This is a genomic window from Mucilaginibacter glaciei (assembly GCF_014773245.1).
Classification (GTDB): domain Bacteria; phylum Bacteroidota; class Bacteroidia; order Sphingobacteriales; family Sphingobacteriaceae; genus Mucilaginibacter; species Mucilaginibacter glaciei.
Map to the genome: position 1 here is coordinate 57,672 of NZ_JACWMX010000011.1, position 40,575 is coordinate 98,246.

Genomic DNA, 40,575 nt, shown 5'->3' on the forward strand with positions numbered 1-40,575 from the left:
TTGATTTAGCAATGCTTGGGATTGCAGCGGTTGTTATCTACGCTGCGTCGCGCGTACCGGTGCAAAAGCCCGCACAGCAAAAGCGGGCCTATAGGTTAACGCCTAAACAAAAACACAAAACCAGCCACTCGGTTTAGCGTACGTAAACGATAGCAGGGACTTTATAGCTACATGAAAAAAATAAGGGTTGCCTTCTTTGCCGAAATCCTGATTGAAGATCTTGATGGTGCGGTGCGCACTATGTTCCATTTAATTAACAGGATAAATAAAACCAGGTTCGACTATCTTTTTGTTTATGGTGTTGGCCCTGCACAAATTGGCGATTTTGAAAGCGTAAAAATCCCTTCGATAGCGCTGCCGGTAAATGCAACATACAGTTTGGCACTACCAGTGCTGGCACAATCAAGGTTAAAAAGAAAACTACGGGAATTTACACCCGATGTTGTTCATATTGCTACGCCATCCTTATTGGGTAATTTCGGACTTAACTATGCTACGCAAAACCGGTTGCCGGTAATAACTATTTACCACACTCACTTTATATCGTATTTAGATTATTATTTAAAGTATACGCCGTTTTTAATTGATAGTATCCGCAACCGCATGGCCGAGAGTCATAAGGCTTTTTACAACCGTTGCGATAAAATTTATGTGCCATCCGTTTCTATCAGGAATGAGTTAGTGGCTATCGGGATAAACGGCACAAAGGCCCGAATTTGGAAGCGGGGCATAGACACCGCTTTGTTTAATCCCTCTAAAAGAAACGATAGCTTAATGCAGCGGCTAACGGGTAACAACAATCCCTCGGTATTATTTGCCAGCCGGTTAGTCTGGGAAAAGAACTTGGAGACGCTATTTGGTATTTATGACGGGTTGCAAAACGGCGATGCACCCGTGAATTTAATTATAGCAGGCGACGGTACCGCGCGGCAGGACTGTGAGCTGCGAATGCCGAATGCTTTTTTTTTAGGGAGCACAGATCAAGATTATTTAGCTACGCTTTATGCCTCGGCAGATGTTTTTATTTTCCCGTCCGTGTCCGAAGCTTACGGCAATGTGGTTGCAGAGGCGATGGCAAGCGGGTTACCCTGTGTGATAGCTGATGGCGGCGGTTCTAAAGATTTTGTTGAACACGGCGTAAATGGTTTTAAATGCCAGCCTTACAATGCAGCGGATTACGTAGAGAAAATAAACCTGTTATTGCAAGACTCAACGTTACGTAGCCGTTTTGCCTCAAGGGGGCTCATAGGAAGCCGTCTGTTAAATTGGGATAACCTTGCGCTGGAGTATTTTAATGACGTTATCGCTTTGGCAGACAACAGTCTTTCAATTAATGTCCAATCGGCTTAAACCACCTGCATAGCAATCTCAAATATTCCGCTTTTGTAAGCGCTCGTTGCTATAACTGCTCCAACACGCCTTGTTATTTTAACTACAAAATATACCGTTGAATTTGAGCTGTATTTAGCCCGTTTGAAAAAAGGCATCTGATTGTTTGAATTTTATAACAATCTGTTTGAATTTTATCAAAACAAAATAGCGTATATTACTATCTTTATACAACAACGTTCACCTAAAGTTATTTCATTATGATTTCCTTAAATGTTAATCAAAAAGCGTATCAGGTAGATGCCGATCCCAATATGCCGCTGCTATGGGTAATCAGGGACATTATCGGCCTTACAGGTACCAAATACGGTTGCGGCGTGGCGCAGTGCGGGGCTTGCACTGTCCATCTAAACGGCGAGGCAGTACGCTCATGTGTTACTAAGGTTAGCCGTGCCGAGGGGCAAAAGGTAGTCACTATCGAGGGGCTTTCAAATAATAACGACCACCCCGCACAAGTAGCCTGGAATGAGGAGAATGTGCCGCAATGCGGTTACTGCCATTCGGGCCAGATCATGTCGGCAGCGGTTTTGCTGCGGGAGAATCCTAACCCAAGCGATGAGGACATCGATAGTGCTATGGCGGGTAATATTTGCCGTTGCGGTACTTATTTGCGCATCCGCAAGGCTATACATTCGGCTGCCGAATTGCAGAGAAAGGAGTTAAGCAGCCGATGAAAAGCATGTTGACAACTAATAAGCGATTTTGGCTCCCTGTAAAAACTTTTGCGGTTATCGGCATTATAGGTACCATAGTGGGTATCTCTGCTTTTGGGTTTGACGACCCTAGGGAAGCCGCGCCGGTTGCCAGGAACTTCGTTTTTAAAAAGGACAGTGTGGCATCTGTAAAAGCCTTTAAACAGGTTTATGCGGTTTTAATGAGTGCCCGCTGTATGAATTGCCACCCGGCCGGAAACATCCCGTTGCAGGGGGATGATAGCCATTTGCACACCATGTCGCCGCAGCGAGGCAAGGATGGTAAGGGTATCTATGCCATGAAATGCGCTAATTGCCATCAGCCTACCAATACACCGGGACTGCACACTCCTCCGGGTAATCCTAACTGGCATTTGCCGCCTGCGGATATGAAAATGGTTTTCCAGGGCCGTTCGGCCAGTCAGCTTGCTAAGCAATTGTTAGATCCTATGCAAAACGGCAACAAAAACATGCAAAAGCTCATCGAGCATGCCGATGACGGTTTAGTACTCGCCGGCTGGAACCCTGGAGAAGGACGTACCTTGCCACCGATGAGCCACGCCGCTTTTAAAAAGGCCTGGATAACATGGCTAACAACAGGTGCTTATGCGCCTAAAGGGAAATTATAATACTTACAATTAACACTAACTCGTTTTAACATGAGTACAGGTACCGTATCCAGAAGGAATTTTTTGCGCACCACCGGTATTACCGGTGCCGCGCTGTGTTTAGGCTTCTCTTTTGTTGCCGATGGGAAAGAGAATGAAGTTATTGTAACCACTGATGCAGAGCAATCGGCCCTTGAGCTGAATGCCTGGATCAAGATAGACAGCAATGGCTTGGTTACTCTGATAGACCACCGTGCAGAAATGGGGCAGGGTTCTTATCAATCTGTAGCCCAAATGTTGGCCGAAGAACTGGAGGTGAACCTAAAGGATGTAAACGTAGTTTTTGCACAGGGCGATCCTAAGAAATATGGCGGACAGATAACCGGCGGCAGTTCTACCATTCGCGGTTCTTATAAAAAGCTATTAAAATTAAGCGCTACCGCGCGTGAGGTGTTGATAACCGCTGCAGCAAATAAATGGAAAGCACCGGCCACAGAATGCTACGCGGAATCGGGTATGGTTATTCATAAGCCATCGGGCAAGAAACTTCATTATGGTGAATTGGTTGCAGACGCATCTAAACTGGAAGCACCCAAAAATATCGTCCTCAAAAAACGGTCGGATTATAAATTGATCGGCAAACCGTTGCACCGTAAAGATACGCCGATGAAAACCAACGGCGCAGCCATTTTTGGGTTGGATAAAAAGCTGCCCGGCATGCTTTATGCCGTGGTGGAGCGTAACCCAAGGTTTAGGGGTAAGGTAAAAAGCTTTGATGATACCGCCGCTAAAAAGGTACCGGGTGTAACGCAGGTAATAGTGGTAAAGATGGAGGTTTTTAATACCATCCGTGAAGGAGTTGCGGTAATTGCCAATAGCACCTGGGCGGCAATGCAAGGCCGTAAAGCCCTAAAGATAACCTGGGATGATACCGGTTTTGAACACATGGATACTGCCGAGGTCTATCTGCGCCAGCAACAGGAGCTAAAAAAAGAGGGTCTGTCCTTCAAAAAACAAGGCGATCCGGACGGTATCCTTGCAACAGCGACAAAAGTGCTTGACGTGGTGTACCAAACGCCTTACCAGGCGCACAGTGCTATGGAGCCGGTAAATTGTATTGCGCATTACCAAAAAGACAAAGTAGAAATATGGGGCCCTATCCAGGCACCGGATTGGGTGCAGGGCGATATCAGCAAAAAGTTTAATGTACCAATTGATAATGTAAGGGTTAACATGACTTTTTTAGGCGGCGGGTTTGGCCGTAAGGCATTCTTAGATTACCCTTACGAGGCCACCATGATCTCTAAACAAATAGGCGCGCCTGTACAAGTAATATGGACCCGTGAGGATGATACCACACAGGGGCCTTACCGGGCTGGCATATCTTACCGGGCACAGGGCGCGATCACTAATGGCGAGATTAGTGCGGTCAAATTCCGCATGGCGGGGCAAAATATTGATCACTGGAGCAACCCAAAACGTGGCGTGCCAAACGATAGTACGACCGAGGGTTTTTTAGCGCCATATTTTGAGAGCATCAAAAATATCAGCTTTGCCGATGTACCGTTTGAAATTCCTATACCTAATATGTGGTGGCGGTCGGTATACGCATCCACCAATGGGTTTGCTTACGAAAGTTTTGTGAATGAACTGGCACACGAGGCCGGGAAAGATCCGCTTGATTTTAGGAGGACCTATCTTAAAGACGAGCGCTGCCAAAAGCTGATCGATAAATTGGAAGAAATTTCTGGCTGGAAAAGCAGGAAGAAAAACGAGGGTTACGGCGTGGCTATTACAGAGTGTTTCGCAAGCACCGTAGGTCAAATTGTGAAGGTATCGCGTAGTATCGACGGCAAGGTGAAGATTGATAAGGTTTGGGCAGTAATGGATTGCGGCTGGTATGTAAACCCCGATATCATCAAAGCGCAGATAGAAGGCAGCGTAGTGATGGCGCTTGGTGCTGCAACCATTCATGAAATTACCTTTAAGGACGGGATGGTGCAGCAAAAGAATTTTTACGATTACCCAATGCCGCGAATAACCGATATCCCGCCCATCGAGGTGCATATAATAGACAATGATGCTGATGCAGGCGGGGTAGGCGAACCGGGTTTACCGGCCTTTTCACCGGCTTTGACAGCAGCGATATTTGACCTGACCGGGAAGCGCATCCGGAAGCTGCCCTTTAATATGGCAACGGTATAACGTAACAGGATATTTTTGAAAGAATTAAAGGAAATAGTAAACGCATTTTACGTTGCTCAAAAGGCCGGTAAACAAACAGCCTTGGCTACGGTGGTGCATGTAGAGGGATCGTCGTACCGCCGTGCCGGTGCCCGCATGCTGGTTACCGACGACGGACAACTTACCGGGGCTATAAGCGGCGGTTGCCTGGAGGGCGATGCCCTGCGCAAGGCTTTATTGGTAATGGCACAGCAGCAGCCCCTGCTGGTTACCTATGACACCACCGACGATGATGACGCCAAATTTGGAGTGGGATTGGGATGCAATGGCGTGATTCATATCCTGATCGAACCTATCAGCATTGCTGATGCCAGTAACCCGGTTAACTTCTTCAACCTTTTTTTAAGCAAGCGTGAACCAGCCGTACTGATTACCATTTTTAATATGGAGGACAGGCATGCCGCTCAATATGGCACCAGTTTACTGTTTGATCAGCGGGGGGGTATTTCTGGTGCGCTGCCTGCAAGTACCATCAGCGATGCTGTTTTAGTTGACGCTGCCGAGGTGCTACGCAGTGGTAACACAACTACTAAAACTTATTTTTATCAGGATAACTATACCTGCTTTATTGAATTATTGCAGCCTTCCGTATCATTGGTGATAGTTGGTGCGGGCAATGATGCCATCCCTTTGATGCAAATGGCTAAAGTATTGGGCTGGCAGATAACAATTGTAGATGGCCGGGCCAATTATGCAACTGCGGCGCGTTTCCCCTTAGCCGATAAACTTATTGTTGCCAAACCCCACGAAGTAACGCCACAGATAAAGCTTGACAAACGAACTGTATTTATGCTGATGACGCATAACTATAACTACGATGCGGCTTTGCTTAAATATATCTTACCACTTCAAACCCCTTACATAGGGGTGCTTGGCCCCAAAAAACGCCTGGCCCGCATGCTTGCCGAACTATCAGACGATGCTGTTCTTGTTAAAGAAAATAGCGACTTGGTGTACGGCCCGGCCGGACTCAATATCGGTTCAGAGAACGCCGAGGAGATTGCTTTGTCCATCCTTTCGGAGATACAATCCGTACTGAATAACCGCAACGGGCAATCGTTAAGGGACATGCCGGTAGTGCATGATCGTAGTAATGTGAATAATTTTCAGCTAATTAAATAGTAAATGTAAATCCCTGGCGCGTACTATCGTCTGTGTATGATAACATCAACTATTAGATTTATATTTTTAACAAGTGTTACTAAAGCTTAATACGGATTACCTATAGGGTTCATTTGCGGGACTTACTTTTGCCTTATGGCAATTATTTCGCAAAAGGATTTTATGCAGGCTACGGGTACAGTTAAACTACCCGGCATAGCAACCCAGTTGATGAACTCGATGAAAATTGACGCGCTCAATTACATGATAGAGCAGGCTGGTGACCTAAAAGGTGCGGAATTTGTGCGCTTCGTTTTGTCATACCTGGAGATCAAGGTTGATGTAGAGCCACGTGAATTAAACTACATACCCAAAACCGGGGCATTTATCGCGGTAGCTAATCATCCCTATGGTGCAATAGAATCCCTCGCGATACTTGATCTGCTGGTTTCGCAGCGGCCCGATACATTATTTATGGGTAACTTCCTGCTTAAAAAAGTGCCTCACCTGGCCGAGCATATCATTGCTGTAAACCCGTTCGAAAATATTAGGGATGCATCAAGCATTGGCGGGTTAAAAACCACACTCGGCAAATTAAAGGGGGGAACACCGGTTGTTATCTTTCCGGCAGGCCAGGTTTCTGCTTTTGATATGCGCGGCTTTAAAGTTACCGACCGGGAATGGCACCCTGTAGTGGGCAAGCTCATCGCTAAGGCCGGGGTACCAGTGCTACCCGTTTTTTTTCATGGCCGTAACAGTATTGGTTTTAGTTTGCTGCGTTATTTTCATCCATCGCTGCAAACCGCAATGTTGCCGACAGAACTTTTTAACAAAAAACGTACTACACTTAAGGTCAACATCGGTAAACTTTTGGGTACGGATGCAAATCCGCTGGCGTATCATGACCCGCAGTTACTGGCAAAGCTACGCCAACAAACATATTTACTTGGTGCGTAGCATAATAAAAACCCATAGTTAACTGGGCTGTGTTATAATTACTTATATTCATCATAAATCTAAGCGCTACAACTTAGGTAAGATTATAAATCCCTCCCATTAAACCCAATCATTAGTATGAGCGAAATTAATTATTTAGTGGCCGGCCTCATTGTCATCGCCAGTTTAGTATTTGTAATTTGGTTGGTACGCCGCAATTTGCAGGATAAAAAGAGTTATGAGCACGATGTAATTGATTCGGAACTCAAACCGGAGGAAGATAACGATCACGACGAGATAAGGTAAATAAACTCGATCAATAGTGCAACGAGCGTTATAAGCTTAGAGCAAGGCTAATATTTTGATTACCAGGGGTGCTGATAAACATCACCCATCTTATCACCAAAAATAATGTAAGGGTTATTTTTGAATTTGATAAAGTCAGCTTCGGCGGGGTGGCCCTTGTATGGCGTCCAGGTTGATTTTGGTTTGTTTGACCAAAGCATCACATAGGCTATCTGAATGGGTTTGTCGGTTAATGTTTTTAATAGCATTTGGGTATACCAGTCTGCTTGAGGCAGGTTTTCTAAGCCAGTTTCTGTAAATGCGGCAACCTTATTACTATCCAGCGCCATGTCTGAAACTATTTTAAGTTTAGCGGCAGCAAGCTCAGGCGATTTCCCAATCTTAACGTCGGCATAGTTATCCATACCTAACACGTCTACATAATTATTACCCGGGTACCGCTCCAGATACTCGTCGCGAGAATTAAAGCGGCAATCTGGCGACCACGCGTAAAGGAAGTTCTTAACGTGTAAACTATCGCGCAGGTAGGTTACGGTGTATCTGTAAAGGGCCTTGTATTCGTTTGTAGTGCAGTGGGTTTTACCCCACCAAAACCAGTCGCCGTCAAATTCATGAAACGGCCGGAATATAATGGGTACAAGTTTGCCGCCCGATTTAACGGATGATGCAAATCGCGCTATTTTAGCAAGGCATGTGTTGAAAACAGTATTATAACTGCCGCCCGGTAATATCTCACTAACCGCATTAACCGGCGATTTTTCCCAGTAGAAACTGCCCTTAGAAACCGGATTCCCAAAATGCCATGAAAATGTGATGATACCCTTGCGTTTATAAGCTTCAAGAACACGGTCATGCGCTATTTTTGTTTCCTTTCGTAGCAGGCTGTCGGGCCTGAAAGATCCTATGCCTCCAAAATCAAATCCATATAAGGCTGGGTAGGCACCTGTCGCCTCATATACATCGCTGCGGCCGGGCACATCCTTCCATCCGTCGTAACCGTTTTTGTTGTCTTCCATGTGGCCAAACAATACCCGATCTTTAGCGCTGGCTTTAAGGTTATAGAACAAAGAGGCTGTTTCGTTAGTGGCATTTTTATCTGCCAGCCAGCTTTTTAGCGCGGCACGATTTACAACCGGGCCGGAAAAGGCAGCGGGCTTTTTCGTTACAGCGCAGGCGGTAATTACCCACACAGATACCAGTATGGAAATGTAACGTATGGACAAATTCATTTAGCAGTTGTTAATTATGCCGCGGCGTTTATGAAGGGGCATGTTAAATAATATTTAAATGTATGGTTGTTTTACGCGGTTGCCCAATTCTACAATCAATAGGTTACAATATTTAACATTTGTATCCCTATTTAGTAACCGCTAAACCGTCGTAGTATTTGTAAAGAGGAGCTAAATTTTCAAAAAAAAAGGTTTTTAATCTAATTCTCTTTTTCCATCCCATGATATTCGGTATCGATTACCCTGGTTTCGAATTCGGTTATAGGGTATTTGCTTTCAATTAGCTTGAGTAACATCTGCATGGCTATTTGGCCCATCTCAAACGCCTTTTGCCTTACGTAGCAAAAATTGGGTTGCAGCAGGTCTACAACATCCGAGTTAGAAAAACCGGTTACGGCCATGGTGTTTGGGTCGGCGTTCAAACTTTTAAGGGCTCTGATGCACGAAATACTGATCCTGTCGCTGGTAATGAATATCGCGTCCGGTTGGTCTGTCAAAGCAAGCAGTGATATAACAGCATTCTCCACTTCCTGATAATCGTTGCCCCCTTTATAGCACCATCTTATTAAGTCGGCGTTGTACGGCATCTTGTTGTCTTCAAGCGCCTTTTTATACCCTGCCAGGCGTTCGTTAGTTATGGATAGTTGCGGGGCATTTGCCAGTACTGCTATTCTTTTCCGGCCGGATTTAATGAGCGATTGGGTTGCATTGTACGAGCCTGTAAAATTTGCCGACGTAACCTTAAACGTTTCGATCTCATCAATAATACGGTCAAAAAATACGATTGGCAACCCATTTTTATGCAGGGTTTTTAAAAAGGTATAGTCGGTAGTGCCTGATGACATCGAGATCAATAACCCGTCTACTGAGCGGTTGGCGAGGTGATTGGCATTTGTCCGCTCGCGTGTAGATGAGTCATGAGTTTGGGTGATGATCGTATGGTAACCACTTTCGTAAGCAACAGATTCGATACCTGCTATGGCCTGCGAAAAAAAACTGTTGGCCAACTCAGGTACCACGATGCCAATAGAAAAACTGCGTTTATTCTTCAGGCTCAGCGCGTTAGGGTTAGATTGGTAGTTGATACTATTTGCGTAGTCGGTTACTATTTTTTTTGTCCCGGCACTTATTTCATAACCATCCCGTAACGCCCTCGAAACCGTTGAAGGCGAAAGATTGAGCGCTATGGCAATATCTTTAATGGTAGCGGGTTTGTACATAATTTAAGCTGAAATACAATATTAAGCATTTAAAAGTGCAGGTCATGAAGTGCACCGCATTGTCGGCAACGATTGCATAACTAAATATGGCTAAATATTAAAATAAACGAGGCTAACTGCCTAATATCGTAATACCAATTATTTAGCACAGGTTTACTTAAAAGCCCGAAAGCCTTACAAAAAACTTGTAAATAACACCTTGCGGTGCTTTTCATTTCTTCTCGGTTGCGGGCATTTGACAGCAAACGGCTAACGCTTTGGTGATTAAAATCACGATATGCAAAAACTATTACTTATTTACCTTTTTGCTGCCGTGGCTTGCGGCCCAGCTTTGGCAGAACACAGCCCAGCTAATCATAGCTTTTATAACGTGAGGGACTTTGGCGCAAAAGGCGATGGCAAAATGCTTGATTCAAAAGCAATTAACAAAGCCATTGATGCTGCGGCCAAGGCAGGCGGCGGTACTGTATTTTTACCTGCAGGGAACTACTTGTCGGGTTCTATCCATTTAAAAAGTGACATATCTGTTTATCTGGAGCAAGGCGCTACCATCATTGCCACATCTGAAGAAAACGACGGCGAATACGATGCTGAAGAAGTAACGGTAAACACAATTTATCAGGATTCGGGCCATAGCCATTTTCATAACAGTTTAATTTGGGGCGATAGTTTGCACAACGTAAGTATTTTAGGCCCGGGCCGCATTTGGGGGCGGGGGCTTTTAAAGGATTATAAAAAGGGAACGAGGCTGGCTAATAAAGCCATCACGCTGTACAAATGCCGTAATGTTATCATCCGGGATATTTCAATTTTACACGGCGGCTGGTTCGCCATCCTGGCCACAGGCACCGATAATCTTACCATCGATAACGTAAAGTTGGATACCAACCGCGATGGGATGGATATAGATTGCTGTAAAAACGTTAGGATATCTAACTGTTACGTCAACTCGCCATATGACGACGGGATCTGCCTCAAAAGCACATTTGCACTGGGTTATGCGCGCAGTACAGAAAATGTAACCATTACTAATTGCCAGGTGAGCGGTTATGATGAGGGTACTTTGTTAGACGGCACCTATAAACGCACCGAGAACCCTGAATATAAGTTTCATCCTACCGGCCGTATCAAACTAGGTACCGAATCAAACGGCGGCTTCAAAAATATAGCGATATCCAACTGCGTGTTTGATTATTGCCGCGGCCTCGCCCTGGAAACGGTAGACGGTGCGCACCTGGAGGATGTTGTTATCAGTAATATCACCATGCGCGATATTGTTAATGACCCCATCTTTCTGAGGCTTGGCGCGCGCATGCGCGGCCCAGCGGGTGTGCCGGTTGGTGAATTGAGAAGGGTAACTATAAGCAACGTATCTGTTTACAATGCCGACCCCGACTATACCTGCACAATAAGCGGGGTGCCCGGCCATAACATTACCGATGTATGGATTAACAATATGCGGCTTTACTACAAAGGCGGCGTAAATACCCATGACGATAAAAAGGTAATTGCCGAAAATGAAAATAAATACCCCGAGCCCGGTATGCTGGGGCAGGCTCCTGCTTACGGCTTTTTTATAAGGCATGCAGCAAATATCAAGTTAACAGATATAGAGATAAACTTGCTTAACCCCGATAGCCGCCCCGCATTCAGGGCTGATGATGTTACAGGATTGGTATTGAGGCAGGTAAAGGCAGCTAAGAGCAATTATCCAAAAATAGCGGTGCTTAATAGTGTTAACGGCTTGCAGGCTACAGAGAGTCTCGATTTGAAATAAGCGTACATGAAAGCTTGAATAATTATAAAGGCCACATTTAGTAATCATAATGTGTAGCAACCCAATATTTGCCGCATTTTAAACACCCACACCTTAAATATTCGCTCATCGGTATGAAACGCGTTATAGTGATTTTTTTAATTGCATTGTTAGGCATTGTGATCCCCGGCTTTGCTGTGGCGCAGCATAATCAATATCAATTTTCGCGCTTAACGGTTAATAGTGGCTTGTCTAACAGCCGTGTAACCAGTATGGTTAACGATAGTAAGGGCTTTATTTGGTTTGGTACAGCGGCTGGGCTCAACCGTTTCGACGGCCTTAAATTTAAAACATACCGGCATTTAAATAACGACACTACAACATTAAGCGATGATAATATCCTGAACGTTATAGAGGCGGCTGATAAAAAACTTTGGATAAAAACACGTTCTACCTATAACATTTATGATCCCTATCATGAATACTTTATACGCGATGTTAAAAAATACATAGGTAAATCGGCTCCTCAAATGTCCTTTATCGTTAATGTATTTAAAAGCAGCAACAATAAATTGATACTGGTTGATGCGGATGACCGGATATTTTTATATGACCCGATAACCAAAAAAGCGAGCTTGGTTTGCCAAAAAAGCAACCCTTCGCTGGGTATTATAAACAGTGTAATCACCGCGGTTTCGATGGATCAGTATGGCGATTACTGGCTGATGCACTACAACGGCGTTTTAGAGAAATTTGATGTGAAGTTAAACAAAGTCACCTACCGGATGGCCCTCTCCTCAGGTAAATTAAAAAAGGATGGCTATTACAGTTTTTATAAAGACGCCGACAAGAACCTATGGATCTATTCGCCGGGTGCCTGCAACGGGATATTTTGTTTTGATCCGTTAAAACTTGCTCTAAATCATTTTGATACCCAATCGGCCAACGGTCGGTTAAATTCCAATATAGTAAATTCCGTATCCCAGGATAAAGACGGCATCATCTGGATAGCTACAGATCATGGAGGACTTAATTTACTTAATAAGTGTGATTTTAGCGTTAGATTTTTAACTAACCGCGAGAATGATGATAAAAGCCTGGGTCAAAACAGCATCGTATCAGTTTTTAGGGATAACCTGGGTATCATGTGGGCGGGTACCTTTAAAAAGGGGTTGAGCTTTTATCACAAAAATATTATCAGGTTCCCGCTGGTACAGCATCATTTATCCGATCCGGCAAGCTTGCCTTTTAGCGATGTGAACCGGTTTGCCGAAGATGCGAAAGGCAATTTATGGATAGGGTCTAACGGGGGAGGGCTCATCTATTTTAACCGCACTACCGGCAAGTACACCCAATTTAAGCATGATGCTGCAAATCCTAATAGCCTAAGTAATAATGTAATTGTAAGCTTGTGTATAGATCATAAGCAACGGTTATGGATTGGTAGCTTTTTTGGCGGGCTCGATTGCTTTGACGGAACAACTTTTAAACATTACCGCCATGACGATGCCAACCCCTCATCCATATCTGACGACCGTGTTTGGGAAATTTTTGAGGATTCATCATTCAATCTGTGGGTGGGTACGCTGTTTAATGGCTTAAACCGGTTCGATGAAAAGCGAAAAACATTTTATCATTATAAAACAGGCAGCGGTAACGCCATTCATTCTAATTATATCACTTCTATTTTAGAAGATAAGCAGCAAAACCTCTGGTTAGGCACCTCACAGGGTATTGACCGGATGGATAAAAAAACCGGTTATATCAAACACTTTGCGCATGACAGTAGAACCGCCACAAGTTTAATAAACAACGAGGTAAGAAGCCTTTATCACGATAGCCGCGGCTGGATCTGGGCACCCACCCGCGAGGGCCTCAGTTTACTGAACCCGGTAACAGGTATTTTTAAAAACTTTTGTAAGGACGACGGCTTACCTGATAATAATGTGTTGGATATTGTAGAAGATAGCCAGCATAATATGTGGTTGAGCACCACCAACGGGCTATCGAATATTAAAATAGGCCAATCTGGAAATCAAAGCACCTTTAGCTTTACAAATTTTGATGAGTCGGACGGGTTGCAGGGGATGGAGTTTAACGAAAGCGCCTTTTACAGCACAAAAAAAGGCGAACTGATCTTTGGAGGGGCCAATGGCTTCAATATTTTTTACCCTCAAAAAATATTAAGTTCAGCTAATCAACCATTACTTGCATTTACAGAACTACAGGTTGGTAACCAAGAGGTTACGCCGTCAAAAAAAATTGATGGCCGCAATATATTAACAAAATCGATTGCTGAAACCAGGGAAGTAAGATTGAATTATGACGAAAATGTTTTTTCGATAGACTTTACAGCAATAGCATTTTTCAACCCCGATAAGGTTAAAATTAAATATAAACTGGAGGGCTTCGATAAAAATTGGATAACGGTAGATAATAAAAACCGCCGCGCAACTTATACCAATATAGCACCCGGCAACTACACATTTAAGCTTGCTACCGTAAACAATGCTGATACAGCAGGTAAGCAATTAAATTTAGCTATAGTAGTATCACCACCATTTTACCAAACCACATTAGCCTATTTTACCTATATAATGCTGTTTGTCGCGGCCATTTTTTGGATGCGGCACAAAGGAATAAAAAAAATACATGCAGAGTTTACTCTGCAGCGCGAGCGGGAACAAGCCCAGCGTTTACACGAGCTGGATTTGATGAAGATAAAATTCTTTACCAATGTAAGCCATGAATTTCGCACACCACTTTCACTGATCCTGGCTCCGGTTAACAGGCTGCTTTCAGAAACGGGTAACATTCAGCACATACAACAGTTGCAACTGGTAAACCGTAACGCAAGGCGTTTGCTCAACATGGTAAACCAACTGCTCGATTTCCGGAAGATGGAAGAGCAGGAATTGAAAATTCAACTGGAAACGGGCGATATTGTTGCTTTTATCAAGGATACCACCGGGTCGTTTAACGATGTGGCCGAAAAGAAAGCTATCGATTTTACCTTCGATTCTGATCATGCTTCATTTATAACTGAATTTGATCATGATAAACTGGAACGGATCCTTTTCAACTTAATCTCCAACGCTTTCAAATTCACGGCTGATAACGGGAATGTAACGGTATTACTTAGCTTTAATAAATTGAATGCTTCTCAACAATTTGAAATGGAGATCAGGGTGATAGATATCGGTATAGGCATCCCGCAAGATAAGACACAGAAAATATTTGAACGTTTTTTTCAGGATGATGTTCCCGGCTCTATGGTTAACCAGGGGAGTGGTATAGGGCTGGCCATTACTAAGGAGTTTGTTAATCTCCACGATGGAGAAATTACTGTGGAGAGCGTGGTTGGCGAGGGTAGCTGCTTCATTGTCAAGATCCCATTGGTGCAAAAACAAGGCGCTGACGTTGTAGTTGGTATCGTTGCCCCGCAACCGGTTGCAATATTGTCTAAGGGTGGTACAACTGTAAAGAAGAAACCGGTACTGCTTGTTGTAGAAGATCACGACGATTTTAGACTGTACCTGAAAGATAGCTTAACGGATTTTTTTAATGTTATTGATGCGAAAAATGGCAAGGAGGGATGGCAGAAGGCACTTGCCCTGCATCCCGATTTAATTATCAGCGATATCAGTATGCCCGAGATGAATGGCATCGATCTGTGTAAAAAATTAAAGAACGACAATAGAACGCACCATATCCCGGTTGTGCTGTTAACCGCCTTAACCGGCGAGGAATATCAGTTGAACGGGTTGGAAACCGGCGCTAACGACTATTTGACCAAACCGTTTAATTTCGAGATCCTTCTTTCAAAACTTAAAAATATACTGTCGCAACAGGAGCTAATGCAGAGCACCTACAAAAAACAGGTGGAGCTTAACCCATCAGAAGTGATAAGCGAATCGCCCGACGACTTGTTCATCCAAAAAGCCTTACAGGTAATTGAGCAAAACATATCAAATGTAGAATTTTCGGTAGAAGAGCTGAGCAGCGAAACCTGTATGAGCCGGGTAACCCTCTATAAAAAGACACTTGCATTAACCGGCAAAAGCCCGGTAGAACTTATCCGCACCGTACGCCTGAAAAGAGCTGCCCAACTGCTGAGTAATGATCATTTGACAGTTTCACAGGTTTGTTACCGCGTGGGCTTTCGCAGCCATAAATATTTCGCCAAATCGTTCAAAGCCGAATTTGGTGTTCTCCCCTCCGGGTATAGGGATTCTATGTTAGCCAATGCTGATGAAATTTTGGAACATTGTTAACCGTTACCCGTTCCGGCCCTATCACGCTGCCTCAATAACATCTTCAGGAATAAATCCGTAAGAATTTATCTAATAAATAACTGATTACCAGTAATTTATTAGCGTTAACATTTGTGCCCCTATTTGTAAACAACGCTATTGGATGTTTAGCGTACGTTTAGAAAAGATTGAAAAGGCAGGCGTAATAGCTGATCATAACTATTAAAGCCATGGCCGCTATCTACAGTAATTAACCAATTATAGTAGTCTAACTACAACCACATTATTGAATACTATGCTTATAAGTTTACTTGTAAAAAGTGATTTTACGTTTCGCCGCGCTTATACATTGATTTCGTCTACACACGCGGATGAACAAGCCCGACGAATTCCTCTGAAAATACCAGCCCGGGCGTTTTCAACAATTTATTATAAACCTAACCCCACAAAATTTTATGAGAAGAATTACCCTGCCACCAATTTGACGGCTGATAAGGACAGCGCGGCTATTCTTAAAACATGATTCCCTGCCAACCAAATTTTCGGTAACCCAATTTTTAACCTAATTAATTTATGTATGAGAAATAGAATTTTACAAAAAAAATTATTTCTAACCACAACCGGTATCTGCATCATTGCACTTGGTGCCTATGCGCAGACGAGTATACCGGGCCGCCTAACTTCTGCACGGGATACAACATCCCCGCCAAAATCAGATTCAGTTGCTCAACGGATTAACTTGCCTTTTAACACGGTTGTTACAAATGGTAAAACCACTGCCGTAACCCAGGCAATTTACACAGAGAGTTTAGTTAAACAACCCGTTACGAATGTTTTAAACGCACTTACCGGGCGGTTAGCCGGTTTGTACACGCAACAAAACTCCGGGCAGCCGGGGCTCGACGCGGTATCGTTAACGCTACGTGGCCGCACACCTATTATTTTGGTAGATGGTATCCCCAGGCCGCTAACTACGATAGATCTGGAGGAGATTGAGTCGGTTACGGTTTTAAAAGACGCCATGTCTACTGCACTATTGGGTGTACGTGGTGCAAACGGAGCCATATTGATAACTACCCGTAAGGGTACGCCATATAAGCAGGTGATATCCTTTACCGCGCAAACGGCCTTTCAGCAGCCTATTGGTATGCCCAAAGCGCTCAATGCCTTTAATTATGCTACCCTGCGTAACGAGGCTATAGACAACGAAGTAAGGGTCAACCCAAGTTTTAATACAGGTTTAAGGTACAGTGCTACTGATCTGCAGCTTTTTAAAGATCAAACGGACCCTAACGGGCACCCCGATGTCGACTGGCGCAAGCAAATACTTAAATCGTCGGCGCAGTTGAACCGTTATTCACTTAATTTAAGCGGTGGCAATAATTCCGTAAGGTATTTTGCGGCATTAGAGCATTTAAGCCAGGATGGGCTTTTTAAAACCGATAACGCTAATACCTATAATACCAATAACTATTTCAGCAGTTATCTCATCAGGTCAAACGTTGATCTTAACCTTACCCCAAAATTAAGCGGCGGTATACACCTGCTGGGGCGTATCTACAACGTTAACGAACCGGGTGCCACAACCGCATCAATTTATAATTCGTTTTTAACAACACCCAATAACGCTTACCCCATAATTAATCCAAACGGAAGTTTTGGCGGTACACCGCAATTTGTAAACAATATACAGGGGCAGGCTACCGCATCGGGCTATCTGCAAACCTATACACGCGATATCTTGGCCGATTTTTTTGTTAAAAGAACGCTTGATGAATTAACGCCGGGCTTGTATGTCAAAGGGCTTGTGTCCTACGCATCTAACCTTAATGAAACCATTAACCGCAGTAAGCCTGTTGTGGCCTTTCAGCGTTTCGTATCGGGTACGGGAGTTGAAAGCTATGGCTCGGCCCTTACCGTGCAGGCCAACCAGCTCAATAGTAATACCATCAGCACAGTGAACGGTATCCCTAACCAGGGGCAGGGCAGGCAAAACTACCTGGAAGCCTCTGTGGGTTATGACCGCACTTTTAACCAGGTTAATAACGTAAATGCGGTGATACTGGCCAATAGCGATAACAACGTATATGGCTCAAATATTGGCTACAATGTCGCCGGCTTTTCGGGCCGTGGCGCGTACAGTTATAATGAAAAATACCTGGCCGAAGTTGCCTTTAGCTATAACGGCTCTAATTACTATCCGGGTAACAGCCATTATAAGTATGGTTTTTTCCCGGTTTTTGGCTTAGGTTGGAATATTGCTAAAGAGGGTTTTCTGAAGAACAGCAAATGGATCAACTCACTTAAACTGGCGGCAAATTACGGCAAAACAGGTAACGATAACCCGGGTTACTTTGCTTATATCCAACGGATATTTGACGGCCCAAGCGCTTATTTCGGCACCGCGGCAGCAGCTAACCAAACACTTATAGAATCTACACTGGCCAACCCCAATATTACATTTGAAAAAGCAGATAAGTTAGATATCAGTCTTCAGGGTACCGTGATAGGCAAACTTGGTTTTGTTATCGATTATTATAATAACAAATTTACAGATGTGCTTACGCAGCGCGGCCGCAACACTACGCTTTTAGGTAATACTTACCCAAATGAAAACATCGGCCGCTACCGTTATAACGGGTTTGATTTTCAGCTTTCGTGGCGGCAGCCATCGGCCGGTGGTTTTGGCTATTTCATAGCAGCTAACGCAGGTTTACAACAGTCAAAGGTGCTGTATATTGATGAGCCCAACCAGCTTTACCCTTATTTGCAGCGAACCGGCCAAAAGGTAGGGCAGGCATTTGGCTACCAGGCCGCAGGTCTTTTCCAATCGCAGGCAGACATTAACGCGGCCGCTCAGAACGGTGTGGCTACGGTAGCGGGTTATATACCGCAACCAGGAGACATCAAGTATAAAGACCTTAACGGCGATAATATCATCAATCAGTTTGACCAGGCGCCTATAGGCCCTACGGGTCCATTGATCACCTATGGCGCCGACCTGGGCTTTAATTATAAGTTTTTTGATTTCAGCGCATTGATTCAGGGGGTAGCAAACTACAGTGTTTACTTAAACGGTAACAGTTACTGGGAATTTCAAAACAACGGTTTTGGCCAGGCTTATGAGCAGCAACTGGGCAGGTATACACCCGCCACTGCTGCAACCGCAACTTACCCAAGGTTAAGCATTGGTACCAATGTAAATAACCAGGTGTTTTCATCCTACTGGTATCGTAATGCCAATTACATCAGGCTTAAAACCGTACAGGCAGGGTTTACATTGCCCGCACGGTACGCTAATGCTGTGAAGCTTAAAAGCCTGCGCATTTTTATTACCGGGATAAATCTTTTGACTATTACAAAGCTAAAAGACCGCGATCCGGAGGTATATAACGGGGCATATCCTATCCAAAAACTGGTGAATTTGGGTATTAATGTAAAACTCTAATTATTGATTATGAAAAAGAACTATTGGATATATATATTACTTTTAATGGTTACGGCTGTAGTACCGTCATGCAAAAAAGTGGAGAACGAGCCACGCGACCTGTACACTTATGACCTTACTTACGATCCGCAGGATCAGAATGCCGTACTGGCGCAACGCGCATTAGCCGGACTGTATAATTTTTTGCCCGCAGGCTTTAATCGTGTAAACGGCGATTTTTTAGATGCAGCTACAGACGATGCCGTATCAAGCATCAGCAATTCGCCTGTATCTTACTACACTAACGGCATTGTTAGCGTAGGTAATAATCCCGACAGCTATTTTAGCAACAGCTACAACGGTATCAGGCAGGCCAACATCTTTTTGGCCAATATTGATAAGGTACCCGTGCCTGCTGCCAACCCTAACCGCACACTTGGCTTTAAGGCCGAAGCAAGGTTTATAAGGGCTTTTCTGTATTTTGAATTGTTGAAGCGTTACGGCGGTATACCGCTGGTAGGCGATAAGGTATTTGGCCTTGACGATAATTTGCAGCTCCCCAGAAACACGTATGCGCAATGTGTTGACTATATCGCAGCCGAATGCACCGCTATTAAGGATCTTTTATATGCAGATGCTATAGCAGATGTTAACCTGGGCAGGGTGGTAAAAGGCGCGGCAGTAGCACTAAAATGCAGGTTGTACCTGTATGCGGCCAGCCCTTTATTTAACGGTGGCGGTATAGAGGCAGATGCCAGCCTCAAGGCTTTAACAGGCTACCCTAACGCCGATCCGTCGCGCTGGCAAAAAGTGGTTGACGCTGTCGCGGAGTTTAACAGCTTAGGTTATTACTCGTTGTTACAATCGGGCACGGCAGGTTACCGCTCAATATTCATCAATAAAAAAAATACGGAAGTTATTTTTGCCAAGCAAAGTGTAAACAATACCGATCTTGAAAATCTAAACTCGCCGGTAGGTTACAACGGCGGCTCGGCGGCCAGTGCAGGCCGAACCAACCCCACGCAGGATTTTGTTGATGCCTTTACGACAGTAAATGGTAAGTCCATAACAACAGATTTAAAATCGGCTACCAACCCAACAGGTTATGACCCGGCTAACCCATACCTAAACCGCGACCCGCGTTTTGATGCCACTGTGTTTTACAACGGTCAACGCTGGTTGAGCAGACCGGTAGAAACCTTTGAAGGTGGCCGGGATAAGCCCAACAGCAACGTTAACACGCAAACGCGTACCGGTTATTACCTGCGTAAATTTCTGGGCGATCTTACTAACAGCACTAACTACCCAACGCAAAGCCACAATTTTGTTTACTTCAGACTGGCCGAGATCATCCTGAACAATGCCGAGGCGCTTAACGAATTAGGCAACACCGAAACATCTGTACAACAAATTATACTGATCCGTAAACGCGCGGGGATAGTTGCTGGCAGCGATGGGCGGTACGGTATTAAAGCTGGTATTTCGCAGGCTGAGATGAGGGTGCTTATCCAAAACGAAAGGCGTATCGAACTTTCTTTTGAAGAGCACCGCTTCTTTGACCTACGCCGCTGGAAAATAGCCGGCACTGCGCTGAACAAAACGTTAACCGGGGTTACAATAGTTAAAAACCCTGATGGGGTAACTTTTAAATACCAGGTTGTACCCGTAGTTAACATCACCTTTCAAGACAAGCTTTACCATTTGCCGCTTCCGTATGATGAAACGGTTAAGAATACCGGCCTTGTTCAAAATTTTGGATGGTAAGATTTTTTAAATCATAAAAAAGATAAAATGAAAAGACTCATATTTTTTATTGCCTTGTTTGCCTTGGGCTTAAACGCTACCCAGGCGAATGCACAAAGCCGACAGATAAGGGGGGTAGTACGTGACGATAAGGGTACGTTGCCCGGTGTAACCGTACAGGAAAAAGGGCTGTTGACCAACGGTGTGGCAACCAACGTTAACGGCGAGTACAAACTTACGTTAAGGGGTAATCAAAACGTAGTCATCGTAAAAGCGATTGGTTATATCACAAAAGAAGTTGACGTAAGCGATAAAACAGTTATTGATGTATTGATACAGCAAAGCTCGCAAGATTTAAGCGAGGTGGTGGTGGTTGGCTATGGCATCCAAAAAAAGCTCACGTTTACCGGCTCGCAAAGCGCGGTATCGGGCGCGCAGATCCGTGAAAACCCTTCTGCAAGCTTGCAGAATACTTTAGCTGGCCGCGTTACGGGTTTCATCTCGCAACAACGGTCGGGCCAGCCCGGTTCTGATGGTGCCGCTTTTTTGGTAAGGGGGCAGGGTTCATTAAACGGGAATGATAACCCGCTGATCATTGTAGATGATATCGAATACACATACGAGCAGTTTGCCCGGCTTGATCCCAACGAAGTGGAGTCGGTGACGGTGTTAAAGGATGCTTCGCAAACGGCTGTATACGGTATAAAAGGCGGTAACGGCGTAGTGGTGGTTACCACAAGGCGGGGTAAAACAGGTAAGCCGCGGATCTCTTTCCGTACAGATTATGGCTTATCCGACTTTACCATCCTGCCAACCTATTTAGATAGTTATAACACGGCGCTGCTAAGAAACCTGGCCGATGTAAACGATAATAAATATTCTGCCAGCCCGAACCCTAATTTTAAACCAACCTGGACAGATCAAGACCTTGCCTTGTTCCAAAACGGGCAGGACCCGTACGGCCACCCCAATGTTGACTGGAAAAAGGAATTGTTTAAAAACAATGCAGCACAATATAAGGCTACATTCGATGTAAGCGGCGGTACCGATAAGCTGAAATACTTTATATCCCTCAGCTACCTTAACCAGGGCGGCAACACCCGCGATTACAGCCAGGGGCAGGGGTACGATGGTAATTTTTACAACCGCAGGTACAACTACCGCTCTAACCTGGATATAAACGTTAATAGCAATCTAAGCTTGAGTATTGATGCGTACGGCAATATCGGCGAGATCAACACACCATCGGTGGCTTATAACTCAACTAACGGTAACAAAAATGATGTTTTCTCTGAGTTTGGTAGTTACCTGGCGCTGGCCCCGTATGCTTATCCGATTAAAAACCCTAACGGTAGTTTTGGTTATTCTAATTACCAAAAAACCTTAACCGGTTATGTTACTCCAAACATCATTCAACGGTTATCGCTTGATGGGTACAACCGCAATTATGAAAACAATATGGTACTTACCACATCCGTTAACGAAAAGCTGGGCTTTATCACAGAGGGTTTAAGTGCCAAAGGTACAGTATCATACACCAGTAATTATACCGGATCAAAGGGCCTGACGCGTACTAATTTACCATCATATATCTATACGCCGGCAAACGGCACCACTCCCGAAAGCTACGCGCCTGCTTTTACAGATGTATACCGGTTAGAAAGACTGGGGACTAACTACAACCCCAACGGACCAAACTTTGGTACGCAAAGGCGCATAACCGCGCAGGCCTTTTTAAATTACGACCGCACCTTTCATGACCACCACGTTAGCGGGTTGGCGTTATACAGCTTAACCAGTTTTAACAGGGGCCTGGCAACAACGAACATTAATTATGGTAACTACAACTTTATCCCCAATAATACCATAGGTACAACAGGCCGTTTAGGGTACGATTATAAATCGAAATACATTGTACAGTTTAGCGGGGCTTACAACGGGTCGAGCCGTTTTACAGGCGACAAGCGCTTTGGGCTGTTCCCGGCTGCGTCTGTGGCATACAACGTTGCCGAAGAGCCTTTTTTTAAGAACAATATCAAATTTATTAATCAGTTTAAACTACGCGGGTCGTACGGCTTAGTTGGTTCGGATCAAATCAATAATAATACCCAAAGCTATACCTATTTGCAAAGCTACATCTCAACCAACGGCAATGTATCCGGCCAGCCGGGGCAGGGGGTCGGTGCGTCATTTGGCGAAACCAACGGCGCACTGCCGGTAAATACGGGGATCCAGGAAGGTACATTACCCAACATCGCCGTAACTTGGGATAAAGAGAAGCAATTGGATATCGGTGTCGATTTTACATTGTTCAACAGTAAGCTATCAGGCTCGGTCGATTATTTTAAGTACAACCGATACGATCAGCTGATCAGCCGCGGAACGGTTTCTGCCATCTTCGGGCAAACGCTGCCGCCGGTAAACCTGGGCAGAACCAGCAGGAACGGGTTAGAATTTGAGTTGAATTTTCATGACGTTATCGGTAAAAACTTCAATTACAACTTTAGGGCAACCTACTCTAAAGTGCGGAGTAAGGTGGTATTCTTTGATGAGGCCTCGGTACAGTACCCATGGCAGGCTTATACCGGGCACTCACTAAATACCGAAGCGCGCTACCAGTTCATTGGTTTTTACAAAGATGCGGCAGATGTTGCAGCCAGCCCGAAACCTACCGTCTTAACCCGCCCCGGCGATTTAAAGTATGCGGATCTGAATAACGACAATATTATAGATCAGCGCGATCAGGCCGTATCAGATGTTAACAATGTGCCTGTAAATAACTACGGCTTCCAGGTAGGGTTCGGCTACAAAAGCTTCAGCATAAGTGCATTATTTCAGGGCGCTACAGATTTTAATATTCGTGGTTATGAAGAATCCATCAGGGCATTCTCATCAAATTTAACGGCTGTACATCAGCAATCGTGGACGCCAGAACTGGGCGACAATGCAAAATATCCGCTATTAAGTTCACTGCGTTCCATCAGCGACCCAACGTTTGCCTCCACTTTTTGGAGTATCTCGGGCAATTACCTGCGGTTGCGCACCGCCGAGGTGAGCTATACGCTGCCGGGCAGATTTCTTAAAAAGATTGGCTTGCAGGGAGCAAGGGTTTATTTGAGCGGCAATAACCTGGTTACCTGGTCAAATGCATTTAAGCTGTACGCCCTTGACCCCGAGGCCACTAATAATACCGACAGGCAAACTTACCCGCCGCAACGCATCTATAATATAGGTTTAAGTGTATCATTTAATTAAACAATCAGCATGAAAAATATTTTCATCATCCTGGCCGTACTCATACTTTTTGTTTCCTGCAAAAAGGCCAGTTTTTTGGATGATAAATCCAACAATGCGCTAAACGAAAATTCTGTTTTCACAGATAGCGTGCGCACTATGAGTTTTTTAACCCGGATTTACGAAGATGAGGGCTTTGCCTATGTTAAAACCCGCTGGGAAAATGGCGGCCAGGAGCAAGCCACAGACGACTCGGAGTTTAACCTTTTAAACACCGCGCGCAGGCCGCTCATCCTGTACACATCAAGTTACAGCGCCGATTCGTTTCCGTTCTTTACAGAGGTTTGGCAAACCCCGTTCGATAATATAAGAAGGGTAAACCTGCTGCTATCTAAGCTGCCGTCAACGCCGCTTAATGTGGCCACCCAAAAGCGGGTGGCCGCCGAGGCCCGCTTTTTACGCGCCTGGTACTATTATAACCTGCTCATCAATTTTGGTGGCGTGCCAATTGTCAAAGACCAGGTTTTCACCATTACCGATGAGGTAAGTATCCCGCGCAGTACTTTTGCAGAAAGCGTAAGTTATGTGGTAAAAGAGCTTGACGAGGTGAGCGCTATCCTGCCCGTTTCTTACTCAGGGAACGATTATGGCCGCGTTACTAAAGGTGCCGCAATGGCGGTAAAGGCAAAATTGTTACTATTTGCTGCCAGCCCTTTATTTAATGGCAACACATATCCGCAACCAAGCACTGCCGAAGGTATTGCCGCAGCCGGTTACCCCACGTTTGATGTAACCCGCTGGAAGGCGGCAGCAGATGCTGCACAGGCGATTATCAATTCAGGCGCTTACGCGTTGAATATTGATAATGCAACCGCCCCCGGTTATGGCTTTTACGCTTTATTTTTAAAACGTATCAACAGCGAATATATTTACTTTTATAACCGGGTACCTAACAGGGATTGGGAACAGTTTTATCTGCCTGTAAGCCGTGGTAACGGTTCACGCAACGGTACGCCTACACAAACGCTCGTAGATGCTTTCCCGACAAGTACCGGGAAGGCCATTACCGATCCGACATCCGGCTACAATCCTCAAAACCCTTACATTAACCGCGACCCGAGGTTTAATTATTCTATCATTTACAACGGTGCACCTTACTTTTTAAAAGCCGCAAGTGCAAAATCACCTGTGTTTACCTACGTGGGCGCGCCTACAGATGGGTTTACGCAAAGCACATCTGCTGCAGGGCCGTCGGGTTACTTTTCAAGAAAAATGCTTGACGAAAACCTGAGCGCTGATGGCCCCGGCAATACCGACAGGGGTTGGGGGCTGATCCGTTACGCCGATATCCTGTTATGTTATGCTGAAGCGATTAACGAAATTGGGCAAACCAGCCAGGCTTACCCCGTTTTAAGGCAGATCCGTGAACGGGCGGGGATAGTACCGGGAGCCGATAATAACTACGGAATGAAAACAGGCATGTCGCAAGACGAGATGAGAGAATTTATCCGTAATGAAAGGCATATCGAGCTGATGTATGAAAACACCCGTTGGGACGATGCCCGCCGCTGGAAGATAGCCATGAAGGTATTTAATGGTTATAACAAACTGATGAAACCTACCAAGGTTGCTGTATCGGCCACTTATCCTTCGGGGTACAATTACGAAATAGTTAACTCTTTGTTCCTGCATACGTTCAACGAAAAAAATTACCTGCTACCTATACCCACAAGCGAGATCAGAAAAGCGCCGGCATTAGTACAAAATCCGGGTTGGTAATGGTAAATTTGATCATTATTAAGCGTTTAAATGACAGTAAATTAATGCAAATTCGTTCTTAATATAGTTGATTGATGCCGGTGTCAGGTTGCAAAAGCCTGCCCGGTATTTTTAACTTTACTTGCTCAGCATATATACTATTTATAAATAATGACAATATTTAAAACCATCCGACTGATAGCTTTTGTGCCTGTTGCACTTTCAATGCTGGCAAACCCTTTGCATTCAGCAGCGCAGGGAACACGGTTGCCCTACAAAACAGCTAATGGAACGCAGTACCAATATCTGTCAGGGCCGGATAAAGATCACGCAGTAAGCTGGGATTTTAAGGTAAATACAGGCTTTAAAAGCGGCGCATGGAGTAAGATTCCCGTTCCATCAAACTGGGAGCTACAAGGCTTTGGTACCTACAATTATTATAAAGACACCAAAAATCCCGAAGAGGAGGGCGATTACCGGTATAAATTTAACGTACCGGCAAGCAGTTCAGGCAAAACAACCTACATCGTTTTTGAGGCCGCCATGACCGAGGCTGATGTGAAGATCAACGGCAAATCTGCCGGGCCTGTTCACCAGGGGGGCTTTTACCGCTTTAAATACGATATTACCACCTTGCTTAACTTTGGTAAGGAAAACCTGCTCGAAGTAAACGTGAAAAAACGATCGGCGAATGAATCGGTCAATAACGCCGAACGCAAGGCTGATTTTTGGCTGTTCGGTGGTATTTACCGCCCGGTTTATTTGGAAACCGTACCCAACACACATATAGACCGGATAGCTATAGACGCCAAAGCTGATGGCGCGCTGAACCTTGATGTTTACCTGGCGGGTGTGCTGACAGGTAATACTATCAAAGCACAGGTTTTAAATTTAAACGGCAAGCCCGTAGGCAAACCGTTTAATGTACCGGTTGTACGGGGGCAGTTAATAGCGCGCGCCAGCCAAACAGTTGCCGGGATAATCAACTGGAATCCCGAAATGCCAAAGCTTTATAACCTGGCGGTAGCCATAAGTGACAGTAAAGGTGCCGTATTACACCGGGTTGAACAGCGGTTTGGTTTCCGTACGGCGGAATTAAGGCCGCACGATGGTTTTTACGTAAACAATAAAAAGGTAATATTTAAAGGCGTTTGCCATCATAGCGAATGGCCAGAGTCTGGCCGCTCCCTCACCAAAGAGAATAACGTTGCGGATATTAAGTTAATAAAAGATATGAACATGAATGCTGTCCGGATGTCACACTACCCGCCCGATCAGGACTTTTTAGATGCTTGCGACTCCCTTGGGCTATTCGTGCTGGATGAGTTAACCGGCTGGCAGGCCAAATACGATACTATTGTGGGCCGTAAATTGGTCAAGGAGTTAGTGGTACGCGACGTTAACCACCCATCGGTAGTGATATGGGATAATGGTAACGAGGGCGGTTTTAACTTTGCTTTGGACAACGATTATGCCAAATACGATCCGCAGAACCGCCTCGTGATACATCCATGGGAAAGGTTTAACGGAACAGATACCAAACATTACCCTGACTATAATTATATTCAAAATTCTGTTCTATATGGGAAAGAGGTATTCTTTCCGACCGAATTTATGCACGGCTTGCAAGACGGGGGGCATGGTGCCGGCTTAGATGATTTTTGGAATTTGATGCTTCAGCACCCGTATGCAGCCGGGGGCTTTTTGTGGTCATTCCATGATGAAGGCGTGGCGCGTACAGACCGTAACGGGCAAATAGATATCCAGGGTAATGCCGCGCCCGACGGTATTGTAGGCCCGCACCGCGAAAAGGAGGGGAGTTATTATACGATCAAAGAAATCTGGTCGCCCGTTCAGATCAGCCTCAAAGCACTGCCGCAGAATTTTGACGGAAACCTAACTGTCGAAAACAGATACATATACACCAATCTAAACAAATGCCGGTTCGAATGGAAGCTGGTTTCACTGGCACAGCCGGGCAGCAAAACTATTACTCCTAAAATAAATGCTGCGGGTAAAAGTATAATGGCTTTAGCGCCCCACGAAAAAGGCACATTGCAAATTAGCCTGCCCGCCAATTGGAAAAACAGCGACGTGCTTTATTTGACCGCCTATGATACTTTTCAGAAGGAAATATTTACCTGGAGCTGGCCAATAAAACAACCGGGTTATGAGCTATCATCTGCGGTAGCTACCTCTTCAGAAAAAGCAAATGTAACCGAAACAGATTCGAGCCTGGTGGTTAAAGCCGGAGCTATAACCTATTATTTTAGCACGGGTACAGGTAATTTGCAAAAGGTAACAAATATTAAAGCGACTGTTTCCTTATCGAACGGGCCGGTGTTAGCAGGGGCTAAGTACTCATTCAAAAAACTTAACCATTACAACTCAGGTAACGATGTTATCATAGAACCTGTTTATGATGGCGGCCAGCAGCAGCAATTTAAAGTGAAATGGACCATTACCGCAGGCAAGCCTGCTAAATTGGATTACAGTTACGCGATGCGCGGCGAACTGGACTTTATGGGAATAACATTTGACTACCCTGAAGAAAAGGTGACTGGTATGAAGTGGGAGGGCCGCGGGCCTTACCATGTTTGGAAAAACAGGCTTAAAGGGCAGCAATTTGGTGTTTGGCAAAAGGATTATAATAATACCATAACCGGCGAAAGCTGGCAATATCCCGAGTTTAAAGGCTACCATGCCGATATGTACTGGGTTACGGTACAAAATAAGGAAGCCCCTTTTACGGTATATACTACCCATCCGGGTACATTTTTACAAATGTATCAACCTTTAAAGGCTGCAGGGGCTACTAATGAGAATACTAACCCGGCGTTTCCGAAAGGCAACATAGGCTTTTTGGACGCCATAAGCCCGATAGGTACCAAGTTTCAATCAGCTGATAAAATGGGCCCGCAAAGCCAAAAGAATATGCAGTTAAACTACACGCCGGTAAGTGGCAGCCTTTGGTTTGATTTCAGATAAATTATTGCACTCAAACATTCTATTTATTACAACAAGCGAAATAAGAATAATCGTAAATGCTTTCTAAAAACAACCTTCCCAACGCAACCGGCAACTTAATTGTTCCGGCAAAAGAATTATTTGACTTGCCGGAAAAGGTGCTGCAATTCGGTACCGGCGTTTTACTGCGCGGCCTGCCCGATTATTATATTGATAAGGCAAACAGGCAAGGCGTGTTTAATGGTCGTGTAGTAGTGGTTAAATCGACAACCACAGGTGATACCGCTGATTTTGACCAGCAGGACTGCCTGTACACGCTCCATGTTAAAGGTATTGCCGGGGGCAAGGAAGTGGATGAACAAGTAATTAATTCGGCGATAAGCCGGGTGCTTTCTGCCGCTACCCAATGGGCGGACATATTGAATGTAGCCCATAATAAAGAGCTTAAAATCGTACTATCCAACACTACCGAAGTTGGGTTGCAATTTTTAGCCGAATCGATTGGCCAAACACCTCCAGAATCTTTTCCGGGTAAGCTGTTGGCCTTTCTGTTAGAGCGGTACCGGGCTTTTAATGGCGATATGGAGGCAGGCCTGGTAATCATCCCTACCGAGTTGGTTATAGATAACGGTAAGTTATTGAAACAGATCATAATGCAGTTGGCAACTTATAATCAGCTTGAAGATGCCTTCACCAATTGGCTTACGACGGCCAACCATTTTTGTAATTCATTGGTAGACAGGATCGTTCCCGGCAAACCTGTCGCTGCCGAAAATTCGATACTAAACCAAAGATCGGGGTACAAGGACAACCTGCGCATAGTAGCCGAGCCCTACAGCCTATGGGCTATAGAAGGCGGGCCCGATGTAGAGGCCGCGCTAAGTTTTTGCCGGGTTGATAGTGGGGTGGTCATAACGCCAGATATCGAAAAATTTAGGGAATTAAAACTACGGTTGCTTAATGGTACCCATACTTTATGCTGTGCCGTTGCTATTTTAGCGGGCTTTAAAACCGTTGATGAGGCAATGAGGGACAAATCGTTTATCAATTTTATTAACCGGATAATGACGGAAGAGATCAAACCGTCTATTCCATATCCGGTTGATAAAGAAGAAGCCGCACTTTTTGCACGCAATGTGATTGACCGGTTTAGTAACCCCTATATCAAACATCAGTGGATGAGCATATCGGCGCAATATTCGCTTAAAATGCGTACCCGGGTTATACCATTGTTAGCGAATTATGAAAACTCTTTCAGGCAAGCGCCGCAATTGATGGCCTTCGGATTTGCAGCTTTTATAGCCTTCATGCAGGTAGAGCAGGTTAACGGCAAGTTTGAAGGGAAAAGCAATGGTGTAAACTATTTGGTGACAGACAATAGCGCAGATGTATTTGCCGCAGCCTGGAAAACGGCCTTTTCCGATGGCAGGGTAGTGGACACGTTGTTAAGCGATTTGAGCCTGTGGGGTACAGATCTTACATCGTTGCCTGGTTTTAAAGAAGAGGTTAGCCGTAGGCTCGAACAGATCAAAGCAGTAGGCATTTTAAACATATTACAGGCAACGTATTAATTAGCGGGATAGGGGGAGGTTTAATTTAAGTTTAATAATTATTAAAAATACTTATGGCATCTAAAAAAATAAAAATTGCTATGATGGGCATCATTACGATGATTTTTACGGTTTATTCATCTTTATTATATTCACAGCAGGTGCCAGCGGATGGCGCGGCAGTTATCCGCATTAATCAAATTGGTTTTTACACGGACGCCCCCAAAGTTGCCATTAGTACAAGTGGCGCTTCAGGCAAATTTTTCTTGCAAACAACCGGTAATCAAACGGTTTACACTGGCGAGTTAAAACCGGCTAACGAGCCCAACTTTGCAGGCAAACCTACGTCCGTTGCTGATTTCTCTGCTTTTAACAAGCCTGGGAAATACTTTCTTTATATCCCTGCTGTCGGGTATTCCTATCCGTTTACCATCGGCGCGGCGGTTCACAAAGCTGTTGCCGCAGGTACTATCAGAGCTTTTTATTATCAGCGCGCATCCCTCCCCCTGGCAGAAAAGTACGCCGGAAAGTGGCACAGGGCAGCCGGCCACCCTGATGATAAGGTGCTGATACATGCATCTGCCGCCTCAACGCAGCGGCCGGAAGGTACAGTGATATCAAGCAGCCGTGGCTGGTACGATGCCGGCGATTATAATAAATACATTGTTAATAGCGGCGTCAGCACAGCAACTTTATTATCCCTTTATGAAGATTTCCCCGCATATATGCAAACCGTTCATTTGAACATACCTGAAAGTGACAACAAATTGCCCGATGTGCTTGACGAGGTACTATGGAACCTGCGTTGGATGCTCACTATGCAAGACCCTGCCGACGGTGGCGTTTACCATAAATTAACCAATGCCAGTTTTGATGGTATGGTAATGCCGGATATAGCAACCGCACCTCGGTATGTAGTGCAAAAAGGTACCGCCGCCGCGCTCGATTTTGCAGCAGTAACGGCCCAGGCATCACGTATTTTCAGCAAGTTCCCTAAGCAGTTACCCGGGATGGCAGATTCTTGTATCAAAGCCTCGATTTATGCCTATAACTGGGCTGCGAAGAACCCTACCGTAATTTACGATCAGAACGCAATGAACAATCAGTTTAAGCCAAAAGTGGTAACCGGCGACTATGGCGACAGGCGGTTGGATGATGAGTTTTTTTGGGCCGCGGCTGAACTCTACGCTACCACCGGTAACCCCGAATATTTAAGTAGGATAAGATCAGCGAGGGCTGGTACACCGATACGCGTGCCCAATTGGGGTTCGGTCAGTACGATGGGTTATTACACCTTATTAAACCTCCCTAACATCGATACTGACCTGCCTGGCTTGAAAAACGATTTTTTAACCTATGCAGATGGGTTAATTGCCGGGGCCGATAAAAATGCCTACCAAACTGTAATGACTAAAACTAAGGCCAATTTTAATTGGGGTAGTAACAGCACTGCCGCTAACCAGGGTATATTATTGATAAAGGCCTACAGGTTATCGCACGATGCAAAATACCTTAATAGCGCGTTGGGCAACCTGGATTACCTGCTGGGCAGAAACGGCACCGGTTATGCCTATATTAGCGGGTATGGCAGCAAGCCTATCATGCATCCGCATCATCGGCCATCGGTAGCAGATGGGATAGCAGACCCGGTGCCAGGTTTGCTATCCGGAGGGCCAAACCCGGGAATGCAGGACGGTATACCTACACCATCCAAATCTCCCGACGAAGCCTTCATTGACGACGCCCGCTCGTACGCCACTAACGAGATCGCCATTAACTGGAATGCGCCCGTAGCTTACTTGGCTAATGCAATCGAGGCGTTACAAAAACAAATAAAAAAATAAGAAGTGGTTAGAATTAGCGCGTAAAGGATAAAATGCAAGTACGGCGGTTTATGGAAAGTGGATTCTCTGTAACAGACCAGTGTGGACTTAATTATTCATTCTTTTGAAAACACAAAAAGCTGCCCTTTAATAGAGCAGCTTTTTGTGTTTTTGTGGAGCCGGAGGGATTCGAACCCTCGTCCAAACATGGTATAAGATATGCTTTCTACGTGCTTAGCTGTTATTTAATTGTAGGGACTATGGAAGGTTAACCGCTTACCTGTACCTTAATCCTTAGGTGCTTTATTTCGCTTGCTTACCACACCTTTAAGCAGGCTATTTCCATTTTTCGATGCCCCGGTTGCCGATCCAACAGAAAGGAAAACCGGCGGGACAAAAGCTATGCTAATTCTAAATTAGGCAGCTAAGGCGTAGTTATTTTCGCCATTTGTAAGTTTGAGCGTTCTGATTTAAGCGCTAATTCACCCAACGCGCTGCATGCTTACATATTTATCTCCATCCTGTCAATTCCGGTCGACCCCATTTTGGTTTCGCATGTGCCGGTGGGCAGTTTGCAGGTTTCAAAAATACAACAATATTATTTAACTTTTGTGTGCAGATTGTAAGATGCCAATGCCGGAATAGCTAATAGGCTAACCTACAATATGTTTAACCACCGGGATCTTACTCAATCCCCAGATGAGCAACCACGATATCAGGAAACAGCCCGAAGCCACAGCAGGGATGCTGAGCCACGGGTTATAGACTTTGTAACTGATCTCATTTATCTCTAACACATTCAGGATCAGGGCATGGCTAAAGTAAATTCCAAGCGTGCATTTGCTTGCGTTTTGGATTACAATGTTAGTTTTCTCGCTTAATTTGACGGTTAAATTCTTAGCCGCTAAGAACGCTCCTGAGGCCAATATCACCACAAACGGGCCAATAGGTTCGTAAAAAAAAGTGCTTAGTCCGTAGTCTTTTACCTGCAAATAGTAAGTGCCGCAGGCAATCAGTACCACCATTGCTGCGAATAGGATTAACGCAGGGAATGCCAAAAATGGTAACTTGAAGTCTTTATAGGCGAGGTAGTACCCCAATACCAGGTAACCGATATAACCCGAAAAGTAGCTTAAATCTATCGCGGTAGCAAAGCGTGTCAAATAAGGTTTGCCTATGACCACGGTAATAAACCATACGGCCAAAAAATAAAGCAGTTCCTTTTCAGTAGCGTTACGCACGAACTTGCTTAGTATGGGAATGATGAGATACAACCCGAAAAGCAGGTACACATACCAGAGGTGATAGGAGGTGCCCGTTTTAAGCTGGTGCAGAACGAGTTTAATATTCTCCCAGGCGTCACCGTTAAAGTAAATGATCTCTTCATACCATTGATAAACAATGTAAACCAAACTCCAGAATAGGAACGGGATTAGGAGCCGGCCAACGCGCTTTTTTAAGAAATCGCTTAGCTCATATTCACGGTTAAGTAGCAATGCGCCCGTAATCATCACAAAAACGGGTACCGCAAAACGGGTTATCGCATTGTAAACATCCGCAACCATCCATTCGCCCGGCGAAACTCCCTTATAATTCATCAGCAAGGGCGATGCGGTGTGCAAAACTACCACAGCAAACATGGCTATCAGCCGCAGGTTACTTATCCAGGCAATATTTTGTGTTTTATCCTGAATAATGGCTTCGCTGAACTTCATGCTGTTTTTTTTTCGCAAAATAATTAAGGCGCATTAAATCAACTCTGCGCCTTAAATTATACATTTATTTGATAAAGTTAAACCCTACCCGGATACACTTTTAACCCTTCGGCTAAACAAACCATTGCCTTGTTCAGGTCGTCGTTGTTCAAAACATATGCCATGCGTACCTCGTTAGCACCCGCGCCCGGTGTACTGTAAAAACCGGTTGCAGGGGCCATCATCACGGTTTGATTGTCGTGGCTAAAGCTTTCCAGCATCCACTGGCAAAATTTGTCTGCATTGTCAATAGGGAATTTAGCCACTACGTAAAAAGCACCGCCCGGGTTAGGGCAATAAACGCCGTCAATATTGTTCAAAGCCTTCACTAAGGTATCGCGGCGTTGGGTATACTCCTTATTTACCGCAATAAAATATTCGTCGGGGGTATCAACAGCGGCCTCCCCGGCAATTTGCTCCACCATTCCCGGCGATAAACGCGCCTGCGCAAACTTCAATCCCGCGGCAATCACCGCTTTGTTTTTGGTGATCAGGCAACCTAATCGCGCTCCGCAGGCGCTGTAACGCTTGCTCACGGTATCCATTACAATTACATGCTCGTCTAACCCATCCAGGTGCATGGGCGATATAAAGGTGCGTCCATCATAACAAAACTCGCGGTAAGCTTCGTCGCTAAATAAGTACAGGTCGTATTTCAGGGCCAGTTCCTTTAAGGCATCCAGTTCCTCCTGCGAATACAAATAGCCGGTAGGGTTGTTAGGGTTGCAAATAATGATGGCCTTAGTTTTATCGGTTATCAGTTTTTCAAACTCGCTGATGGGCGGCAGGGCGAAACCATTATCGATGTACGACAAGATAGGTTTTACCACCACATCGGTTTGGTTGGCAAACCCATTGTAGTTAGCATAAAATGGCTCGGGGATGATCACTTCATCACCCTTATCCAGGCAGCTCATCATCGCAATCGTTATCGCTTCAGATCCGCCTGTGGTTACGATTATATTTTCGGGGGTGATGTTGTAGCCAAGTTTATTGTAGTATTCAACCAGTTTTTTGCGGTAGCTTAACGTGCCCTCGCTGGGTGTATAGGCCCAAACTTTAAAATCGATATTTTTGATGGCATTCAGCATGCCTTCCGGGGTCTCAATATCCGGCTGGCCGATATTTAAATGGTAAACTTTTTTACCCTCCAATTTAGCTTTATCGGCAAATGGAGTAAGTTTACGGATAGGAGATGCAGGCATCCGTTGCCCTTTTTGAGAAATTTTTGGCATGGGGCAAAATTAGTAAAAAGGTTTAAAAATCCCTCTCCATTTGGAGAGGGATTTAGGGTGAGGCGACGTACAAAAAAAGCCACCACAAAATGTGATGGCTTGCAATAATTTATAACGCTCTAACCGTTGGTGAGGCTATTATCTGCTCGAAGCGGCAGGTTTAGCAACCACTTCACCTATAATATTTAAATATTTGGTTGGGGTTTTAGAGTTTGATGTCACCACAATGGTTTTATTAAAAGCCGATACTACAGCAGCATTGTACGTGATTTTGATAGTACCCTTACCGTTTTTTGGAACAGGTGTTTTCGTATAATCAGCAATTGTACAGCCACAAGTAGGGCGCACTTCTGTCAGTATAAGCGGTTCGGTGCCAACGTTTGTAAATTCAAAAATGGTAGTAACAGGGGTGCCCTGTGCAATTTTACCAAAATCGTGTTTTTCTTCGTTGAATTTGAATTCAGCTTTTTGATCGTCCTGGGCCGATGCACTAAAGGCAAAGCCTAAAATAACGGTGCAGATTAATATTAATTTTTTCATGTTTCCCTGTTTGATTATTACAAATATAAAAGGTTTAATGTATAATCAAAACTATTGTAATAAGTATATGTTTTATAGTGACCCATACTAAAATCAAAATAGAATTTTATAATTTTACCGCCTAAACAAAATTTTGTATGCCCGAAACTGTATTACGCAATGGCGACGCTATAAATGCTGCCGAACTCAGTTTTGACGATTTCAAAGAAATTGTGATCAGTGATTATCGTGTTGGTTTTGAAAGCCGGCAAGCCAGTGTATTGGGCAGGCGCGAGGTTTTAACCGGCAAAGCCAAGTTTGGTATTTTTGGCGATGGTAAGGAAGTTGCCCAATTGGCAATGGCTAAGGCTTTCCGTAAGGGCGACTGGCGCGCAGGTTACTACCGCGACCAAACTTTTATGTTTGCCACAGGCATGAGCAACTTGAAGGAGTTTTTTGCACAGCTTTACGCTAACCCCGATATTGATAAGGATCCGGCATCTGCAGGGAGGCAAATGAATTGCCACTATGCTACGCGTTATGTGAATGCCGACGGCACATGGGTAAACCAGGCCGAAACCATGAACTGTGCTGCGGATATCTCCACAACAGGCGGGCACATGCCGCGCCTTTTAGGATTGGCTTATGCATCCAAACTATACCGCCAGAATAAAGAATTGGAATATCTTAAGACATTTTCTGTTAATGGTAACGAGGTTGCTTTTGGTACGATAGGGAACGGTTCGACATCCGAAGGTTTATTTTTTGAGGCCTTTAACGCCGCCGGTGTGCTGCAAGTGCCTATGGCGATATCGATATGGGATGATGCTTACGCGATTTCTGTACCTGCAAAACTACAAACTACCAAAGAGGATATCTCTGAAGTACTGAAAGGTTTCCAGCGGGATAAAGGTACCAACGGTTACGAAATATTTAAAGTGCGCGGATGGGACTATGTTGCCCTTTGCGAAACGTATGAACGTGCTATAAAAATTTGCCGTGAAGAACACGTTCCTGTGATGATCCATGTGGTAGAGATGACCCAACCACAGGGGCATTCCACATCAGGCTCGCATGAGCGTTATAAATCTAAAGACAGGCTTACCTGGGAAGATGAGCATGATTGCCTGGTGCAGATGCGCAAATGGATGATTGAATCGGCAATTGCAACCACGGAGGAAATTGACCAGCTGGAAAGCGACGCCAAAAAGCATGTGCGCGAATGCCAGAAAGCGGCCTGGGCCGAGCTGGAAAGCGAAATAAAGGCCGAAATGGCTACAGCTGTAGATCTTTTAGATGCCCTTGCACAACAATCTATCCATGCGGATGACCTGCAGGCTATCATATCGTCCCTGCACTCTTGTATTGACCCCGGCCGGCGTGATACCATTGCCGAAGTACGCAAAGCTTTGCGCTTGACCGTTGGTGAGAATACCGACAGCAGGGCTGCATTAGTTAACTGGCTGGCCGAGGAGAATGTAAAGAATAAAGAACGGTTCAACTCTAAACTGTTTAGTGATACGCCGCAATCACCATTATATGTACCGGTTATTGCGCCTGAATATGCCGACGACGCCAAAAGCATGGATGGCCGAGAGGTTTTAAACGCTTGTTTCGATGCCAACTTTGAGCGCGACAAAAGCATTGTAGCCTTTGGCGAGGATGTAGGTTCGATAGGTGATGTGAACCAGGGCTTTGCAGGCTTACAAAATAAATATACCGACTTACGGATAACCGATACCGGCATTCGCGAAGCAACTATTATAGGGCAGGGGATGGGTTTAGCCATGCGTGGTTTCCGCCCGATTGCCGAGATCCAGTACCTGGATTACCTGTTGTACTCCATCACCGTTTTAAGTGACGACCTGGCCAGCCTAAGCTACCGTACGCGAGGCGGGCAAAAGGCACCGCTCATCGTCCGTACCCGTGGTCACCGTTTAGAGGGTATCTGGCATTCAGGTTCGCCGCTTGGTTTTATATTGAACTCCTTACGGGGGATGCATATCTGCGTTCCGCGGGATATGACGCAGGCAGCAGGTATGTACAATACCCTTTTACGTGGCGACGAACCCGCACTGGTTATTGAGTGCCTTAACGGCTATCGCCTAAAGGAAAAACTTCCTGCCAACGTGGGCGAATTTACCGTGCCTTTAGGCAAAGCCGAGGTGCTAAAAGAAGGTAACGATATTACCGTCGTGAGCTATGGCTCAACCCTGCGCATCGTAATGGAAGCTGCCGAAGAGCTGGAGAAATTAGGTGTAAACATAGAAGTGATCGACCCGCAAACCCTTTATCCATTCGATATGGAGAATGTTTGTGGCCGCTCGTTGCAAAAAACCAACAAACTGCTGGTGATAGATGAAGACCTGCCCGGCGGTGGTTCTGCCTATATCCTGCAAAAGGTTATTGAAGCACAAAACGGCTATTACTCGTTAGATGCTCAGCCTAAAACCCTTTGCGGCGCCGAGCACAGGCCGCCTTATGGGTCGGATGGCGACTACTTCAGCAAGCCATCATTAGATGACGTGATAGAAGCCGTTTACCAGATGATGAACGAAGCCAATCCGGGTAAATACCCGGCGATGTTTTAATAGGGAATAGCTAATGTTTCCCACTCACAAAAAGCTGCCTGTAAAGGCGGCTTTTTACGTTTTAATCCCCCCGGCCTCACCCTTGCTTTTGCCATTTTGGCGAGGCAAATTGCGACCATTTAATGCCTGTCCGGCATCATCAAAAATGATAAATGGGTTTACAAAGGTTTACATGTTTCAGGTTTGAAGCGGGTTAATATGCTGTATTACAAGTGATTGTAAAAAAGGTGGGTTTACACGGCTTTTGCCTTTTTACTAATTAAATTAGTAAATATCAAAGCTTTTTCGTATCTTTACATTTCCCATCAATTAATCCCATCTTTTATGCAAACCCAATCAATTGCTGTAACAGCAAATCACATCCCTGTGAAAAAAAAGATCGAGAACATCCTGGCGCTTTCCATTATTACAGTTAGCGATCTGGACTGTTTTGATAACCCGGAACGCCGCAAACTTTCTTCGGCTGTCAATAAAATTTTGAACAAGCTAAAGGGAGTGGAGCGCGACGCCTTCCTAATTAAGATCGCTGCTGTAGTACCTCCGGATACCCGCAAACAGCTATGGGAAGAAAACCATTTAAACATCAGCGCGGCCATCACAAGCTACATACGCGATTACGGCGTTATGCCCGCTAAATACCTCATTGCCCAACAAACCGGGCTGAGCCGCCCAACCGTTACCAAGCACTTTAACGAGTACAAAACCAACCCCGAACACCTGGCCCACATGGAGCAATTTAAATTTATGGCCCCGAAGGTGCTTTCATCCGTTTTCAGGGCGGCGGTTAACGGCGATATGCGGGCCGCAAGGCTGTACCTGCAAATGAACGGCGGCTTTGATCAGCAACCCGCTAACACCGTGGTAAACGAGCAGAACAATTATATCCAGATCAACAACACCATCCTGAGCCAGGAAAACCTGAAACAACTCTCCGCTGAGCAGCTAAGGCAGATAGAAGATATTGTGAGAAAGTAGAGGGGCAAGGTTGGGGCATACTGATATTACCGGCAACACCAACCCCTGTCATTTCGAACGAGTGATAGTGAGGAGAAATCTTCTTGATTTTCTCTGTCTACTCGCAAGTTATATCGCAGAAGATTCCTCGTCGCTGCGCTTCCCTCGGAATGACAGCAAGACTAAAAAAAATGTCATTTCGAACGAGTGAGAGCGAGGAGAAATCCTCTTGATTTTCCCTGTCTACTCGCAAGTTATATCGCAGAAGATTCCTCGTCGCTGCGCTTCCCTCGGAATGACAATGATGGTTATTTGCATTGGTGACAAACCCTGTCATTTCGAACAAGCGATAGTGAGGAGAAATCCTCTTGATTTTCCCTCTCTACTCGCAAGTTATATCGCAGAAGATTCCTCGTCGCTGCGCTTCCCTCGGAATGACAGCGAGACTAAAAAAAATGTCATTTCGAACAAGCGATAGTGAGGAGAAATCCTCTTGATTTTCCCTGTCTACTCGCAAGTTATATCGCAGAAGAGTCCTCGTCGCTGCGCTTCCCTCGGAATGACAATGATGGTTACTTGCATTGGTGACAACCCCTGTCATCTCGAACGAGCGATAATGAGGAGAAATCCTCTTGATTTCCCTCTTTACTCGCAAGTTATATCGCAGAAGATTCCTCGTCGCTGCGTTGCAGTCGGAATGACAATGATGCTTATTTGCATTGGTGACAACCCCTGTCATTTCGAACGAGCGATAGCGAGGAAAAATCCTCTTGATTTCCCTCTCTACTCGCAAGTTATATCGCAGAAGATTCCTCGTCGCTGCGCTTCCCTCGGAATGACAACTATGGTTATTTGCATTGGTGACAACCCCTGTCATCTCGAACGAGCGATAATGAGGAGAAATCTTCTTGATTTCCCTCTTTACTCGCAAGTTATATCGCAGAAGATTCCTCGTCGCTGCGTTGCAGTCGGAATGACAATGATGCTTATTTGCATTGGTGACAACCCCTGTCATTTCGAACGAGCGATAGCGAGGAAAAATCCTCTTGATTTCCCTCTCTACTCGCAAGTTATATCGCAGAAGATTCCTCGTCGCTGCGCTTCCCTCGGAATGACAACTATGGTTATTTGCATTGGTGACAACCCCTGTCATCTCGAACGAGCGATAATGAGGAGAAATCTTCTTGATTTTCTCTGTCTACTCGCAAGTTATATCGCAGAAGATTCCTCGTCGCTGCGCTTCCCTCGGAATGACAGCAAGACTAAAAAAAATGTCATTTCGAACG

General features: G+C 45.0%; 24 protein-coding genes and 1 other RNA gene (1 of these 25 cut by a window edge). 19 read left to right on the top strand and 6 right to left on the bottom strand.

The genetic code is table 11. The annotated features are described in order from the left end of the window. From IDJ76_RS19735 to IDJ76_RS19770, 8 genes are all read left to right on the top strand, one after another. On the top strand, positions 1-137 hold the 3' portion of the coding sequence (locus IDJ76_RS19735) for a hypothetical protein (protein WP_191165887.1). It extends 43 nt beyond the left edge of the window; 137 of the gene's 180 nt are visible here — the last part of the coding sequence; its start codon lies beyond the left edge, outside the window; it ends in the stop codon at positions 135-137. A 34-nt stretch (positions 138-171) separates the two neighbouring features. Then, on the top strand, positions 172-1,350 hold the full coding sequence (locus IDJ76_RS19740; RefSeq protein ID WP_191165889.1) for a glycosyltransferase family 4 protein: 1,179 nt from the start codon (positions 172-174) through the stop codon (positions 1,348-1,350). A gap of 239 nt (positions 1,351-1,589) precedes the next feature. Beyond that, positions 1,590-2,063, top strand: coding sequence for a (2Fe-2S)-binding protein (locus tag IDJ76_RS19745; protein ID WP_191165891.1), 474 nt, complete (start codon positions 1,590-1,592; stop codon positions 2,061-2,063). Beyond that, positions 2,060-2,710 (top strand): hypothetical protein, encoded by a 651-nt coding sequence (locus IDJ76_RS19750; RefSeq protein ID WP_191165893.1) that lies wholly within the window; start codon positions 2,060-2,062, stop codon positions 2,708-2,710. The genes IDJ76_RS19745 and IDJ76_RS19750 overlap by 4 nt, the downstream gene beginning before the upstream one ends. A gap of 30 nt (positions 2,711-2,740) precedes the next feature. Then, a complete protein-coding gene (locus IDJ76_RS19755; RefSeq protein WP_191165895.1) occupies positions 2,741-4,894 on the top strand; it encodes a xanthine dehydrogenase family protein molybdopterin-binding subunit in 2,154 nt (717 codons plus the stop codon). A 15-nt stretch (positions 4,895-4,909) separates the two neighbouring features. Further along, the gene (locus IDJ76_RS19760; protein WP_191165897.1) at positions 4,910-6,055 is read left to right on the top strand and encodes an XdhC family protein; all 1,146 of its coding nucleotides are present in this window, start codon (positions 4,910-4,912) and stop codon (positions 6,053-6,055) included. Positions 6,056-6,190: 135 nt separating this feature from the next. Next, positions 6,191-6,991, top strand: coding sequence for a lysophospholipid acyltransferase family protein (locus IDJ76_RS19765; RefSeq protein WP_191165899.1), 801 nt, complete (start codon positions 6,191-6,193; stop codon positions 6,989-6,991). Positions 6,992-7,108: 117 nt separating this feature from the next. After that, on the top strand, positions 7,109-7,276 hold the full coding sequence (locus IDJ76_RS19770) for a hypothetical protein (RefSeq protein ID WP_191165900.1): 168 nt from the start codon (positions 7,109-7,111) through the stop codon (positions 7,274-7,276). Positions 7,277-7,335: 59 nt separating this feature from the next. Here the strand turns inward: IDJ76_RS19770 and IDJ76_RS19775 are convergent, their stop codons facing one another. After that, positions 7,336-8,505 (bottom strand): glycoside hydrolase family 26 protein, encoded by a 1,170-nt coding sequence (locus tag IDJ76_RS19775; protein ID WP_191165902.1) that lies wholly within the window; start codon positions 8,503-8,505, stop codon positions 7,336-7,338. Positions 8,506-8,705: 200 nt separating this feature from the next. After that, complete coding sequence (locus IDJ76_RS19780) at positions 8,706-9,725, bottom strand: LacI family DNA-binding transcriptional regulator (RefSeq protein WP_191165904.1); 1,020 nt, start codon at positions 9,723-9,725, stop codon at positions 8,706-8,708. A 277-nt stretch (positions 9,726-10,002) separates the two neighbouring features. Between IDJ76_RS19780 and IDJ76_RS19785 the strand changes: the two genes are divergently transcribed. The 9 genes from IDJ76_RS19785 to IDJ76_RS19825 all read left to right on the top strand — a co-directional run bounded on the left by IDJ76_RS19785 (position 10,003) and on the right by IDJ76_RS19825 (position 32,257). Continuing rightward, positions 10,003-11,502, top strand: coding sequence for a rhamnogalacturonidase (locus tag IDJ76_RS19785; protein ID WP_191165906.1), 1,500 nt, complete (start codon positions 10,003-10,005; stop codon positions 11,500-11,502). Between the two features lie 113 nt (positions 11,503-11,615). Continuing rightward, entirely contained in the window at positions 11,616-15,755 is a 4,140-nt protein-coding gene (locus IDJ76_RS19790) for a hybrid sensor histidine kinase/response regulator transcription factor (protein ID WP_191165908.1), read from the top strand. 556 nt (positions 15,756-16,311) lie between these two features. Further along, complete coding sequence (locus tag IDJ76_RS19795; protein WP_191165911.1) at positions 16,312-19,182, top strand: SusC/RagA family TonB-linked outer membrane protein; 2,871 nt, start codon at positions 16,312-16,314, stop codon at positions 19,180-19,182. Positions 19,183-19,191: 9 nt separating this feature from the next. Beyond that, positions 19,192-20,925 carry a RagB/SusD family nutrient uptake outer membrane protein gene (locus IDJ76_RS19800; RefSeq protein ID WP_191165913.1) on the top strand — a complete coding sequence of 578 codons (1,734 nt, stop codon included), beginning with the start codon at positions 19,192-19,194 and terminating at the stop codon, positions 20,923-20,925. 27 nt (positions 20,926-20,952) lie between these two features. Continuing rightward, positions 20,953-24,159, top strand: a complete 3,207-nt coding sequence (locus IDJ76_RS19805; RefSeq protein ID WP_191165915.1) for a SusC/RagA family TonB-linked outer membrane protein — start codon at positions 20,953-20,955, stop codon at positions 24,157-24,159. 9 nt (positions 24,160-24,168) lie between these two features. Further along, positions 24,169-25,917, top strand: a complete 1,749-nt coding sequence (locus tag IDJ76_RS19810) for a RagB/SusD family nutrient uptake outer membrane protein (RefSeq protein ID WP_191165917.1) — start codon at positions 24,169-24,171, stop codon at positions 25,915-25,917. A gap of 150 nt (positions 25,918-26,067) precedes the next feature. Further along, complete coding sequence (locus IDJ76_RS19815) at positions 26,068-28,884, top strand: glycoside hydrolase family 2 protein (RefSeq protein WP_191165919.1); 2,817 nt, start codon at positions 26,068-26,070, stop codon at positions 28,882-28,884. A 56-nt stretch (positions 28,885-28,940) separates the two neighbouring features. Continuing rightward, entirely contained in the window at positions 28,941-30,434 is a 1,494-nt protein-coding gene (locus tag IDJ76_RS19820) for a tagaturonate reductase (RefSeq protein ID WP_191165922.1), read from the top strand. Positions 30,435-30,487: 53 nt separating this feature from the next. Beyond that, positions 30,488-32,257 (top strand): glycoside hydrolase family 9 protein, encoded by a 1,770-nt coding sequence (locus IDJ76_RS19825; RefSeq protein ID WP_191165924.1) that lies wholly within the window; start codon positions 30,488-30,490, stop codon positions 32,255-32,257. Positions 32,258-32,407: 150 nt separating this feature from the next. Here IDJ76_RS19825 and ssrA read toward each other — a convergent pair. The 4 genes from ssrA to IDJ76_RS19845 all read right to left on the bottom strand — a co-directional run bounded on the left by ssrA (position 32,408) and on the right by IDJ76_RS19845 (position 35,765). Further along, positions 32,408-32,778, bottom strand: a transfer-messenger RNA (tmRNA) gene (ssrA, locus tag IDJ76_RS19830). Between the two features lie 111 nt (positions 32,779-32,889). Then, positions 32,890-33,951: an acyltransferase gene (locus IDJ76_RS19835; protein WP_191165926.1), complete on the bottom strand. Its 1,062-nt coding sequence runs from the start codon at positions 33,949-33,951 to the stop codon at positions 32,890-32,892. A gap of 77 nt (positions 33,952-34,028) precedes the next feature. Next, positions 34,029-35,225 (bottom strand): pyridoxal phosphate-dependent aminotransferase, encoded by a 1,197-nt coding sequence (locus tag IDJ76_RS19840; RefSeq protein WP_191165928.1) that lies wholly within the window; start codon positions 35,223-35,225, stop codon positions 34,029-34,031. A gap of 138 nt (positions 35,226-35,363) precedes the next feature. Continuing rightward, on the bottom strand, positions 35,364-35,765 hold the full coding sequence (locus IDJ76_RS19845; RefSeq protein WP_191165931.1) for a DUF1573 domain-containing protein: 402 nt from the start codon (positions 35,763-35,765) through the stop codon (positions 35,364-35,366). 137 nt (positions 35,766-35,902) lie between these two features. Between IDJ76_RS19845 and IDJ76_RS19850 the strand changes: the two genes are divergently transcribed. Then, a complete protein-coding gene (locus tag IDJ76_RS19850) occupies positions 35,903-38,335 on the top strand; it encodes an alpha-ketoacid dehydrogenase subunit alpha/beta (protein WP_191165933.1) in 2,433 nt (810 codons plus the stop codon). Positions 38,336-38,701: 366 nt separating this feature from the next. After that, positions 38,702-39,310, top strand: coding sequence for a hypothetical protein (locus IDJ76_RS19855; RefSeq protein ID WP_191165935.1), 609 nt, complete (start codon positions 38,702-38,704; stop codon positions 39,308-39,310). The last annotated feature ends 1,265 nt before the right edge of the window (positions 39,311-40,575 follow it).

What these genes read in the sequence shown, in the direction of transcription:
- IDJ76_RS19780 (WP_191165904.1), bottom strand. Translation starts at nt 9,725, where the DNA reads ATGTACAAACCCGCTACCATTAAAGATATTGCCATAGCGCTCAATCTT.
- IDJ76_RS19755 (WP_191165895.1), top strand. Translation starts at nt 2,741, where the DNA reads ATGAGTACAGGTACCGTATCCAGAAGGAATTTTTTGCGCACCACCGGT.
- IDJ76_RS19765 (WP_191165899.1), top strand. Translation starts at nt 6,191, where the DNA reads ATGGCAATTATTTCGCAAAAGGATTTTATGCAGGCTACGGGTACAGTT.
- IDJ76_RS19850 (WP_191165933.1), top strand. Translation starts at nt 35,903, where the DNA reads ATGCCCGAAACTGTATTACGCAATGGCGACGCTATAAATGCTGCCGAA.
- IDJ76_RS19795 (WP_191165911.1), top strand. Translation starts at nt 16,312, where the DNA reads ATGAGAAATAGAATTTTACAAAAAAAATTATTTCTAACCACAACCGGT.
- IDJ76_RS19835 (WP_191165926.1), bottom strand. Translation starts at nt 33,951, where the DNA reads ATGAAGTTCAGCGAAGCCATTATTCAGGATAAAACACAAAATATTGCC.
- IDJ76_RS19820 (WP_191165922.1), top strand. Translation starts at nt 28,941, where the DNA reads ATGCTTTCTAAAAACAACCTTCCCAACGCAACCGGCAACTTAATTGTT.
- IDJ76_RS19800 (WP_191165913.1), top strand. Translation starts at nt 19,192, where the DNA reads ATGAAAAAGAACTATTGGATATATATATTACTTTTAATGGTTACGGCT.
- IDJ76_RS19805 (WP_191165915.1), top strand. Translation starts at nt 20,953, where the DNA reads ATGAAAAGACTCATATTTTTTATTGCCTTGTTTGCCTTGGGCTTAAAC.
- IDJ76_RS19745 (WP_191165891.1), top strand. Translation starts at nt 1,590, where the DNA reads ATGATTTCCTTAAATGTTAATCAAAAAGCGTATCAGGTAGATGCCGAT.
- IDJ76_RS19840 (WP_191165928.1), bottom strand. Translation starts at nt 35,225, where the DNA reads ATGCCAAAAATTTCTCAAAAAGGGCAACGGATGCCTGCATCTCCTATC.
- IDJ76_RS19775 (WP_191165902.1), bottom strand. Translation starts at nt 8,505, where the DNA reads ATGAATTTGTCCATACGTTACATTTCCATACTGGTATCTGTGTGGGTA.
- IDJ76_RS19845 (WP_191165931.1), bottom strand. Translation starts at nt 35,765, where the DNA reads ATGAAAAAATTAATATTAATCTGCACCGTTATTTTAGGCTTTGCCTTT.
- IDJ76_RS19810 (WP_191165917.1), top strand. Translation starts at nt 24,169, where the DNA reads ATGAAAAATATTTTCATCATCCTGGCCGTACTCATACTTTTTGTTTCC.
- IDJ76_RS19740 (WP_191165889.1), top strand. Translation starts at nt 172, where the DNA reads ATGAAAAAAATAAGGGTTGCCTTCTTTGCCGAAATCCTGATTGAAGAT.
- IDJ76_RS19785 (WP_191165906.1), top strand. Translation starts at nt 10,003, where the DNA reads ATGCAAAAACTATTACTTATTTACCTTTTTGCTGCCGTGGCTTGCGGC.
- IDJ76_RS19770 (WP_191165900.1), top strand. Translation starts at nt 7,109, where the DNA reads ATGAGCGAAATTAATTATTTAGTGGCCGGCCTCATTGTCATCGCCAGT.
- IDJ76_RS19815 (WP_191165919.1), top strand. Translation starts at nt 26,068, where the DNA reads ATGACAATATTTAAAACCATCCGACTGATAGCTTTTGTGCCTGTTGCA.
- IDJ76_RS19790 (WP_191165908.1), top strand. Translation starts at nt 11,616, where the DNA reads ATGAAACGCGTTATAGTGATTTTTTTAATTGCATTGTTAGGCATTGTG.
- IDJ76_RS19750 (WP_191165893.1), top strand. Translation starts at nt 2,060, where the DNA reads ATGAAAAGCATGTTGACAACTAATAAGCGATTTTGGCTCCCTGTAAAA.
- IDJ76_RS19825 (WP_191165924.1), top strand. Translation starts at nt 30,488, where the DNA reads ATGGCATCTAAAAAAATAAAAATTGCTATGATGGGCATCATTACGATG.